The organism is Mesorhizobium humile (assembly GCF_033977215.1).
GTDB classification, from domain to species: domain Bacteria; phylum Pseudomonadota; class Alphaproteobacteria; order Rhizobiales; family Rhizobiaceae; genus Mesorhizobium; species Mesorhizobium humile.
The window spans coordinates 108,462-148,943 of record NZ_JAVIIV010000018.1; the positions used below are offsets into that span (position 1 = coordinate 108,462).

42 protein-coding genes (1 of these 42 cut by a window edge) are annotated in these 40,482 nt (G+C 63.3%); 29 read left to right on the forward strand and 13 right to left on the reverse strand.

What is annotated here, in order from left to right; genetic code table 11:
- The 9 genes from RFM52_RS24295 to RFM52_RS24335 all read left to right on the forward strand — a co-directional run.
- Positions 1-94, forward strand: the end of a protein-coding gene (locus tag RFM52_RS24295; protein WP_320297968.1) for a replication-associated recombination protein A. The gene continues 1,217 nt to the left of window position 1, outside the view; 94 of the gene's 1,311 nt are visible here — the last part of the coding sequence; the start codon falls outside the window, past its left edge; it ends in the stop codon at positions 92-94.
- Between the two features lie 148 nt (positions 95-242).
- Positions 243-1,070 carry an aspartyl/asparaginyl beta-hydroxylase domain-containing protein gene (locus tag RFM52_RS24300; protein ID WP_320297967.1) on the forward strand — a complete coding sequence of 276 codons (828 nt, stop codon included), beginning with the start codon at positions 243-245 and terminating at the stop codon, positions 1,068-1,070.
- 270 nt (positions 1,071-1,340) lie between these two features.
- Positions 1,341-2,309 (forward strand): helix-turn-helix domain-containing protein, encoded by a 969-nt coding sequence (locus RFM52_RS24305; protein ID WP_320297966.1) that lies wholly within the window; start codon positions 1,341-1,343, stop codon positions 2,307-2,309.
- A gap of 162 nt (positions 2,310-2,471) precedes the next feature.
- Positions 2,472-3,989 carry an aldehyde dehydrogenase gene (gene adh / locus RFM52_RS24310; RefSeq protein WP_320297965.1) on the forward strand — a complete coding sequence of 506 codons (1,518 nt, stop codon included), beginning with the start codon at positions 2,472-2,474 and terminating at the stop codon, positions 3,987-3,989.
- A gap of 64 nt (positions 3,990-4,053) precedes the next feature.
- Positions 4,054-4,419, forward strand: coding sequence for a DUF779 domain-containing protein (locus tag RFM52_RS24315; RefSeq protein ID WP_320297964.1), 366 nt, complete (start codon positions 4,054-4,056; stop codon positions 4,417-4,419).
- 107 nt (positions 4,420-4,526) lie between these two features.
- On the forward strand, positions 4,527-5,507 hold the full coding sequence (locus tag RFM52_RS24320; protein ID WP_320297963.1) for an RluA family pseudouridine synthase: 981 nt from the start codon (positions 4,527-4,529) through the stop codon (positions 5,505-5,507).
- Between the two features lie 43 nt (positions 5,508-5,550).
- A complete protein-coding gene (locus RFM52_RS24325) occupies positions 5,551-6,426 on the forward strand; it encodes a DMT family transporter (protein ID WP_320298079.1) in 876 nt (291 codons plus the stop codon).
- A gap of 100 nt (positions 6,427-6,526) precedes the next feature.
- Positions 6,527-7,318, forward strand: a complete 792-nt coding sequence (locus RFM52_RS24330; protein WP_320297962.1) for an ATP12 family chaperone protein — start codon at positions 6,527-6,529, stop codon at positions 7,316-7,318.
- Positions 7,319-7,614: 296 nt separating this feature from the next.
- The gene (locus RFM52_RS24335; RefSeq protein WP_320297961.1) at positions 7,615-9,504 is read left to right on the forward strand and encodes an MFS transporter; all 1,890 of its coding nucleotides are present in this window, start codon (positions 7,615-7,617) and stop codon (positions 9,502-9,504) included.
- Between the two features lie 82 nt (positions 9,505-9,586).
- On the opposite strand, the gene RFM52_RS24340 is transcribed toward RFM52_RS24335, so the two are convergent.
- Both RFM52_RS24340 and RFM52_RS24345 read right to left on the reverse strand, forming a co-directional pair.
- Positions 9,587-9,778, reverse strand: a complete 192-nt coding sequence (locus tag RFM52_RS24340; protein ID WP_292223387.1) for a DUF2735 domain-containing protein — start codon at positions 9,776-9,778, stop codon at positions 9,587-9,589.
- Positions 9,779-9,844: 66 nt separating this feature from the next.
- Positions 9,845-10,060, reverse strand: a complete 216-nt coding sequence (locus tag RFM52_RS24345) for a hypothetical protein (protein WP_320297960.1) — start codon at positions 10,058-10,060, stop codon at positions 9,845-9,847.
- Positions 10,061-10,091: 31 nt separating this feature from the next.
- Here RFM52_RS24345 and RFM52_RS24350 point away from each other — a divergent pair, with 31 nt between their 5' ends.
- Positions 10,092-11,129 (forward strand): glutamine synthetase beta-grasp domain-containing protein, encoded by a 1,038-nt coding sequence (locus tag RFM52_RS24350; protein WP_320297959.1) that lies wholly within the window; start codon positions 10,092-10,094, stop codon positions 11,127-11,129.
- 120 nt (positions 11,130-11,249) lie between these two features.
- On the opposite strand, the gene RFM52_RS24355 is transcribed toward RFM52_RS24350, so the two are convergent.
- Positions 11,250-12,404 (reverse strand): DmpA family aminopeptidase, encoded by a 1,155-nt coding sequence (locus RFM52_RS24355; protein ID WP_320297958.1) that lies wholly within the window; start codon positions 12,402-12,404, stop codon positions 11,250-11,252.
- A 44-nt stretch (positions 12,405-12,448) separates the two neighbouring features.
- A complete protein-coding gene (locus RFM52_RS24360) occupies positions 12,449-13,051 on the reverse strand; it encodes a TetR/AcrR family transcriptional regulator (protein ID WP_320297957.1) in 603 nt (200 codons plus the stop codon).
- Positions 13,052-13,197: 146 nt separating this feature from the next.
- Between RFM52_RS24360 and RFM52_RS24365 the strand changes: the two genes are divergently transcribed.
- A complete protein-coding gene (locus RFM52_RS24365) occupies positions 13,198-14,622 on the forward strand; it encodes an APC family permease (protein WP_320297956.1) in 1,425 nt (474 codons plus the stop codon).
- Positions 14,623-14,771: 149 nt separating this feature from the next.
- On the opposite strand, the gene glnA is transcribed toward RFM52_RS24365, so the two are convergent.
- Positions 14,772-16,181: a type I glutamate--ammonia ligase gene (gene glnA / locus RFM52_RS24370; RefSeq protein ID WP_320297955.1), complete on the reverse strand. Its 1,410-nt coding sequence runs from the start codon at positions 16,179-16,181 to the stop codon at positions 14,772-14,774.
- 42 nt (positions 16,182-16,223) lie between these two features.
- Positions 16,224-16,562: a P-II family nitrogen regulator gene (locus RFM52_RS24375; RefSeq protein WP_018428041.1), complete on the reverse strand. Its 339-nt coding sequence runs from the start codon at positions 16,560-16,562 to the stop codon at positions 16,224-16,226.
- A gap of 350 nt (positions 16,563-16,912) precedes the next feature.
- Between RFM52_RS24375 and RFM52_RS24380 the strand changes: the two genes are divergently transcribed.
- On the forward strand, positions 16,913-18,430 hold the full coding sequence (locus RFM52_RS24380; protein ID WP_320298078.1) for an NAD(P)H-hydrate dehydratase: 1,518 nt from the start codon (positions 16,913-16,915) through the stop codon (positions 18,428-18,430).
- A 73-nt stretch (positions 18,431-18,503) separates the two neighbouring features.
- Here RFM52_RS24380 and waaF read toward each other — a convergent pair whose 3' ends face one another.
- Genes waaF through RFM52_RS24395 form a run of 3 tightly spaced genes read right to left on the reverse strand, consistent with a single transcriptional unit; the run spans position 18,504 to position 22,080 of the window.
- The gene (waaF, locus tag RFM52_RS24385; RefSeq protein ID WP_320297954.1) at positions 18,504-19,529 is read right to left on the reverse strand and encodes a lipopolysaccharide heptosyltransferase II; all 1,026 of its coding nucleotides are present in this window, start codon (positions 19,527-19,529) and stop codon (positions 18,504-18,506) included.
- Between the two features lie 57 nt (positions 19,530-19,586).
- The gene (locus tag RFM52_RS24390; protein WP_320297953.1) at positions 19,587-20,528 is read right to left on the reverse strand and encodes a glycosyltransferase; all 942 of its coding nucleotides are present in this window, start codon (positions 20,526-20,528) and stop codon (positions 19,587-19,589) included.
- Between the two features lie 19 nt (positions 20,529-20,547).
- Positions 20,548-22,080, reverse strand: a complete 1,533-nt coding sequence (locus tag RFM52_RS24395; RefSeq protein WP_320297952.1) for an acyl-CoA carboxylase subunit beta — start codon at positions 22,078-22,080, stop codon at positions 20,548-20,550.
- A gap of 391 nt (positions 22,081-22,471) precedes the next feature.
- On the opposite strand from RFM52_RS24395, the gene RFM52_RS24400 reads away from it, so the two are divergent.
- Positions 22,472-23,911, forward strand: a complete 1,440-nt coding sequence (locus tag RFM52_RS24400; RefSeq protein ID WP_320297951.1) for a DEAD/DEAH box helicase — start codon at positions 22,472-22,474, stop codon at positions 23,909-23,911.
- Positions 23,912-23,996: 85 nt separating this feature from the next.
- Here the strand turns inward: RFM52_RS24400 and RFM52_RS24405 are convergent, their stop codons facing one another.
- Together RFM52_RS24405 and RFM52_RS24410 are read right to left on the reverse strand one after the other, a co-directional pair.
- Positions 23,997-24,986, reverse strand: a complete 990-nt coding sequence (locus RFM52_RS24405) for an alpha/beta hydrolase (RefSeq protein ID WP_320297950.1) — start codon at positions 24,984-24,986, stop codon at positions 23,997-23,999.
- Positions 24,987-25,054: 68 nt separating this feature from the next.
- Positions 25,055-25,903, reverse strand: a complete 849-nt coding sequence (locus tag RFM52_RS24410) for an SDR family oxidoreductase (protein WP_320297949.1) — start codon at positions 25,901-25,903, stop codon at positions 25,055-25,057.
- Positions 25,904-26,094: 191 nt separating this feature from the next.
- Between RFM52_RS24410 and RFM52_RS24415 the strand changes: the two genes are divergently transcribed.
- The 6 genes from RFM52_RS24415 to RFM52_RS24440 all read left to right on the forward strand — a co-directional run bounded on the left by RFM52_RS24415 (position 26,095) and on the right by RFM52_RS24440 (position 30,665).
- Positions 26,095-27,129, forward strand: coding sequence for a cysteine synthase A (locus RFM52_RS24415; protein WP_320297948.1), 1,035 nt, complete (start codon positions 26,095-26,097; stop codon positions 27,127-27,129).
- Positions 27,129-27,872, forward strand: coding sequence for an alanyl-tRNA editing protein (locus tag RFM52_RS24420; RefSeq protein ID WP_320297947.1), 744 nt, complete (start codon positions 27,129-27,131; stop codon positions 27,870-27,872). The genes RFM52_RS24415 and RFM52_RS24420 overlap by 1 nt, the downstream gene beginning before the upstream one ends.
- A gap of 92 nt (positions 27,873-27,964) precedes the next feature.
- Positions 27,965-28,816: a 3-mercaptopyruvate sulfurtransferase gene (sseA, locus tag RFM52_RS24425; RefSeq protein WP_320297946.1), complete on the forward strand. Its 852-nt coding sequence runs from the start codon at positions 27,965-27,967 to the stop codon at positions 28,814-28,816.
- Complete coding sequence (locus tag RFM52_RS24430; protein ID WP_320298077.1) at positions 28,816-29,379, forward strand: GNAT family N-acetyltransferase; 564 nt, start codon at positions 28,816-28,818, stop codon at positions 29,377-29,379. The genes sseA and RFM52_RS24430 overlap by 1 nt, the downstream gene beginning before the upstream one ends.
- A gap of 116 nt (positions 29,380-29,495) precedes the next feature.
- Positions 29,496-30,053 (forward strand): OmpA family protein, encoded by a 558-nt coding sequence (locus RFM52_RS24435; RefSeq protein ID WP_320297945.1) that lies wholly within the window; start codon positions 29,496-29,498, stop codon positions 30,051-30,053.
- Between the two features lie 144 nt (positions 30,054-30,197).
- Positions 30,198-30,665 carry a DUF1203 domain-containing protein gene (locus RFM52_RS24440; protein WP_320297944.1) on the forward strand — a complete coding sequence of 156 codons (468 nt, stop codon included), beginning with the start codon at positions 30,198-30,200 and terminating at the stop codon, positions 30,663-30,665.
- Positions 30,666-31,092: 427 nt separating this feature from the next.
- On the opposite strand, the gene ald is transcribed toward RFM52_RS24440, so the two are convergent.
- On the reverse strand, positions 31,093-32,208 hold the full coding sequence (gene ald / locus RFM52_RS24445) for an alanine dehydrogenase (protein WP_127879861.1): 1,116 nt from the start codon (positions 32,206-32,208) through the stop codon (positions 31,093-31,095).
- A gap of 205 nt (positions 32,209-32,413) precedes the next feature.
- Here ald and RFM52_RS24450 point away from each other — a divergent pair, with 205 nt between their 5' ends.
- Both RFM52_RS24450 and RFM52_RS24455 read left to right on the forward strand, forming a co-directional pair.
- Positions 32,414-32,887 (forward strand): Lrp/AsnC family transcriptional regulator, encoded by a 474-nt coding sequence (locus RFM52_RS24450; protein WP_040994689.1) that lies wholly within the window; start codon positions 32,414-32,416, stop codon positions 32,885-32,887.
- Between the two features lie 55 nt (positions 32,888-32,942).
- Entirely contained in the window at positions 32,943-33,275 is a 333-nt protein-coding gene (locus RFM52_RS24455) for a hypothetical protein (RefSeq protein WP_320297943.1), read from the forward strand.
- Between the two features lie 17 nt (positions 33,276-33,292).
- Here RFM52_RS24455 and RFM52_RS24460 read toward each other — a convergent pair whose 3' ends face one another.
- Positions 33,293-33,952 (reverse strand): 5-formyltetrahydrofolate cyclo-ligase, encoded by a 660-nt coding sequence (locus tag RFM52_RS24460; RefSeq protein ID WP_320297942.1) that lies wholly within the window; start codon positions 33,950-33,952, stop codon positions 33,293-33,295.
- Positions 33,953-34,124: 172 nt separating this feature from the next.
- Here RFM52_RS24460 and RFM52_RS24465 point away from each other — a divergent pair, with 172 nt between their 5' ends.
- From RFM52_RS24465 to RFM52_RS24500, 8 genes are all read left to right on the forward strand, one after another.
- Positions 34,125-35,390: an NAD(P)/FAD-dependent oxidoreductase gene (locus RFM52_RS24465; RefSeq protein ID WP_320297941.1), complete on the forward strand. Its 1,266-nt coding sequence runs from the start codon at positions 34,125-34,127 to the stop codon at positions 35,388-35,390.
- A 142-nt stretch (positions 35,391-35,532) separates the two neighbouring features.
- A complete protein-coding gene (locus RFM52_RS24470) occupies positions 35,533-37,521 on the forward strand; it encodes a bifunctional 2',3'-cyclic-nucleotide 2'-phosphodiesterase/3'-nucleotidase (RefSeq protein ID WP_320297940.1) in 1,989 nt (662 codons plus the stop codon).
- A gap of 164 nt (positions 37,522-37,685) precedes the next feature.
- Positions 37,686-37,814, forward strand: coding sequence for a hypothetical protein (locus tag RFM52_RS24475; RefSeq protein ID WP_320297939.1), 129 nt, complete (start codon positions 37,686-37,688; stop codon positions 37,812-37,814).
- A 100-nt stretch (positions 37,815-37,914) separates the two neighbouring features.
- On the forward strand, positions 37,915-38,205 hold the full coding sequence (locus RFM52_RS24480; protein WP_320297938.1) for a Dabb family protein: 291 nt from the start codon (positions 37,915-37,917) through the stop codon (positions 38,203-38,205).
- 70 nt (positions 38,206-38,275) lie between these two features.
- Positions 38,276-39,160, forward strand: coding sequence for a VOC family protein (locus RFM52_RS24485; RefSeq protein WP_320297937.1), 885 nt, complete (start codon positions 38,276-38,278; stop codon positions 39,158-39,160).
- Complete coding sequence (gene kdsA, locus RFM52_RS24490; protein WP_320297936.1) at positions 39,157-40,002, forward strand: 3-deoxy-8-phosphooctulonate synthase; 846 nt, start codon at positions 39,157-39,159, stop codon at positions 40,000-40,002. The genes RFM52_RS24485 and kdsA overlap by 4 nt, the downstream gene beginning before the upstream one ends.
- Before the next feature lie 96 nt (positions 40,003-40,098).
- The gene (locus tag RFM52_RS24495) at positions 40,099-40,305 is read left to right on the forward strand and encodes a dodecin family protein (protein ID WP_112099570.1); all 207 of its coding nucleotides are present in this window, start codon (positions 40,099-40,101) and stop codon (positions 40,303-40,305) included.
- A 70-nt stretch (positions 40,306-40,375) separates the two neighbouring features.
- A partial coding sequence (locus RFM52_RS24500) for a PRC-barrel domain-containing protein (RefSeq protein ID WP_320327875.1) occupies positions 40,376-40,482 on the forward strand: 107 nt, incomplete at its 3' end.

Sequence of the window (40,482 nt, forward strand, 5' to 3'; positions counted from 1 at the left end):
CACTTTCTACGATCCGCCGGAACGCGGTTTCGAGCGCGACATCCGCAAGCGGCTGGAATACTGGGCAAAGCTGCGCAGCGAACGGAACAGCTGAGTTGTGCAGCCCAATGGTCGGCCGCCGTGGCGGACCACGTGCGGCGGCATTGTGCCGGGAAACAAAAAATCTTATCAAGACGCACGGCTGGCGGGGGTCGCCGTGATTTTGTCTCATGGAACAGGATCGCGCTCCCGCGCGAATGACAATGAAAAAGAAAACCGTCAAGTCGCTCCGCAAGGCCGCCATCGCGGTCGTGGTTCTCGCGCTCGCCTTCTACTTCATCCCGATCCTGGCGACGATCTGGGTCGTCTGCGGCCTGATCGATGTCATGCGCAACGACCAGAAGAACCTGAATCTGTTCGAGCGCTACTTCCTCGGCAATGGCCTGTTCACCTGGCTGTTGTCGCCATTCAACCTGATCGTCGACCTTCTCTGCTACCGCAACCCCGGTGTCTGGAAGCCCGAGCAGTTCCCCGAGGACTATCAGCGCGAGATCAACGAGGTGCTGGGCGTCTTCAAGGCCCGCAAGGACGAGATCATCGCAGACATCGACGCCAATTTCGGCGCCGGCCGGCGCGGCATGTATGTCTACCAGTGGTACGGCAAGCACAAGATCGACAACGTTCCCGAATTCAACAAGGACTACAAATACATCAAGACGATCGCGGTATCCGTTTTCAGCAAGCGCGAATCCACGTCCTGGCATTTCGGTCCGCTGCGGCTCAGCCTGCGCATCCTCTACAATCTGATTCCGGTGCAGGCGGAAATCTTCGTTCAGTGCGGCAGCAAGAAGAACTACTGGTACGACAACCCGCTGTTCATCTTCGACGACACGCTGTTCCACCGCTCGGTCAACGAATATGACGGCCGCCGCTACTGCGTCTTCGTCGACATCATCCGCCCGTCTCCGTTCCCGAAGCTGATCGCGGGGCTTCTCGCCATCGTATCGGTCAGTGTGGAGCGCATCAATTCCGTCTTCTACAAGAACTGGAAGATGATCGGCTCGTCCAAGCCGAAGGCGGCCGCCAACTGACTTGGCGCCTCGCCCTGGTTCGGCCGGCACATCGGCCGAACCGCCAATCTGCTCTTGAACCAACGTCGTATGGCGCCAACGAGCGACGATCTTTAGAAAGTCCAGGCCAGTAATAGGAAATGCCGGGCGGTTTCGACCGGGATTGCGCCAAATCAAATACCTGTTGCGGCCAGCGGTTCTATAAAAGGGCCGGGCAGCTGTGGCGTCGGAAATGTTCTGGCGAATATGACGACGGAGCAGAGGGAGGTTCTGCTCGCCGGGAGGATAGCGTTGGGCGGACTGCAAGCAGCCGGTCATGCGGATTTTATCGAGGCATCGATCGCTAAGAGCGATGCGGCCCATTCGGCGCTGATCGCCTCCTGGCGACGATCACTCCAGCTACACGGTCTCGACCCGGCCGAACGGAAGGCACCCAGGCGATTGACTGAAGGCGAACTGCGGCTTGCGAGGCAGCGCACCGAACAACTCGTCCGCGCCGCCGAAGGGAGCCTCAATCGACTGTACCTCGCCGTCGGCGGTGTCGGCTGCTGCGTGATGATGGCAGACCGCGACGGCATCCCGCTCGAGCGCAGGGGGGCGGTTGCCGACGATGAAACATTCGATGAATGGGGTCTATGGACCGGCACGGTCTGGAGCGAGGAGAGCGAGGGCACCAATGGGATCGGCACCTGCATTGCCGACCAACGGGCACTGACCATCCACCGCGACCAGCACTTCTTTTCGCGCAACACGCTGCTCAGCTGCACCACGGCGCCGGTCTACGACCACGAAGGCAATCTGGCGGCCGCGCTCGACGTGTCGTCCTGCCGCTCGGACCTTACCGAAGGCTTCGTCCAGCTCATCGCCATTGCGGTCGGCGATGCCGCCCGCCGGATCGAGGCGGAGAATTTCCGGCTGGCGTTCGCGAATGCCCGCATCCTGCTTGCGCCGCTTGGCGAGCGCAGCACGGGCGCGCTGATCGCTGTCGACTCGGATGATCTGGTGATCGGTGCCACGCGCTCCGCGCGCCTGGCGCTCGGCATAACGCGCGAAACGCTGGCCAAGGGATTGCTGGCTGCCGATGTCCTTGGCGATCCTGCGAAGGGTGCCGAAGACCTCGACGACGCGGAGCGCAGCGTGCTGCAGCGGGCACTGGCGCGCGCCGGCGGCAATGTCTCGGCGGCGGCCCAAAACCTCGGCATTTCGCGCGCGACACTGCATCGCAAGCTCGCACGTTTCGCCATCCGGCGCCCGCATTGATTTCCCGGACCTGACCTTTCATTTAAGTGAAATGACCTGTCGCAGTTCTGCGACACTTGGCGGCCATGATCGCCCCACCATGGGCTGACAAACCGAAGACTATCCGCGACCCTTTCCTCCTGACGCGCCGCATCCCGCGGCGTGCTTCTTTGGGAGGAAGTGATGAACAAGGTGGAATTTTCGCGTACGGCCAAGGTTCCTTTCGCCAAGCGCTACGACAACTTTATCGGCGGCAAGTGGATGGCGCCGCACGCCGGCAGATATTTCGAAAACATCTCGCCGGTCACCGGTCGCCCGCTGGGCGAGATCGCCCGCTCGGATGCAACGGACGTCGAGGCGGCGCTCGATGCTGCGCACAAGGCCAAGGATGCCTGGGGCAAGACCAGTCCAGCGGCCCGCGCGCTGATCCTCAACCGCATCGCCGACCGGATGGAGGACAACCTCGACCTGCTGGCGCTCGCCGAGACCTGGGACAACGGCAAGCCGATCCGCGAGACGACCGCGGCGGACCTTCCCTTAGCCATCGACCATTTCCGCTATTTCGCCGGTGTGCTGCGCAGCCAGGAGGGCTCGATCTCCGAGATCGACCACGACACCGTCGCCTACCACTTCCACGAGCCGCTCGGCGTCGTCGGCCAGATCATCCCGTGGAACTTCCCGCTGCTGATGGCGGTGTGGAAGCTGGCGCCGGCGCTTGCCGCCGGCAACTGCGTGGTGCTGAAACCCGCCGAGCAGACACCGGCGACGATCATGCTGTGGGCCGACCTGATCGGCGACCTTCTGCCCGAAGGCGTGCTCAACATCGTCAACGGCTTCGGCCTGGAGGCCGGCAAGCCGCTCGCTTCGTCGAACCGCATCGCCAAGATCGCCTTCACCGGGGAGACCACGACGGGCCGGCTGATCTCGCAATATGCCAGCCAGAACCTCATTCCGGTGACGCTCGAACTTGGCGGCAAGTCGCCCAACATCTTCTTCCAGGACGTGACGGCGGAAGACGACGATTTCTTCGATAAGGCGATCGAGGGCTTCGTCATGTTCGCGCTCAACCAGGGCGAGGTCTGCACATGCCCGAGCCGCGCGCTGGTGCATGAGAAGATCTACGACAAGTTCATCGAGCGCGCGCTGAAGCGCGTCGAGGCGATCGTCCAGGGCGATCCGCTCGATCCCGCCACCATGATCGGCGCGCAGGCATCGAGCGAGCAGCTGGAAAAGATCCTGTCCTACTTCGACATCGGCCGCCAGGAAGGCGCCGAAGTGCTGACAGGCGGCGAGCAAGCCCATCTGCCTGGCGATCTTGCCGGTGGCTACTACGTCAAGCCGACCGTGTTCAAGGGCAACAACAAGATGCGCATCTTCCAGGAGGAGATCTTTGGCCCCGTCGTGTCCGTGACGACCTTCAAGGACGATGACGAGGCGCTGTCGATCGCCAACGACACGCTCTACGGACTGGGCGCCGGCATCTGGAGCCGCGACGCGAACCGCTGCTACCGCTTCGGCCGCGCCATCCAGGCCGGACGCGTGTGGACCAACTGCTATCATGCCTATCCGGCGCATGCCGCCTTCGGTGGCTACAAGCAGTCCGGCATCGGCCGCGAGACGCACAAGATGATGCTCGACCACTACCAGCAGACCAAGAACATGCTGGTCAGCTACAGCCCCAAGAAGCTCGGCTTCTTCTGATCCTCCCAGGGCGAAGGGAGGGCGCGGCTCACCCGCGCTCTCCCGTCATTCGGAGGAGGATTCTATGGACAACGCTTCGTTGGGCAAAGTGTCGGCCACGCCGGAGGCCGAGGCGCTGTTGGCCGAGATCATCGCCGATCACGGCCCGGTTCTGTTCCACCAGTCCGGCGGTTGCTGCGATGGCTCGTCGCCAATGTGCTATCCACGCGCAGAGTTCATGATCGGCGACAATGATGTGCGGCTCGGCGAGATCGGCGACACGCCGGTCTATATCAGCGCCTCGCAATTCGAGGCGTGGAAGCACACCGACCTGATCATCGATGTGGTGAAGGGCAGGGGCGGCATGTTCTCGCTCGACAACGGCCGCGAGAAACGGTTCCTGACGCGCTCGACGATCTGCGCCGTGCCGCCGCCATCTTCCGGCAACTGAGCGAGTAGCGCGACGATTGGGGTAATCGTCAGGCTTTCTTGGGTCTTTGGCTCGCAACACGCTCGCCTTAGTGCTATGGCGCCGCTTTCAAACGGAAAAGCGTATCCATGGCAGGTGTTGAACAGATCACGGTTGAGGCCGGCGAGGCGGGCATGCGGCTCGACCGCTGGTTCAAGGTCCATTATCCGGGCCTCGGCTTCGGCCACCTGCAGAAACTGCTTCGGTCCGGCCAGATCCGCGTCGATGGCGGCCGGGTGAAGGCCGACACGCGCGTCGAACCCGGCCAGTCCGTCCGCGTTCCGCCGCTCGACGTCGACAAGAAGGGCGATGCACCTCTCACCGGCCACTCGATCCGCAACCAGGGCGATGCCGACGTGCTCGCCAAGATGCTGTTGCACGAGGACCCGAAAGTCTTCGTCTTCAACAAGCCGGCCGGCCTGGCCGTGCAGGGCGGCTCCGGCGTCACCCGCAATGTCGACGACATGCTGGAGGCCTGGCGCAACCAGAAGGGCGAGAAACCGCGGCTTGTCCACCGTCTCGACCGCGACACGTCCGGGGTGCTGGTCGTTGCCCGCACCCGTCTTGCCGCGATGAAGCTTTCGGAAGCGTTCCGGGCGCGCGAGACCAAGAAGACCTATTGGGCGCTGGTCAAGGGCGTGCCGCCCAAGCGCGAGGACAAGATCTCGACCTGGCTGATCAAGGAGCCGACGGAGGATGGCGACCGCGTACGCGTGGCCGCGCATGGCGAGAAGGGCGCCGACCACGCCGTCTCCTACTATCGTGTCATCGAGCAGGCAGCGCAGACGATGACCTGGCTGGAGATGGAGCCCTATACCGGCCGCACCCACCAGTTGCGCGTTCACGCCGCCTACATAGGTTGCCCGATCATCGGCGACCCCAAATATTTCGAGGCCGATACCAACTGGGATTTTCCGGGTGGCATTCAAAACCGCCTGCACCTGCACGCGCGCCGCATTATCATCCCGCACCCGGACCAGGGCGTCATCGACGTCACGGCGCCGCTGTCGCCGCATATGCGGCAGAGCTGGAACCTGATCGGCTTCGACGACGCCAGCGCGGAGGACTGACTTGGCTATCGCCTCGGCACTGGACCGTCGCGATGCAGTCGACATGGCCGCGGCTGCCATCATGGTCGGGCTGACCTTTTCCTGGGGCCTGAACTACGTCGCCGCCAAGATCTCCTATGCAGGTTACGACCCTGTCTTCGTCTCGATCGCGCGTTCGCTCATCGGGGGAGCCTGTGTGCTTGGCTGGTGCCGGCTGCGCGGCATCAAGCTGTTCGAAAGGGACGAGACGCTGGTTGCCGGCATCGTCGTCGGCGCGCTCTTCGGTGTTGAGTTCCTGTGCCTTTATATCGGGCTCGAGCACACGACCGTTGCCCGCAACACGCTGTTGGTCAACACCATGCCGTTCTGGGTGCTGATCGGCGGCCATTTCCTGCTTGGTGAGCGCATCAACGCGCGCAAGCTCGGAGGGCTTGTTCTCGCTTTCTGCGGCCTGGCGGCGGTTTTCTCCGACGGTATCGGAGCCGGCCGCGACGCGACGCTGACGGGTGATCTGCCCAGTCTCGGCTCGGGCATTCTCTGGGCGGCGACCAGTATCTCCATAAAGCGGTCGAAACTGGTGGAAACCAACGCCGAAAAGCTTCTGCTCTATCAGCTTGCGGGTGCAACTGTCGTCGGCCTGCTGGTGATGCCCTTCGCCGGCCCGCCGATCCGCGCGGTTGCCGCCTTACCGACGCTGGCGCTGCTGTTCCAGTCTTTTTATATCGTCGCCTTCACCTATGTGTTGTGGTTCTGGCTGCTCACGCGCTATCCGGCCGCCGGTCTGTCGAGCTTCGCCTTCCTGTCGCCGGTGTTCGGCGTCCTGTGCGGCGCGGTGTTGTTGGGCGAGCCGCCGACGGTCAGGATAATCCTGGCGCTCGGCCTGATCGCCGCGGGATTGATCATCGTCAACCGCCCGGCGCGCAGGCAGCCCGCACCGTAGACAGCCCGCCGGACGGCTAGCTGTCTATCTCTTTGCTTTGACGCAATTCCGGATGGAAAACCGCTCACACTTTTCCTGGAATTGTTTTAAGGAGTTCGGCATGCGCGACATCCTCGAAGACCTCGAAGCCGGAAAGCTGCTGTCCGATCCCGATCCGGTGCGCCGCGCCCAGATCCAGATGAAGACGCCATTGCCGAAGCGTTTCTACAAGGCCGTTTCGGTGGCTCCCGCCGAGAATGGTTTTGCCGTTCATCTGGACGGCCGGTCGGTGCGCACGCCTGGCAAAGCCGTGATGGTGCTCCCGACCGAAAAGGCAGCCGCGCTCGTGGCCGATGAATTCAGCGCGCAGACCGAGGTCATCGATCCCGTGACGATGCCTGTCATGCGGCTCGTCAACACGGCCATCGACGGCGTCGCCTCCGATCCGCAGGCAGTGCTGGAGGATGTGCTGCGCTTCGCCTCGTCCGATCTTTTGTGCTACCGGGCGGACGGTCCACCAGGGCTGGTCGATCGCCAGAACAAGCTCTGGGACCCGGTGCTCGACTGGGCGCGGGGCAGCCTTGGCGCACGCTTCAACCTTGCCGAAGGCGTCATCCATGTCGAACAGCCGCGCGAGGCGATTGCCATCCTCGGCGCGCATCTTGGCCAGCGTGCCGAGCCGATGCGGCTGGCTGCCATCCACGTCATGACGTCCCTGACCGGTTCGGCGCTGCTGGCGCTGGCCGTCGATTTCGGCGAGCTCGACGGCGAGGAAGCTTGGCTTGCTGCCCATGTCGACGAGGACTGGCAGATCGAGCATTGGGGCCAGGATGCGGAGGCCCTGGCGCGCCGCTCGGCCCGCAAGCGCGACATGATGGCGGCGGTCAGCCTGCTCGAGGCGCTGCAAGGCTAGAGCAATGCCAGGAAAAGTGCGCAGCGGTTGGGCCCGGCGCCTTCGTGGCCTTCCGTCCGGAATTGCGTAAAACAAAAACCTGGAGTGGATCGGCGCTCCCCACAGCCGAGACACTCCACGCGCGGCATCGCTTTCGCAGCGCACCTAATACCAAAGTCATAATCCCATTGTCGCGGTGCCTTTGGCCCGCCCTTTCTGTCATTTTTTGCTTCGTTGGCTGCGTTTTGAGTCCGCGTTCGGAGGACGGTGGCGCGCAGCCACCGAGGACAGACGGGATCTCACGGGAGGATTTATCAATGGCAATGGCATCGACCGCCGGCAGAACCAGCCGCGGCATGACGCGGGAGGAGAAGAAGGTCATCTTCGCTTCCTCGCTCGGCACCGTTTTCGAGTGGTATGATTTCTATCTTTACGGCTCGCTCGCCGCCTTCATCGGCTCGACCTTCTTCAGTCCGGCGATCCCGGAAGCGACGCGCAACATCTTCGCGCTGCTGGCTTTTGCCGCAGGCTTCCTCGTGCGTCCGTTCGGCGCGCTGGTGTTCGGCCGCATCGGCGATCTCGTCGGCCGCAAATACACCTTCCTCGTCACCATGACGATCATGGGCCTGTCGACCTTCCTGGTCGGCCTGCTGCCCGGCTACGCCAGTTGGGGCATTGCGGCACCGGTGATCCTGATCGGGCTGCGCATGCTGCAGGGCCTGGCGCTCGGCGGCGAATATGGCGGCGCCGCGACCTATGTCGCCGAACATGCGCCGGACGACCGCCGCGGCTACTACACGTCCTGGATCCAGACCACGGCGACGCTCGGCCTGTTCCTGTCGCTGATCATCATCCTGATCGTACAGGGCTCGCTCAGCAAGGAAACTTATGCCGCCTGGGGCTGGCGCATTCCCTTCATCGTTTCTTTCGCGCTGCTCGCCGTCTCGATCTGGATCCGGCTGTCGCTCTCGGAGTCGCCGACCTTCCAGCGCATGAAGGATGAGGGAAAGGGATCCAAGGCGCCGCTGTCGGAAGCCTTCGGCCAGTGGAAGAACGCCAAGATCGCGCTGCTGGCGCTGCTTGGCCTCACCGCCGGCCAGGCCGTGATCTGGTACAATGGTCAGTTCTATGCGCTTTTCTTCCTCACCAACGTGCTGAAGGTCGAAGCGCAGTCGGTCAACATCATGATCGCGATTGCGCTGGCGATCGGTTCTATCTTCTTCGTCGTGTTCGGCTGGCTGTCCGACAAGATCGGCCGCAAGCCGATCATCATGGCCGGCCTTGCTTTGGGCATCGTGTGCACCTTCCCGCTGTTCAAGGCGCTGACCTGGGCTGCCAACCCGGCTCTGGCCACCGCGCAGCAGAACACCCGCGCGACGGTGACGGCTGCGCCCGGCGACTGCAAGTTCCAGTTCAACCCGGTCGGCACGGCGAAGTTCACGACATCCTGCGATATCGCGACTTCGTTCCTGACCAAGAACTCGGTGCCGTATGACGTGGTGACCACGGCAGCACCTGGCACGGCTGCCACGGTCAAGATCGGCAACGAGACGGTCGACTCCTACGACGCCGTCGCCGCCGGCGATCAGGCCAAGGCCAAGGAGGCGGCCTTCCAGAAGGCGGTGAACATGTCGCTGCGGGACGGCGGCTATCCGCTGAAGCGCGCCGCGGCCAAGGTGCCGGACCAGAAGCTCGACGCCTTTATCGCGGCCAATCCCGAACTGAAGCTCGACGCCGCGGCCATCCGTGGCGGCGAGAAGACCACGGTTCCGGTCGACAAGGCGATCGCCGACAAGCTCTTGACCAAGGACGAGGTAGCCGGCGCGCCGGAAGTCACCGTCTACAACATCCCGGCCGGCGGCGCCTTCGCCATGACCGCCGATCCGGCTGCCATCAACTGGCCGGTGACGATCGGCATCCTGTTCATCCTGGTGCTGTTCGTCACCATGGTCTACGGGCCGATCGCCGCGATCCTGGTCGAGATGTTCCCGACCCGCATCCGCTACACCGGCATGTCGCTGCCTTACCATATCGGCAACGGCTGGTTCGGCGGTCTGCTGCCGGCGACGGTGTTCGCACTGAGCGCCTATAAGGGTGATATCTATTACGGTCTCTGGTACCCGGTGATCATCGCGGCGATGTCGCTCATCATCGGCTTGATCTTCGTCAGGGATACGCTCGGCACCGACCTGAACGCCAAGGACTGATATCAGTCAATCCGCTCAAACAGAAAGCCCGGCGCGAGCGATCGCGCCGGGCTTTTCCGTTCATGGAACTCAAAGAGGCGGATCAACTCTTGCGCTGATTTTCTTCCTCGACGGCCGCTTCGTGGTACCAGCCGTCGAAATCGGCATGCTCGCCGCGAAGCGTTGCAAGCTCTGCCGCGAATTTGGCCTTGGCGCCTAAATTTGAGGCAGACTTCCGCCCTGCCAGCGGGAACATCAGGATTTTTGCTGACGGGCGCGATTGCATGACTTGCATTGGCGACCTCCTTGCTTGTCCAGGGACTTGCCGATTCAACTTACCAGGCAAGATAGGTCATGCGATTCATTTAGGCAATATGACTACAAAAAGATCATTATTTGCCAAATATTTGTGCAGAAATATCGATTGAGCGATCCGGGCGCAGTGTTGAGACGGCTGAGCAAAATCAACGCCTTGCAATGACCATTTTGCCGCACCCGCCGAAGGCGGAATGGCATACGAATTGCTTTTTAACCATCGGCAGGCCGGCAAGCCCGGCCATGCGTTGACGCCGCCCACTTGCGGCGCCCAAGCAACGAGAGGCACTGGAATGACCAAATACAAGCTCGAGTATATCTGGCTCGACGGATACGTCCCGACCCCCAGCCTGCGCGGCAAGACCCAGATCAAGGAGTTCGCCGAGTTCCCGACGCTGGAGCAGCTGCCGCTGTGGGGCTTCGATGGCTCGTCCACCAACCAGGCCGAGGGCCACAGCTCCGACTGCGTGCTGAAGCCTGTCGCGGTCTACCCGGATCCGGCCCGCACCAATGGCGTGCTGGTCATGTGCGAAGTCATGATGCCCGATGGCGTGACGCCGCATGTCTCCAACAAGCGCGCCACCATCCTCGACGACGAGGGCGCCTGGTTCGGCTTCGAGCAGGAGTATTTCTTCTACAAGGACGGCCGTCCGCTCGGCTTCCCTGAGAGCGGCTACCCGGCGCCGCAGGGCCCGTATTACACCGGCGTCGGCTACAAGAATGTCGGCGATGTCGCTCGCAAGATCGTCGAGGAGCATCTCGACCTCTGCCTCGCCGCCGGCATCAATCATGAAGGCATCAACGCCGAAGTGGCGAAGGGCCAGTGGGAATTCCAGATCTTCGGCAAGGGCTCCAAGAAGGCCGCCGACCAGATGTGGATGGCCCGCTACCTGCTGCTGCGCCTGACCGAGCAATACGGCATCGACATCGAGTTCCACTGCAAGCCGCTCGGCGACACGGACTGGAACGGTTCGGGCATGCACTGCAACTTCTCCACCACCTACATGCGCGAAGTCGGCGGCAAGGCCTATTTCGAGGCGCTGATGGCGCAGTTCGACAAGAACCTGATGGATCACATCGCCGTCTACGGCCCGGACAACGACAAGCGTCTGACCGGCAAGCACGAGACCGCGCCGTGGAACAAGTTCAGCTACGGCGTCGCCGACCGCGGCGCTTCGATCCGCGTGCCGCACTCCTTCGTCAAGAACGACTACAAGGGCTATCTGGAAGACCGTCGCCCGAACTCGCAGGGCGACCCCTACCAGATCGCCTCGCAGGTCCTGAAGACGATCTCCGAGGTTTCGACCGCAGCCGTTTCGGCTGCCGCCTGATTTCTCGTTGCGCGGGCCTCGTCTGCGCCAGATGGGATTCAATAGTGAAAGGCCCCCGGCGTTCTCCGCCGAGGGCCTTTTGCATGGTAATTGCCGGCGAGAGAGCTCCGCCCGCTGCCGTCAGCCGGCAATCACACCACGCGATTTGAGCGCCGCCACCACCTTGGCATGCGGCAGGGCAGGCGTGCGGTTGCCGTCGCGGCCGACCATATCGGAGTTGGCGACCAGCGCGTTGAGCACCGCCTCCTCTGTCGCCTGCACCACGGCCGTGTAGAAATCGTCCATGCGGCCCCAGGGGATGAAATCCATGTGACTGTAGCTCTCCTCGCCTGGAGCGCCCTTGGGAAAGCGGCCGTTGAGCGCATCCGGGTTCGCGGTCGACAAAGCGAGGAAGATGTCGCCGGAAAAATGCGAGCCGGCAGTGCCGGTGCGCGCCAGCCCGAGCGGTACCCGCCGCGCCAGCGCCTTGCACTGCCCAGGCAGCAGCGGCGCGTCGGTGGCGACGATGCCGATGCAGGAGCCGGCGCCCGTCGGTCTGCCGCTGAAATAGGCTTCCATCGGATTGTCGGCGGCAAGCTCGTGCCCAAGCGGAACGCCGGCGATGCTGATCTCCTGGCGCGAGCCGAAATTGGCCTGCAGGAAGACGCCGACCGTGTAGGCGCGGTGGCCATAATCGACGATCCGCGAAGCGCTGCCGGAGCCGCCCTTGAACGCGTAGCAGTTCATGCCAGTGCCGCCGCCGACCGATCCTTCCTCGATGGCGCCTGCGGCCGCGTTCTCGATCGCCTCGATCGCGTGGTCGACGGTGACATGCGAGCCGTTGATGTCGCTGAGATAGCCGTCCCAGGTTTCGGCCACCACCGGCAGCAGCCATTGGTTGGCCACCTCGGGCTTGTTGCGTGCCACCCAGTCGATGACGCCGCGATGGCAGGGGCCGACCGCATGCGTGTTGGTGATCAGGATCGGCATGGAGAGGCTGCCGGCCTCTTCCAGCCATGAAGCGCCGGTCATCTCGCCATTGCCGTTGAACGAATGATAGCCGGCAGCCAGAGCCGCACCGATGCCATCGCGGCCGAGCGGCAGGATAGCGGTGACACCGGTGCGGACCGGCCCATGCCCGAGGCTGAGCTTGCCTTCACCTTTGATCAGCGTCGAATAGCCTACGAGCACGCCATCGACATCGGTGATGGCATTGGCAGGTCCCGGCGTGCCCGACAGCGGAATCCCGAGGCCGCGGGCGCGCGTCTTGCCGGCCGGCGTGGTGGTCGGTTCCATTCGTTGATCCATGGCTGAGAAATGCTCCGTTGATGAAAGCCGGCTCAGCGAAGGCTGCAGCCGGTCGCGAGTTCGGCGTAACCGGTGAGGATCGCCATCGCCGAGGCGTGGTCGACAGCCGGCACGACATTGACGAGGTGGAGGCCGAGCCCGTCCTCCAGGACGACGAGACCGCGGGCGATGACTTCGCTCGCCGCTTTCAGCTTGAAGACGCCGGTGGCAGCACCCGCCTCGAGGATGCCGACATAGATCGCCACCTGGCGCTCGAACAGCGTGATATGTCGGGCGGCGTAGCTGGCGTCCGAGCGCGAATAGGCGCCGAGCTCCAGCAGAAGCCGGCAAAGCTGGTCGTCCGGATCGGTCGGCAGGCCGCTGTCGAGCATCGTTTTCAGGCGCAGCCGGGGATCGACGATTGCCGCGACCGCTGCGGCGCGCTGCGTGCAGAAGCGCTCGACCGCCTTCGTCTGCACGTCGTCCAGAAGCTCCTTGAGGCCGGGATAGTAATAGAGCAGGGCGCTCGAGCTCATGCCGGCCTCGTTGGCGACGTCGCGCAAGGTGACGCCGGCGAGGCCGCGTTTGGCTATCATCGATTCTGCTGCCGCGACCAGCGTCAGGCGGCGATCGGTCTGTGTCTTGGGTCTGCCCATTTCATTTCCCTGAATATGATTCAATAAAAACTGGCCTGTTGATTTTTGCAAGCCGGCATATCGCATATTTGTTGACGCTATGTGTGGACACAGATAGCTTCCGCTACGGATAGTAATTTTTATCCAATTAAAAAAAGGGGAGGACGATGTCCACAAACGAAGCCACTACCGCGGCCGCCGACAAGGCCGCGCCTGGCGCCAAGGGTCTCGACCGGGCGCTGAACGCACTGGGCACGCTGATGATCGTGCTATCGGCGGTGACGCCGGCATCATCCGTCTTCATCATCGTGCCGGGCGTCATCGCGCTGGCCGGCACCGGCTCGTTCCTGAGTTTCGTGATCGCGGCGGTCATCGGCCTGTTCATGGCCTTCGTCTATGCCGAGCTTTCCTCGGCCTACCCGATGGCCGGCGGCGAATACACCATGATCGGCCGCACGCTCGGGCGCTTCTGGGGCTTCGTCACGCTGGTGCTGGTCTTCGTGTCGATCGTGCTCATCGTCGCCGTCATCGCGCTCGGCGTCGGCACCTATCTCGGCGTCCTCATTCCCAATCTCAGCCCGCAATGGGTGGGCGTGGTCACGATCATCCTGGCCGGCGCGGTCGCCGCCATGCGCATCAAGCTCAACGCCTTCGTCACCGGCATCTTCCTCGGCATCGAGATGCTGGCGCTGCTGATCCTGACCGGCCTTGGTTTCACCCATGTCGAGAGACCGCTTTCCAGCCTGTTCAGCGCGCCGCAATTGCTCGACGCAACGACCAACACGCTGGTTCCGGCCTCAGCCGCCATCATCATGGCGTCCACCGCTGTCTCGCTGTTCGCCTATAATGGCTATGGCGCTGCCGCCTATTTCGGCGAGGAGACCCACGACGCCAAGCGCAACATCGGCAAGGTGGTGCTCTGGGCGCTGGTGATCACGGTCGCCGCCGAGCTCATCCCTCTGACCGCGGTGCTGCTCGGCGCGCCGGATCTCGTCGGCCTGCTCTCGGCACCCCAGAAGATCGAATATTTCCTCGAGGCGCGCGGCGGCCATTGGCTGACGGTGGCGATCAGCCTGGCGATTGCGGTGGCCATCTTCAACGCCGTCATCGCCATCATCCTGCAGGCGGCGCGGCTTTTGTTCAGCTCCGGCCGCGACAAGACATGGTTCGGGCCCATCAACAGCGCGGTCGCGTCCGTCCACGGCACTTACGCCTCGCCATGGATTGCCACCATCGTGGTGGTGGTGCTGGCCGCACTCGCCTGCTTCATCGATCTCAACCTGCTGCTCGTGGTCAGCGGCACGTCGCTGGTTGTGATCTACGCGCTGCTGTGCGTCGCCGTCTTCGCCGGCCGTCGCAGCGGCACCACCTCGGGCGGCCACTATCGCATGCCGTTCTTCCCGGTGCCGGCGATCCTCGCCTTCGTGGCGCTGGTCTACGTTGCCTATCAGAACTGGCTCGACGCCGCCTTCGGGCGCCCGAGCCTGATCGCGACGCTGGCGATCATGGCCGCCGCCGCGATCTATTTCCTGCTGTTCCTGGCGCGCCGCGCCGACTGGACGCTGCACGGACCCGACGAGCTTGCGGGATAGGCGTCAGCCCTCCGACACCTATCCATGCGAGAACCCCGGCGAATGCCGGGGTTCTTTTTTGCCCTGAGGCGCCTGAGCCTATTTCCAAAATGAAAAGTCCCTGGAGGCGGTTACCTCCAGGGACTTGATTTCAGCGTCCGATCAGAAACTTAGACCGAATAGTACATGTCGTACTCGACCGGATGCGGGGTCATTTCGAAGCGCATGACCTCGGCCATCTTGAGCTCGATATAGGAGTCGATCTGATCGTCGTCGAAGACGCCGCCGGCCTTCAGGAAGCCGCGGTCCTTGTCGAGGCTCTGCAGCGCTTCGCGCAGCGAGCCGCAGACGGTCGGGATCTTCTTCAGCTCCTTCGGCGGCAGATCATAGAGATCCTTGTCCATCGGCTGTCCCGGGTGGATCTTGTTCTTGATGCCGTCGAGGCCGGCCATCAGCATGGCGGCGAAGCCGAGATAGGGGTTCGCGCCCGGATCGGGGAAGCGGACCTCGACGCGCTTCGACTTCGGCGAGTTGCCGAACGGAATGCGGCAGGAAGCCGAACGGTTGCGCGCCGAATAGGCGAGCAGCACCGGCGCCTCATAGCCCGGCACCAGACGCTTGTAGGAATTGGTGAGCGGGTTGGTGAAGGCGTTGATCGCCTTGGCGTGCTTGATGATGCCGCCGATATAATAGAGGCAGCTCTCCGACAGGCCGGCGTATTCGTTGCCGGCGAAGGTCGGCTTGCCGCCCTTCCAGATCGACTGGTGGACATGCATGCCCGAGCCGTTGTCGCCGAACACCGGCTTCGGCATGAAGGTGGCCGTCTTGCCGTAGGCGTTGGCGACCTGGTGAACGACATACTTGTAGATCAGCATCTTGTCGGCGTTGCGCACCAGCGTGTCGAACTTGATGCCGAGCTCGTGCTGGGCGGCGGCGACCTCATGGTGATGCTTTTCGACCCGCACGCCCATTTCGGCGAGCACAGTCAGCATTTCCGAACGCATGTCCTGGCAGGAATCGATCGGCGGCACCGGGAAATAGCCGCCCTTGATGCGCGGACGGTGGCCAAGATTGCCGGTCTCGTAGTCGGTGTCGTCGTTGGAGGGCAGTTCGGTCGAGTCGAGGCGGAAACCGGTATTGTACGGGTCGGCCTTATACTTGACGTCGTCGAACACGAAGAACTCGGCTTCCGGGCCGACATAGATGGTGTCGCCAATGCCCTCCGACTTCATATAGGCCTCGGCCTTCTTGGCGGTGCCGCGCGGATCGCGGTTGTAGGCCTCGCCCGAGACCGGATCGAGGATGTCGCACAGGATGACCATGGTCGACTGGGCGAAGAACGGATCCATGTGGACGGTATCCGTGTCCGGCATCAGCACCATGTCGGACTCGTTGATCGCCTTCCAGCCGGCGATCGAGGAGCCGTCGAACATGACGCCGTCGGCGAACATGTCTTCCTCGACCTCGACGACATCCATCGTCACATGCTGCAGCTTGCCCCGCGGATCGGTGAAGCGCAGGTCGACGAATTTCACGTCGTTGTCCTTGATCTGCTTCATGATGTCTTTGGCTGTCGTCATGTCATTTCTTCCCTGTGTGATGACGTCTGGAATGGTTGAAGGTCAGATGGCGTCGATGCCGGTCTCGCCGGTACGGATGCGCACGACTTCCTCTATGTTGGAGACGAAGATTTTTCCATCGCCGATGCGGCCGGTCTGCGCCGCCTTGCGGATGGCCTCGATGGCGCCTTCCACGGCCTCGTCGCCGAGCACCACTTCGATCTTTACCTTGGGCAGGAAGTCGACGACATATTCGGCGCCGCGATAAAGCTCGGTATGCCCCTTCTGGCGGCCGAAACCCTTGGCTTCGGTGACGGTGATGCCTTGCAGTCCGGCCTCCTGAAGCGCTTCCTTCACTTCGTCCAGCTTGAATGGCTTGATGATCGCTTCGATCTTTTTCATGTAAAAAGTGGCCTCCACTGCCAAGAAGACGGGTTGTGTGCCCCGCTTGCGCCTCCATCAAGCACGAACCGTGCCAATCCTGAGGAGCGCAGGCGGCGAGGGGCGTTTTCGAGCCCATGCCGCATCCGGATGCAAAATAGCGTCATCCGCTGCATCGGATGCGTCATGGACGCCCAAACCCTATACATCGCTCCTCCTCACGTCTGCGCAAAAAATGGGCAGACAGCGCAATTTGCAGGCAGAAACCCCTCCCGGATGCGACCGCATGTGCAAGATAGTGCCGCGGTCGCGATAGTTTGCTTCGAACCGAAAACTGGACAATGCTTGATCGCATGAAGATCGGCAATCCCATGCGCAATGAACTTCTATCGCCGGCCGAAATGGCCGAGGCAGACCGGCTGGCAATCGCGGCCGGACCGCTCGACGGCTATGGATTGATGCAACGTGCCGGCGAGGCGGTCGCGGCGATCGTGCTGGCGCGCTATCCCGGCGCGATGAGGGTCCACGTGCTATGCGGCCCCGGCAACAATGGCGGCGACGGTTATGTCGTGGCGCGCTTGCTGGCCGAGGCAGGCGTCGACGTGGCGCTGTGGGCATCGGGCGAACCGCGGACAGGCAGCGACGCCGCGCTTGCGGCGGCCGACTGCACACTGGAGCGGCATCCGCTTTCGGCTTTCACCGCGGAAGCTGGCTCGCTGGTTGTCGACGCGATCTATGGCGCAGGTCTGTCGAAGCCGCTCTCCGGCGACGCCAAGGGTGCGGTCGACATCGTGACGGGGATGAACCTGCCGGTTGTCGCGATCGACCTGCCTTCGGGCGTTTCCGACGACAGCGGCGAAGTCCTCGGCTCGGCTTTTCGCGCGGTCGTCACGGTGACCTTCGCGCGAAAGAAGCCTGGGCATCTGCTTCTGCCTGGCCGCGAGCGATGCGGCGAGATCGTGTTGGCCGACATCGGCATTCGCGAAGAGATCATCGACCAGGTTGCGCCGCGGACCTTCGAGAACCGGCCTGGGCTTTGGATCGCAACCTTTCCCGCGCCGGCCGTCGACGCGCACAAATACAAGCGCGGCCACACGAGCGTCTTTTCGGGCGGACCATCCGCGACGGGCGCGGCGCGCCTTTCGGCGCTTGCGGCAGCTAGAAGCGGGGCAGGGGCCGTCACCGTGCTCTCGCCGGCGAACGCCATGCACGTCAACGCGGCGCATCTGACCTCGATCATGCTGCGCAAGGTCGACGCGGTCGAAGACGTGCACGACCTTATCGGCGATCGCCGGCCGTCGAGCTTCGTCCTCGGTCCCGGCTTCGGCATAGGTGACAAGGCACGCGATTTCACGCTCGCCATGCTCGCCAAAAACCGCCAGGACGGCGCTGTTGAGGGACTTGTGCTCGACGCCGACGGCATCACGTCTTTCCGCAACGCGACCGCGACACTGTTCGAGGCAGCCGGCAGGCCGGACGCGCCGGCGCTGATCATGACGCCGCATGAGGGCGAGTTCGGCAGGCTGTTTGCCGACATTGCCGCCGACACGGCGCTGTCGAAGCTGGCGAAGGCGCGCGAAGCCGCGCGGCGCGCCAGCGCCGTGATCGTCTATAAGGGCGCCGACAGCGTGATCGCTTCGCCGGACGGCCGCGCCGCGATCAACGGAAATGGCGCGCCATGGCTCGCCACCGCCGGCTCGGGCGACGTGTTGGCGGGCATCATTGCCGGGCTTCTCGCGCAAGGCATGCCGGCCTTCGAAGCGGCATGCGCCGGGGTCTGGATCCATGCCGAGGCCGGCAGCCGTTTTGGACCGGGTTTGATTGCAGAAGACTTGCCTCTGGCGATTGTACCGGTTCTTCGCGAGCTGACCGGGAGCGCTGCCCGATGAAACGGCTGGCCATGTCCCGGCGGTTTGGCCGAGAAAGATGAAGCTGGTTTCGGTGCGGCCGCCGAAGAATAGGTCAGGGCTCCTGCCTGAGGCGCGGCTGCGTCACGGCGTCGGCCAAAGCCGCAAGAACGCGTTCCTCGCTGACACCGCGTGTATCCTGGACCCAGCTCGGCGTCGAAATTGGCGGCTCGAGATAACGCACATGGTCGTTCACCGGGCCGGTCTCATAGGACCGGTTCGATCCGAAGATAAGCACGCATGGCCCGCCCAGGGCAGCGGCGGCATGGCAAAGCCCGCCATCAACGCCGAGGAAGACGGTCGAGGCGGCGATCTGGCACATGGCGTCGGTGATATCGGGCGTCGAGGTGAAATCGATCGCCTCCGGAAGCGCAGCCCGGATCTGGGCGGCGGCCTCGCGTTCCCGCGGGCCGCCGATGAGCCAGACCGACCAGCCGCGCCGGGCGTGATCCTTCGCTACCGCGATGAAACGCTCGGCTGGCCATGAGCGGAAATTGGTGAAAGCCGAGGTGTAAAGCGAAAGCGCTGGCCTAGCCGGATCGATGCCTTGCCGGGCACGCCAATCCGAAAGCTCCTCAGCCGAAACCGTCATTTTCGGTGCAGGAAGCCGCATGCCGTCGGCAGGCTTCTCGCCCAGCATCGCGATCGCGCAGACTTGCTCGAACAATCTCGTCTTGCGCGGACCGAACGCGACGAAGCTTTTCAGCCAACCGGCAGGCAAGCGGTTGATGATGCCGAACTGGAATTCCCGCGGATAGCCGATGCGTTCCGGAATGCCGGCCAGCCACGGTACAAGCGCTGCCTTGGTGCTGCTGGTGAGCATATAGGCTGCCTGATAATTCTCCTTGCGAAGCTCACGCGCCAGACCTGCCCGTTCTTTCAGCCCGGGCCTCCAGTGTTTCTCGACGAGCCAGGTCTTGCGGATATGCGGCATCAGCCGCGCCAGCGGCGCGGCGAGCGGCGAAGTGGCGACGTCGATCGGATGCCCGGGAAACCTTTCGGCAAGGACCTGGATTGCCGAGTGGCAGCGGATGAAGTCACCGATCGCCGGCAGGCAGAAGACGAGGATGGGACGCAACAAGCGCTACCTTTTCGATCCGGAACAATCGCCGCCAAAAGCGGACATGACGGTGATTTGTCACGGAAGCGCTTCGCCATCAAGGATGCGGGCATAGAGTTCCAGGTAGGCCTTCGCCGTCTTCTCGATCGGGAACCTGTCGGCAGCCGACTGGCGGCATCGTTGTGCCGACAGACTTCCAATCTCGGCAAGACCGCGCCCGAACTCCTCGTCGCTCTCGAAGAAGCGGCCGGTATCGGCATCGACGGTCTCCACGAGCGCGCCGCGCGGTGTGGTGAGCACGGGCGTGCCGCACAGCATGGCCTCGACCTGCGCCATGCCGAACGGCTCCTCCCAGGAGATCGGGTTGAGGAATGCCTTCGATTCACCCAGCAGGCGCAACTTATCCTGGCCATCGACCATGCCGTGAAAGCGATACCGAGCCGAAAGGCTCTTGAAGAAGACGCCTTCGCGGCGGGTTTTGCTGCGGCCAAGCAGCTTCCAGCGCGACCCGCCGGCGATATCGAGCGTGAAGTCGAATTTCTTCGCCAAGTGCACCGCCCGGTTCAGCCCCTTTCCGGCGCGCGCGATGGCCGCCATGAAGAAGAGGTGGTCGTTCTTCGAGGGCGCCAGCCGGTAGGCGTCGACCGGAAACCCGTTATAGACGAAGGTTTTGCGCCCATGCAGTTCGGCATGGCGGGCGCTGAGGAAGTTCCAGTTGGGCTGCGGCCGCGGGTAATCCGGAAGATGGCCGTGTTCGGTGTTGAGCGTCGGGAAGGGCACCTCGACCTTCCAGGCGTGGAGGTTGACGATCTGGGTATCCTGCGGGATCGCCGCCCGGCACTCTGCGTCGCTGACCGCATGCCGCACTTCGCACATCGGATGCGACGACCCCGGCGCGGCGATCAGGACGACATGGTGGCCGAGCCTGACCAGTTCGGTGACCAGCCATTCGACCTGGCGCTGCGTTCCGCCATAGCCCTTGGCCGGAATCAGGCTCTGGGCTGCAAGGGTTATCCGCATTTCTTGTCGGTGCAGCTTGTCACAGCGGGATGTTGTCGTGCTTCTTCCAGGGGTTCTGCATGTCCTTGTTGCGCAACATGCGCAACGCCCGCGCGATACGGCGCCGGGTCGAATGCGGCATGATCACCTCGTCGACATAGCCGCGTTCGGCGGCGACGAAAGGCGACAGGAAGCGATCCTCGTAAGTCTTTGTATGAGCAGCGATTTTCTCAGGATCGCCGATATCCTTGCGATAGATGATCTCGACCGCGCCCCGGGCACCCATCACCGCGATCTGCGCCGTCGGCCAGGCATAGTTCATGTCGCCGCGCAGGTGCTTCGACGCCATCACGTCATAGGCGCCGCCATAGGCCTTGCGGGTGATGACGGTGATCTTCGGCACGGTCGCCTCGGCATAGGCAAAGAGCAGCTTGGCGCCATGCTTGATCAGCCCGCCATATTCCTGCGCGGTGCCCGGCAGGAAACCCGGCACGTCGACGAAGGTGACGATCGGAATCGAAAAACAATCGCAGAAGCGCACGAAGCGCGCCGCCTTGCGGCTGGCGTCGGAATCGAGCACACCCGCCAGCACCATCGGCTGGTTGGCAACGAAGCCCACCGTGCGGCCCTCGACGCGGCCGAAGCCAGTGACGATGTTCTTGGCAAAACTCTGCTGGATCTCGAAGAAATCGCCTTCGTCGGCGACCTTCAGGATCAGTTCCTTGATGTCATAAGGTTTGTTGGCATTGTCTGGGATCAACCGGTCGAGTGACATGTCGTGATCCGTGACCGACTGGTAGCACTCGATCTCGGGAATCTCGGCCGTGTTGGATGCCGGCAACAAATCGACCAGCCGGCGCATCTGCAGAAGCGCCTCGACGTCGTTGTCATAGGCGCCATCGGCGATGGAGGATTTGGTGGTGTGGACGGACGCGCCGCCGAGGCTTTCGGCGGTCACCGTCTCGTTGGTCACCGTCTTCACCACGTCCGGCCCGGTGACGAACATGTAGGAGGTGTCGCGCACCATGAAGATGAAATCGGTCATGGCGGGCGAGTAGACGTCGCCGCCGGCGCAAGGCCCCATGATCAGCGAGATCTGCGGGATGACGCCTGACGCAAGCACATTGCGCTGGAAGATCTCGGCGTAGCCACCGAGCGCCGCCACGCCTTCCTGGATGCGCGCGCCGCCGGCATCGTAGAGGCCGATGATCGGCGCGCGATTGCGCAGCGCCATCTCCTGGACCTTGATGACCTTTTCGGCATGCGCCTCCGACAGCGAGCCGCCGAACACGGTGAAATCCTTGGCGAAGATATAGACCGGGCGCCCGTTGACGGTGCCCCAGCCGGTGACGACGCCGTCGCCGGCGATCTTGGTCTTCTCCATGCCGAAATCGGTCGACCGGTGCTCGACATACATGTCGAACTCCTCGAACGAGCCCTCGTCGAGGAATATCTCGATACGCTCGCGCGCGGTGAGCTTGCCCTTCTTGTGCTGCGCCTCGATGCGGTCCTTGCCGCCGCCCATGCGGGCAATCTCGCGGCGGCGCTCGAGTTCCTTCAGCACGTCTTTCATCGCCGGTCCCCAAAACGGATAAGTGATGTGTGGTAATGGCGGGGGCAGGGCAGCGCAAGCACCCTTGTTTTGCTGCATTGCAACATGACGCCCTTGCATTTCACAGCGAACTGGGCCATATGCGGCGGTATAGGCGCTTGGGCCGGGATATCCGGCCTTCTCGACGAATGAGACTGGTTGCGTCTGTTTTCCCTCTTTCCGGCAAATCGGCCCAGGTCGATCGGCAAGCTGGCGAAAAAGCCCCGTGGCATGATGCCTGCGGGCACGACAGCGCAGCCGCGCGGACAATCATGTCCGCCGCCTTGTCGTTCCATGACAATTTATTCGACGGCAGGTTGCGCCCTGCCGGCATCGATGTTTGCGGCCAGAAGCCGCGTGAAAGAAGATTATTTTGACCAACGAAAACAATGCGGAACTGAACGGTTTCGCGGCACTTGGAATATCGGGTGCGCTGCTCAAGGCGACCCACGCGGCCGGCTTCACTGATCCGAAGCCGATCCAGACGCAGGCGATCCCGCCTCAGATGGAGGGCGGTGACATTTTCGGCATCGCCCAGACCGGCTCGGGCAAGACAGCGGCCTTTGCACTGCCGATCCTGTCGAAGATCATCGGCCTCGGCACCAAGCGCCGGCCGAAGACGGCGCGTGCGTTGATTCTGGCGCCGACCCGCGAGCTCGCCGTGCAGATCGAGGACACCATCAAGATCTTGGCCAAGGGCGCGCATGTCTCGACCGCGCTGGTGCTTGGCGGCGTCTCGCGCTTCAGCCAGGTCAAGAAGGTTGCCCCCGGCGTCGACATTCTGATCGCCACGCCCGGCCGCCTGACCGACCTGGTGCGCGAGGGCGACCTCATCCTCGCCGACACCAAATGGCTGGTGCTGGACGAAGGCGACCGTATGCTCGACATGGGCTTCATCAACGACGTCAAGCGCATCGCCAAGGCGACCGCGCCGGACCGCCAGACGGTGCTGTTCTCGGCGACCATGCCGAACGAAATCGCTGAACTGGCAAAGGGCCTGCTGAAGAATCCGATCCGCGTCGAAGTCGCGCCGCAGAGCACGGCGGCGGCCGAGATCGTGCAGAGCCTGATCCTTGCCCGCACCAAGCAGAAGCGCCAGGTACTGTCCAAGATGCTCGCGGACGAGGCGATGAAGTCCGTCATCATCTTTTCGCGCACCAAGCACGGCGCCGACCGGGTGACCAAGGACCTCGATCGCGACGGCTTCAAGGCTGCCGTGATCCATGGCAACAAATCGCAGAATGCCCGTCAGAAGGCGCTCAATGATTTCCGCGACGGCTCGGTTCGCATCCTGGTCGCGACCGATATCGCGGCGCGCGGCATCGACGTGCCCGGCATCAGCCATGTCGTGAATTTCGACCTGCCGGACGAAGCGGAAAGCTATGTCCATCGCATCGGCCGCACCGGCCGCAACGGCAGGGACGGTATTGCGATCACGCTGTGCGATCCCTCGGAAAACGCCAAGTTGCGGCAGGTCGAGCGCATCATCCGCATGAAGCTGCCGGTCGTCGCAGACCATCTCGGCAGCCCGGATCCGCAGCGCGACCCCAGGGAAAAGACCGATCGTCATTTCGAACCGGCCAACGACCGCGAGCATCACGGCGCCCGTCGCGATGGCCGCCGCCCCGGCAACGGTGGCGACAACAAGCGCTTCGGCGGCAAGCCGCAGGGCGAGCGCGCTCCGAAGCCGCATGGCGAACGCCCGGCTGCCGCCAAGCCGAATGGCTCGAGCAAGCCTGACGGCTTCAAGCGCTTCAAGGGCAACAACAAGCGCCGCTTCGGTGGCAAGCGTCCGGCGACCCGGGCTGCTTGAGCCCAGCAGGACCACAGGAACAGAAACGGCCGGAGCATCGCTCCGGCCGTTTTCATTTCACCGTGTCGATTTCACTGGCCCGACTTCACTGACTTGACTGTTGCTGCATCAGCGCCTTCACCCACACCACGATACGCTGGGTAAGAAAGGCCGTAGTCTGCGGCGACAGCACATCGCCAGCAATGACGTGATTGTCCGGATCGCCGGTGTCGTCGACCGGCACCAGCTCGTGCGGACCGCCCCAGCGCCCGGCGATCTCGCGGGTACGGTCGGGCCGCACCACCTTGTCGGAATCCGAGAAGATGAACAGGGCAGGGATCTTGGCCCTCTCGACCGGCGCGGCATAGGCGAGCTCGGTGAGCGCGGCCATCGGCAGCACTGCTTTCATGGGGTATCTGGTGGTCCAGAATTTTTCGTGAAGCGGGTTGCGCGCCGGGAAACTGCGCTCCTTGCCGCCAACAAGCTCGGCGAGCTGCCGGCCCCAGGGCATGGTCAGCAACTCGGCACCGGAGGCCTTGACGCCGAAATTGGGTGAGATGAACGCGATCGCGGCGACGCCGTCCGAAGCGCCCGGTTGGGTTGCGGCCCATGCCGCCAGCGAGCCGCCAGTCGAGGTCCCGATGACGATCACCTTGTCGCCGATGGCGCGGCCGATGGCCAAGGCCTCCTCATAGTCGTTGATCCATGCATTGACGCTGCCTTGCGCCATTGCCGCGCCGTCCTGGCCGTGGCCGGTCAGACGCGTGTAGAAGAGATTGGCGTCCAATTCATCCGCGATGTCGTCCGGCAAGGGGCGCACCTCGCCCTTCGAGGCGGAGAAGCCATGGATGTAGACGATCGCCAAAGGCGTCTTGGCGTGGACCATCGGGTTCGCCCAGATGATCTCCTTGTCGAGACCTTCGCGGATGTTGGGGACGGCAGCCTCTTCGTGCGCCAGATAGGCCTGCGGATCGTCGCCGATCGCCGACGGATTGAACCGGATTGCTGTGTCGACCGGCACGCGCGGACCAAGGAAGAAACCGGCTACCAGGACGACTGCAAGGCCAAGCACCGCAAGCACGATCCGCCGCCCCATTACAGTCTCCAAGCAATGATTCTCAACCTATGGCCGTACCTGCCGACAGGCAATCGCCGTTCGCCGGCTTATACCGCCTTGTCGCGGGATGGACCTTTTTCGCCGGGCTGCCTGCGATCGAAATGCAACGGCCGCGCCCACCAGTGGGTCGTGAGCCCGATGACGAAGCGGCCGATCGGCCGCGGCAGCAGGCCAAGCAGCTTCAACGGCCAGCTTATGTGGTACGGGAAGGTGACTTCGAAACTGCCCTTCCTGATGCCGCGCGCCATGCGGCGTGACGCGCGATGCACGGGCATGAGGCCCGGCATCGGCAGCTTGTTCTTTTCGGTCAGCGGCGTGTCGATGAAACCCGGATTGATGACCTGGACGCGGATATTCATCTTGTCGAAGTCGTATTTCAGCGACTCCGCCAGGATGTTGATCGCGGCCTTGGTGCCGCCATAGGCCGCCGTGGTCGGCCAACCGGAATAGGCGGTGACCGATCCGACCAGGACGACATGGCCGCGTCCGCGCACGCGCATATGCTCGACGACGGGCACCACGCCGTTGACGATGCCGAAATAGTTCACGGCGAAGGAGCGATGGAAATCGCGCACCACCAGGTTCTCGCCGGGGGTGGCGATGTAGTTGCCGGCGTTGAAGACGGCGAGCACGATCGGCCCCATCTGCTGTTCGATGGCGGCGGCCGTGCGCGCCATGCCGTGTTCGTCGGTCACGTCGCAGGGAAAGGACTTCACATGTCCCGACATCTGCGCCGTTTCGACGATCAGCGTGTCGGCCGGATCTTCCGGCAGCGATGTCACCGCGACGGCATAGCCTTGATTGGCGAGATCCTTGGCCAACGCCCGGCCAAGGCCACTGCTGCCGCCCGTGATCCAGGCGACACCGTCTTTCGGATTGGCCCGGTAAAGTGCCATGGAATGTCCTGCGAATGTTCTGGTTTGCTCTAGCGGTGGAGAAATCGGTTGAAAAGAGCGGTTTTGCACCTGACGTTGAAATGATCGCGAGCATTGCACCATCCGGAATGCGACTGGACCAGGCAAAATCTTGCCTTGAAACCGCGGCGTCCGGTTTTTAGGGTCTCGCCGCACACATGAAGGAATCTCGCATGCCCCGTTCTGTGATCGAAGCGATCGGCAACACGCCCCTGATCCGGCTCAACAAGGCCTCGGAAGCGACCGGTTGCGAGATCCTCGGCAAGGCCGAGTTCATGAATCCAGGGCAATCGGTGAAGGATCGGGCGGGCCTGTTCATCATCCGCGATGCCGAACAGCGTGGGCTCCTGAAGCCCGGCGGGCTTATCGTCGAAGGCACTGCCGGCAACACCGGCATCGGCCTGACGCTGGTCGCGAAGGCGCTCGGCTACCGCACCGTGATCGTCATTCCTGACACGCAGAGCCAGGAAAAGAAGGACGTGATCAAGATCCTTGGCGCGGAGCTGATCGAGGTGCCGGCCGTGCCCTACAAGAACGCCAACAATTACATAAAACTGTCGGGCCGCCTTGCCGAGCAACTGGCGCGCTCCGAACCCAACGGCGCGATCTGGGCCAACCAGTTCGACAATGTCGCCAACCGCGATGGCCATGTCCGCACGACCGCGCAGGAAATCTGGGCCCAGACCGGTGGCAAGATCGACGGCTTTGTCTCGGCCGTAGGCTCCGGCGGCACGCTCGCCGGTGTCGCGCTCGGGCTCAAGGGTAAGAGCAAGGATGTCAAGATCGCGCTCGCCGATCCGCTGGGCGCCGCGCTCTACAGTTTCTACACCAGCGGCGAACTGAAATCCGATGGCAGCTCGATCACCGAAGGTATCGGCCAGGGCCGCATCACCGCCAATCTGGAAGACTTCACGCCGGACTTCTCCTACCAGATTCCGGACGAGGAAGCGTTGCCGATCATCTTCGACCTGATCCAGGAGGAAGGGCTCTGTGTCGGCGGCTCGACCGGCATCAACATCGCCGGCGCCATCCGGCTGGCGCGCGAGCTCGGACCCGGCCATACCATCGTGACAATCCTTGCCGACTACGGCACGCGCTACCAGTCCAAGCTCTTCAATCCGGAATTCCTGCGTAGCAAGAACCTTCCGGTGCCAGGCTGGATGGAAGAAAAGGCCGACATTTCCGTGCCGTTCGAAAAGGTGGCGTGATGGCCCACAGGACCGAGGCGCTGTTTCGCGACGACGCCTATCAGAAGACGGCCGAGGCCGAGGTCGTCGCGATCAACGACCGTGGCGGCATCCTCCTCGACCGGACGATCTTCTATGCAACGTCCGGCGGGCAGCCGGGCGATATCGGCATGTTCGAGCGGACCGACGGCGGCCGCATTGCGATTGCCGCCACCATCACCGGCGAGACCAAGGATGAGATCATCCATGTGCCGGCACCGGAGCAGGCGCTGCCCGCTGTCGGCGAAAGGCTGAAGCTCTTGATCGACTGGGAGCGGCGGCACCTTTTGATGCGCATGCATTCCGCCTGTCACCTGCTGACCGTGGTCTGTCCGTTTCCGATCACCGGAGCAGCGGTCGCCGAGGATGACAGCCGCGTCGACTTCGACATCCCCGACGCCGGCTTCAGCAAGGAGGATGTGACCGCAAGGCTGATGGAACTGGTGCGCGCCGACCATCCGATCTTCACCCGGCTGATCACTGACGAGGAGCTCGCCGCCAATCCCGGCCTGGTCAAATCGAAGAACGTGCGGCCGCCTGTCGGCACTGGCAAGATCCGCCTGGTCTGCATTGGCGACAATGGCGCGATCGACAGCCAGCCATGCGGCGGCACGCATGTGAAGTCGACTGGCGAGGTCGGTGAGATCCACATCGGCAAGATCGAGAAGAAAGGCCGCGAGAACCGGCGCTTCCGCATCCGCTTCGGACCGATGCCGGCGAATTGACGCTCAAAGAGATCGAGCATGATGTCGCCCGAAAACCGCTTCACACTTTTCGGCATCATGCGATAAGGCGAGGCGGGCAGGGAGAACAAAAAATGGCGCAGGACAGCCCTTTCATCGTCGACGCCGATTGGCTGGAAAAGAGGCTTGGCGAGCCCGGCCTCACCATCATCGACGCTTCCTGGTATCTGCCGGCGCAAAAGCGCGACGCCCGCGCCGAATACGATGCCGCCCATATTCCCGGCGCGCGCTTCCTCGACCAGGATGCGGTTTCCGATCCGGATTCGAAACTGCCGCACACATTGGCCTCGCCGCAGCACTTCGCCCAATATGTCGGCGCCATGGGCGTTTCGGCCGACGACACCATCGTCGTCTATGACGGCCCAGGCCTGTTTTCGGCGCCGCGCGCCTGGTGGATGTTCCGCGTCATGGGCGTCTTCCAGGTCTACATCCTGAACGGCGGCATCGACCGCTGGAAGGCCGAAGGGCGCCCCGTGACGGCTGAGCCGACAAAGATCGCGCCAAGCGTCTTCCACGCCGATTTCGACGCGGGCCGGGTTGTCGGGCTCGACGAGATGCGCAGGATCGTCAGCGGGCGGCAGAGCCAGATCGCCGACGCGCGTTCGGCCGGCCGCTTTGCCGGGACCGATCCGGAGCCGCGCCAAGGCGTCCGTTCGGGCCATATGCCTGGCGCGCATAATGTTCCGATCACGGCGCTTGCGGAGAATGGCGAGTTGCTGCCCAAGGACCGCTTGCGCAAGGTGATCGAGGATGCCGGCATCGACCTCTCCAAGCCCGTTGTCACGTCCTGCGGCTCAGGCATCACGGCGGCGGCGATCACGCTGGCGCTGGAGACGCTCGGCCATACCAACAACCGGCTTTATGATGGTTCCTGGACAGAATGGGGCGGTCTCAGCGACACGCCGGTGGTGACGGGGAAAGAATGATGAAAAATGGCGCGCTGCAAGATATCGATGTCACGGTCACGTTCCTGGAGATGCATGCGGCGCCGGCGGTTTCGCCGCCAATCCCCTACAACCGCCAGATCGCGCTGCTGAAGACGAAAGACATCCCGCTCCATTTCTACCGCTATCTGATGGATCGCGTCGGACGCAAATGGCACTGGGTCAATGTGCTGAGGCTGAGCGACGAGGAGCTTGCCGCCGGCCTGCACCGCGAGGATCGCGACATCAGGGTGCTCTATCTCGATGGTGCCCCCGCCGGCTTCTTCGACCTCAAGCCGCATCTGCCGGACGAAGTGGAGCTCGCCTATTTCGGCATGATGGAGCATGCGCACGGCCAGGGCATCGGCCGCTGGTTCCTTGGCGCGGCGATCTCGGCGGCCTGGGCGCATGGACCAAGGCGCGTCACCGTGCAGACCTGCACGCTCGATCATCCGGCGGCTCTTCCACTCTACCAGAAGCTCGGCTTCACGCCCGTGGCGCAGAAGAAGGAAGTGGTGCATCCGCTGACCTTCGCCGAGCGGTCGGCCAGCGTCATGCGTGGCTAAGCTGTTCAAGTAAAAGCCGTAACGGCCACCGGCTGAACACCTCGTTCATCGCCGCTTCAGACTGTCTTTGCCATTGTCCCGGCCGCATTGCGAGGCCGAGCTTATAGGAGAAAGACATGTTGAGCCGACGTACATTCGCCGTAGCCATGATCGCGGCAATTGCCATGCCGAGCCTGGCGTCCGCGCAGGCGACCACGCCTTCGGCCGCAACGATCGAGCGCCAGCTCGACGCCGCGCCCAGGCAAAAGCTGCGCCCGAACGAGCGCGTCACAATTCGCGAGTTCAAGCGCCGGCCCGATCTGCGGCGCATGGCGCGCTCGATCGACATCCAGTCGATCAATTTCGAGTTCGGCTCGGCCGCCATTGCCCCTTCGCAATACGGCAAGGTCGAAATCATTGCCGACGCGCTCCACCGCATCCTGCGGCGCGACCGCGGCGCCCGCATCCTGATCGAGGGTCACACCGACGCCGTGGGTTCTTTCGGTTCGAACCAGCTCCTGTCCGAACGCCGCGCCGCATCGCTCAAGCGCACGTTGGTGGGTGAATTCGGCGTGCCGGCCTACGCGCTGGACACCGTCGGCTATGGCGAGGAATTCCTTCTGGTGCAAACCCAGCAGGAGAACTGGCGCAACCGCCGCGTGACGCTGCGCCGCTTCGACGACTTCGTGCGGTGAAGCTGAGCCGATAACGCCGATAACGGGGCTCGGCCATTTAAAAGCGGCCGGGCTCTTTCACATGCGCATGCCGTCAGTCAGGAATCGGGTGGGAGACACTGTCGCGCAGGCATAATTTCCGGACATCGACACCGGAGATTTGCCATGAGCATCCAGTTCAAAGCCTTGCCGACCGAAGCCGTGCGCGCCCTGCAGCGGGGAGGGCCCGATGCCTACGGCCGCACTCCGGAGCACCAAGTCTCCGACGGCGACGGCGTGCCCTGCAGGCACTGCATGAAGAACGTCGCCGCGGGCGAAGGCTACCTGATCGTGGCTTACCGGCCGTTCCCTGAACTGCAGCCTTATGCCGAAACCGGCCCGATCTTTCTGCATGCCGAGGAATGCGAGCGCGCCGCCGAGGGTGATGCGCTGCCGGAGATGCTTGCAAGCAGCGACTATATCGTCAGGGGCTACGGCGAGGACGATCGCATCGTCTATGGCAGCGGCGCTGTCACGCCGACCGGCGAGATTGCCACCCGCGCGCAGACGCTGTTTGGGCGCGACGACATCGCCTACATCCATGTCCGCTCGGCCCGGAACAATTGCTATCAATGCCGCATCGAGCGGGCATGACCCGAAAAAAAGAAGCCCGCCGATGGTCTAGCGGGCCGTTGGAGGGTCTGACAGAAGCTGTCGGCCAAGTGCTGTCCGGGCCGGACTTGTCCGACCCGGCAGGCTCAGGCCGCCAGTAACGGTCCGTCTCTAGGCGTCTTTCTTGCCGAGTGAATGTGAAGCATTTCACACAACGGCGCATATTGGCGGGAGGCGAGAAAAGGCGCATTTCAAGACTGTCGTATTCCCGTCGCACTCCTTTGCTAGAAAGCAGTTGTTGATGATTTGCCGACCGCGGATGGACCGGCGGCAGTCGCGACATTCGAGGAAGCGGGGCTTTTGCTCCGCTTTTTTGTTGCCCGGATTTCTTGGCGCGACCAGTTTGCGCGCAAGAAAAAGCCCGCCGGAATGACCCGGCGGGCGACTGAAGGAAATCTCTGCGAATTTATCAGGCGGCAAGAACCGCCTTCGGCTCGACCATTTCGTAGCCGAGGGCCTCGGCGACGGCGCGGTTGGTGATCTTGCCCTTATGGACATTGAGACCGTTGCGCAGGTGATGGTCGTCGACCAGCGCCTTGAGGCCCTTGTCGGCAAGCTGCAGACCGTAATGCAGCGTCGCGTTGTTGAGCGCGTGCGCCGAAGTGACCGGCACGGCGCCGGGCATGTTGGCGACGCAATAATGGATCACGCCGTCGACCTCATAGGTCGGATCGGCATGCGTCGTGGCATGCGAGGTCTCGAAGCAACCGCCCTGGTCGATCGCAACGTCGACAAGGACCGAGCCCTTCTTCATGCCGGAAAGCATTTCGCGGGTGACGAGCTTGGGCGCGGCGGCGCCCGGGATCAGCACGGCGCCGATGACGACGTCGGCCGAGAAGCATTCTTCCTCCAGCGCTTCGACGGTCGAGTAGCGCGTATGCACGCGGCCACCAAAAATGTCGTCGAGCTGACGCAGGCGCGGGATCGAGCGGTCGATGATGGTGACGTCGGCGCCGAGGCCGGCCGCCATCTTGGCCGCATGCAGGCCGACGACGCCGCCGCCGAGCACGGTGACCTTGCCGGGCAGCACGCCGGGCACGCCGCCAAGCAGCACGCCGCGGCCGCCATTGGCCTTCTGCAGCGCCGTCGCGCCGGCCTGGATCGACAGGCGGCCGGCGACTTCCGACATCGGGGCGAGCAGCGGCAGGCCGCCGCGATCGTCGGTCACGGTCTCATAAGCGACCGCGGTGACGCCCGAGGCGAGAAGACCCTTGGTCTGCTCCGGATCGGGAGCGAGGTGGAGATAGGTATAGAGGATCTGGCCGTCGCGCAGCTGGACCCATTCGTTGGGCTGCGGCTCCTTGACCTTGACGATCATGTCCGACTTGGCGAACACGTCGGCGGCCGTCTTGGCGATAGTCGCGCCGGCGGCGCGATAGGCGTTGTCGTCGGCGCCGATACCGGCGCCAGCACCGGTCTCGACCAGCACTTCATGGCCATGCGCGACATATTCGCGGACCGAGCCGGGCGTCAGGCCGACGCGATATTCATGGTTCTTGATTTCCTTGGGGCAGCCGACACGCATCTTTTTCTTCTCCTGTCCGCGCCCTTCAAGGGGCGCTCTCCCTGTCATTGGTGCATGCCAATGGCTCCGAACTCGGAGGTGGACACGCAGTAACCGCAGTCAACCACGAATCGTTGCGTATGTGTTTGCGAATGCACTTGCGGCAACGGTCGCTCTTCGATAATCGTTGCGCGAAATCACTGGAAATTCGCAGGAACCACGAAAAATGCCGCTCGACAGGATTGATATCGCCATTCTGGAGACTTTGCAGAAGGATGGCCGGATTCCCAACGCGGCGCTTGCCGAGAAGGTCGGCCTTTCCCAATCGGCCTGTTCGCGCAGGCTCGACAATCTGGAGAAGTCCGGAACCATCCGCGGCTATCATGCGCGGCTGTCCAATTCCGCGCTTGGTCACCAGATGACGGCGATCGTGCACATATCGCTGTCGGGGCAATTCGAGAAGACGTTGTCGGATTTCGAGGCGGCGATCAAGCGCTGCCCGAACGTGCTTTCCTGCCATTTGATGTCGGGCGAATATGATTACATCCTGCGCATCGCGGCGAAGGATCTCGTCGACTATGAGCGCATCCACAAGGAATGGCTGTCGGCCATGCCGCATGTGACGAAGATCAACTCGTCCTTCGCGCTGCGCGAGATCGTCGATCGCACGGCGGTCGGGCTACGGCCCGAGATGGCCTAGTATCCGGACATAACCAGCAGGAGGCAGCGGCCGCGATATGACAGAAAGAATCACCATGGCCGAGTCATTGCCGGCAACAGCCGTCGTCCGCGTCTCGCGCGCCAGCTTCGACCCGAGCCGGTACGTTGAGGTCGACGCCGCGAGCAAGAAGACTTCGGAGTACATAATCCCGGCCATCAGGCGGCTGCCGGGGCTTCTTCATTTTTACGCAGGCGTGTCGCCGAAGGGCTCGATCGTGCAAGTCAGTGTCTGGGACACCGACGAGCATGCGGCGCAGCTGGATCGATTGAAGGAAATGGTGGTCGACGGCCGCAGGGATATGGAGGCGGTGGGCGTGACGTTCACCCCGATTTTCAACTATCCGATCGACTGGACCTGGACCGTTTGACCGGGGCCTGGCCGGCGCTAGGCGGTCATCGCCTCCGTCACCACCTCGCTCATCGGAATGTCGTGCGGCTGCGGGTAGATGGTCGCAATGCGCTGCAGTTCGTAGCCGACGCCGATGACCAGCGGCCTGAACGGCATGGCCGCCAGCGTGCGGTCGAAGAAGCCACCGCCATAGCCCAGCCGATAGTTGCCGGGATCGATGCCGACGATGGGCGAAATGACGATGTCGGGCAGCACCGGATCGCCCTCGGCCGGGATCGGAATGTTCCAGACGCCCTTTTCCAGCCGGTCGCCCGGTTTGTAGGCGCGAAACACCAGCGGCTGTCCCTTCTCGATGACGACGGGCAGCGCGGTGCGGCCACCGCGATCGTTGATCGAGGCCATCCAGCCCCGCAGATCCGGCTCGCCGCGAAACGGCCAGTAGAGGCTGACCATCCGGCCTTCTATGTCTCCGATCAGCGTGTCGAGGCCGTCCGCGATGCGCGCCGACATGGCTACGCGCGCATCGGCTGAGACGGCAAGGCGGGCATTGATGAGCCGCTCGCGCTCGGCCTTGCGCCAGCGTCTGACATCCGTCCAGTCTAAGAGCGGCTCCCGGTATTGCGGGTCGAGTTCATGCATGAAGCAGGGCGGCGAGGCGTATTGCGCCAGCCCTTCGTCGTCGTGGTTGTCGGCCATGCTTGGCTCCTGTCGTTTGTTCGACGCTATACCTGCGCCGGGGCAGTCGCATGTGGATTCACGACGCCGCGCGACGACTCCCGGGCATGGTTATTGCCCGATTCAACGTTGTTGCAGCGCACAAAAACACTTACATCATGGACGGCAATTGCACCTGGCGAGGTGGAATGAAATGAGCGAAACCGAGCATAAAGTCGTTGTCGTCGGCGCCGGCTTCGGCGGCCTCGAACTCACCCGCGCGCTGGCTGGATCTCCGGTGCGCATCACCATGATCGACAAGCGCAACCACCATCTTTTCCAGCCGCTGCTGTACCAGGTGGCGACGACATCACTGGCGACCTCGGAGGTTGCCTGGCCGATCCGGCATCTGCTGCGCAACCGCAAGGACGTCACGACCCTCCTGGGCAACGTCACCGGCGTCGACCGCGCCGGCAAACGCGTGCTGTTCGAGGACGGCGGCTCGGTTCCCTACGACACGCTGGTGCTCGCCACCGGCGCGCGCCATGCCTATTTCGGCCATGACGAATGGGAGCCGTTCGCGCCGGGGCTGAAGACGCTCGAGGACGCCACGACGATCCGGCGCCGCATCCTGCTCGCCTTCGAGCAGGCCGAGCGCGAAACCGACCCCGCCAAGCGTCAGGCGCTGCTGACGCTGGTCATCGTCGGCGGCGGACCGACTGGCGTCGAACTCGCCGGCACCATCGTCGAACTCGCGCATGACACGCTACGCGGCGAGTTCCGCCACATCGACACACGCCAGGCGCGCGTCGTGCTGATCGAGGCCGGCGACCGGATCCTGGCCAATTTCGCGCCGCAGCTTTCCGACTACGCCCGCAAGGCGCTCGAGCGGCTCGGCGTCACCGTCGAGCTCGGGCGTCCGGTCACCAGGCTCGACGCCCAAGGCGTCGTCTTCGGCGACAGGCATCTGCCGGCAAGGACGATCATCTGGGCGGCCGGCGTTGCCGCTTCGCCGGCGGCCGAGTGGCTGGGGGTGCCGGCCGACCGGGCGGGACGGGTGATCGTCGAACCCGACCTCACTGTGCCGGGCAATCCCGACATCTTCGTCATCGGCGACACCGCGCATGTGCTGCGTCCAGATGGAAAGCCGGTGCCGGGCGTGGCGCCCTCGGCCAAGCAGGAAGGCAAGCATGTCGCCGCGACGATCAAGGCGCGGCTCGCCGGCGACACGGCAACGCGTCCTTTCCAGTACCGGCATGCCGGCGACCTTGCGACGATCGGCAAGCGCGCCGCCGCCATCGATTTTGGCTGGATCAAGCTCACCGGCTGGCTCGCCTGGTGGCTCTGGGGCATAGCCCACATCTATTTCCTGATCGACTTCCGCAATCGCCTGGCGGTCTCGCTTAGCTGGCTATGGATATATTTGACTGGCCAGCGCAGCGCGCGCCTGATCACCCAGGGCGACGACGACAAAAGCTGATTTCCTCGCCGTCGCCTGCTTCATCGACGCGTCACCTTCTCGTGATCGAAAGGCTTTTCCGCGCGCGTGGACTCAACGTGTCTTCAGCGCCATGCTCCATGGCTGGGGCAGGGGTCGTCGCGTTGTCGAAGAGGAGAAGAAAATGTCACGGCTGCCCGTCTCCCGTCGCGGATTTTCCCGCCGCGAATTCCTGGCCAGCGCCGCTGCCGGCGCGACGCTGATCATGCTGCATCCGTTCTCAGCCCGCGCCGCAGCCAACCAGGCGCATCTCAGGATCATGGAGACGACCGACATCCATGTGAACCTGCTGCCTTACGATTACTACGCCGACAAAGCGAACGATACGATGGGCCTGTCGCGCACTGCCTCGCTGATCGACGCGGTGCGCAAGGAAGCCGCGAATTCGATGCTAATCGACAATGGCGACCTGCTGCAGGGCAGCCCGATGGGCGATTACATCGCCTACGAGAAAGGCATGAAGGACGGCGACCTGCACCCCGTCATGAAGGGCATGAACCTGCTCGGCTATGAATGCTCGACGCTCGGCAACCATGAGTTCAATTACGGCCTGTCCTTTCTCGATAAGGTGTTGGCCGGCGCCAATTTCCCGTTCGTCTGCGCGAACCTGATCCGCGGCACCACGCTTGCCACGAACCCGCGCGACGACAAGCTCTATCTCAAGCCCTATGTCATCCTCGACAGGAAGATCAAGGACGGGTCAGGGGCCGAGCAACCGATCAGGATCGGCGTCATCGGCTTCGTGCCGCCGCAGATCATGGTCTGGGACCTGAAGAACCTCGAAGGCAATGTCCAGACGCGCGACATCGTCGAGGCGGCCAAGGCCTGGGTGCCTCAGATCAGGGAAGAAGGCGCCGATATCGTCATCGCGCTCTCGCATTCCGGCATCGATATCAAGCAGGGCGACAAGATGGAGAACGCCTCGTTCTTCGTCGCCGGCGTCGAGGGCATCGACGCGGTCTTCACCGGCCACCAGCATCTGGTCTTCCCCGGCAAGAAGGATTTCCAGGCGCTCACGGGCGTCGACACCGAGAAGGGCACGCTGCAGGGCAAGCCGGCCGTCATGGGCGGCTTCTGGGGGTCGCATATGGGTCTGATCGACCTGCTTCTGGAGCGCGACGGCTCGAAATGGCGGGTGGTCTCGGCCACCTCCGAGGCGCGGCCGATCTATGAGCGCGTCGACAACAAGAACAAGGCGACGGTCGGCGACGACAAGCGCATCATCGCCGCGCTCGAGCAGGACCACGAGGCGACGCTTGCCTATGTCCGCCGCCCCGTCGGCAAGACATCGGCGCCGCTCTATTCCTATTTCGCTCTCGTTGCCGACGATCCGTCCGTGCAGATCGTCAACCAGGCGCAGACCTGGTATCTCAAGGACATATTGAAGAGCACGGAGTGGAAGGACGTGCCGCTGCTCTCGGCGGCCGCACCCTTCAAGGCGGGGGGCCGCAACGGCGCCGACTATTATACCGACGTTCCCGCGGGCGATATCGCCATCAAGAACGTCGCCGACCTCTATCTCTACCCGAACACGGTGCGTGCCGTCGAAATCACCGGCGCCGATGTGAAGGAATGGCTGGAGATGTCCGCCGGCATCTTCAACCATATCGAGCCGGGCAAAGCGGATCAGCCGCTCATCAACACCGACTTCCCATCCTACAATTTCGATGTCATCGACGGCGTCAGCTACAGGATCGACCTGTCGCAGCCGCCGAAATACGATGCCAAGGGCGGCGTCGCGAACGCCGGCTCCAATCGCATCATCGACTTGAAATTCGACGGGAAACCGATTGATCCGGCAGCGAAATTCGTCGTTGCCACCAACAATTACCGCGCTGGCGGCGGTGGCAATTTCCCCGACATCAATGCCTCGAAGATCATCTATGAGGCGCCGGACACCAACCGCGACGTGATCGTGCGCTTTGTCATCAGCGAGGGCACGATCAACCCGTCGGCGGACGACAACTGGTCCTTCGCGCCGCTGCCCGGCACCAGCGTCGTCTTCGAGACCGGACCGGGCGCCAAGGATTTCATCACCGACGTGAAGTCCTTGAAGATAGAGCCTGACGGCGAGGGCGAGGCAGGCTTCGCCAAATACCGCATCACGCTGTGATCCGGCGCTACCGGCTGTGCGGTCTGGCTAGAGCTGGCCGCGCACCGGGCGCGGCCCTATCGTCTTCCGCTGGCGCCAAAGCGGCCCCGGCAAAAAGCAGTGAACTGGCAAAATCGCGCCTTTGCCACTCTGGTTCCGGCCGTCCACATGCGATAGTTTTAGCCATGCGTTATGTGATCGTCATCGCCGCCATCACCTTCTTCCTGCTCTGGGACGGCCTCTACAATCGCGGTCACTACCTCGACGTGACCGTGCGGGAAGTTTCGCGCATCGTGCGCTACGTTACCGGGTAAGGTCTCGCCGCTTCGCATCGCGGCGCGACATCGTTGCCGGTTGACGCCCTGGCATTGCTCCCACAGAAACACCGCTGAACCGAAGACCAGGGAGGCTGGCTTGATCCGGCACATCGTTTTCTTCAGCGTGCGACGCAGGGAAGATGTCGAGGCTGTACGCTCGGGCCTGCTGGCGCTCGGCAAGATACCTCACTCGAAGCATTTCGAGGTGGCGCTCAACACCAAGGTCGATCTGTTTTCCAACGCGATCGATGTCGTCGTCTATGCCGAGTTCGAGGACGAGGCGGCCCTTGCCGCTTACAAGGCGCATCCGATTTACGCGGACACGACCAGCAAGGTGAAGCCGCTGCGCGAACTGCGCTATTCGGCGGATGTCGTGGCCGCGGCCTGAGCCGACAGAGCACGCTCCATTGGTCCGCCGCTCTTGAACCTCAGGCCGGAATGGGGCACACCGCGCCGGCATGATCAAAAGCTCCGCCCATCCGCTCGACCATCTCGTGCTGCCAACCGGAAGCCTTGATGCCGCTCGAACGCGTCTGGCCTCGCTCGGCTTTGTCGTCGCGCCGACAGGCATCCACCCCTTCGGCACGGAGAATGCCTGCGTCTTCTTCGCCGACGGCACCTATCTCGAGCCGCTGGCGTTGGGAAATGAACAGGCGACGGGACAAGCGGTTGCGGCCGGCAATGTCTTCGTAGCGCGCGACCGCCTTTATCGCGAGCGGCTGGGCGAGGAGGGTTTTTCCGCCGTCGTGCTTGGAACCGGCAATGCCGATGCCGACCATACGCGCTTTGTCGAAGCCGGCCTGTCGGCCGGCGACATGCTGGGTTTTTCACGCGCCTTCACCGATGCGAACGGCAAGAGCGATACGGCGTCGTTCAAGCTGGCCTTCGCGGTCGGCAAGGAGGCGTCGGACGCATTCCTCTTCGCCTGCGAGCGCGTCAACGCGCCGAAGATCGATCGCACGGCGCTCCAGGCGCACGCCAATGGCGTGACCGGCATCGTCGAAGTGGTTGCGGTTAGCGGCACGCCTTCTGCGCAGATCGGGCTGATCTCGATCGCCGCCGGCGCGAGTGCCGACGACCTCGGGACGGGTGACACGGTGCGGCTGCCGAACGCAATCCTGAGCGTCGTCACGCCCGAAACCTACCTGCAGCGCTTCGGCCTTGCGGCCAAGCCGTCGCCGCATTTGCGGTTTGAGGCGATTATCTTCTCGATCCGCGACAAAGCTTCTGCCGCACGCACGCTTGCGGCCGGCGCTGTCGATCACAACATGAGCGACGATGATATCGTCGTTGCGCCGGCGCCCGGGCAGGGTGCCGCCTTCATCTTCCGGGAGATCCCATGAACAAGCCCCTGGCGCCCAATGCATCGGTAACCGTCGGCAACGTCGTCTTCGCCAACAATGCGCCGCTGTCGCTGATCGCCGGCCCGTGCCAGCTTGAATCGCGCCAGCACGCTTTCGACATGGCCGGCGCGCTGAAGGAGCTGACGGAACGTCTGGGCATCGGCCTCGTCTACAAGACCAGCTACGACAAGGCCAACCGCACCTCGCTGTCGGCGACGCGCGGCGCCGGCCTCGATGCGGCGATGCCGATCTTCGACGATCTGCGCAAGGAGTTCGGGCTCCCGGTGCTGACCGACGTCCACACCGAGGAGCAATGCGCTGTTGTAGCCCCGCATGTCGATGTCCTGCAGATCCCGGCCTTCCTGTCGCGCCAGACCGACATGCTGGTCGCCGCCGCCCGGACCGGCAAGGTCGTCAATGTGAAGAAGGGCCAGTTCCTGGCGCCCTGGGACATGAAGAACGTGGTCGCCAAGATCACCGGCTCCGGCAACCCGAACGTGCTGACCACCGAACGCGGCGCCTCTTTCGGCTACAACACGCTGGTCTCGGACATGCGCGCGCTGCCGATCATGGCCGAGATCGGCGCTCCGGTGATCTTCGACGCGACCCATTCCGTGCAGCAGCCGGGCGGGCAGGGCGGCTCCTCGGGCGGTGAACGTCGTTTTGTGGCGACGCTCGCGCGCGCGGCGGTTGCCGTCGGCGTCGCTGGCGTCTTCATCGAAACCCATCAGGATCCCGACAACTCGACATCTTCGGATGGCCCCAACATGGTGCCTCTCAAGGACATGCCGGCGCTGCTGGAAAAGCTGATGGCTTTCGACCGCATCGCCAAGGGCCACTGACCCCGACGCACCAGATGGATTCTGCGTCGGCTTGTGGTTGCATTAAGCCGGCGCTACGCTCGTTTTCGTAACTGAGCGTCTTGGCAGGAGGAAGCCATGTCCGTTGCCCGCGTCACCGAAATCACGTCGTCGTCCAAGAAGAGCTTTCAGGATGCCATCGAGAAGGGCATCGCACGCGCCGCAAAGACCCTGAAGAACGTCGAGGGCGCCTGGATCCAGGACCAGAAAATCGTCGTCGAGGACGGCAAGATCGCTGCCTACCGCGTCAACATGAAAGTCACCTTCATCCTCACCGACAACTAAGCAGCAAGCCGGAACTTTCGTCCGAGCCCCTCATTGTCAATGTATCGCAACGACAAAGAGGAGCACCACCATGACCACCCCGTCCGGGCATACCGAAGCCATTGCCGCCTCGCGCGTCATCGGCACGTCTGTCTACAACACCGAAGGCAAGAGCATCGGCAGCATCGAGGACGTCAT

Excerpts from the sequence above, each read along its gene's own strand:
- RFM52_RS24300 (WP_320297967.1), top strand. The coding sequence starts at position 243 with ATGAAAAAGAAAACCGTCAAGTCGCTCCGCAAGGCCGCCATCGCGGTC.
- adh (WP_320297965.1), top strand. The coding sequence starts at position 2,472 with ATGAACAAGGTGGAATTTTCGCGTACGGCCAAGGTTCCTTTCGCCAAG.
- RFM52_RS24315 (WP_320297964.1), top strand. The coding sequence starts at position 4,054 with ATGGACAACGCTTCGTTGGGCAAAGTGTCGGCCACGCCGGAGGCCGAG.
- RFM52_RS24320 (WP_320297963.1), top strand. The coding sequence starts at position 4,527 with ATGGCAGGTGTTGAACAGATCACGGTTGAGGCCGGCGAGGCGGGCATG.
- RFM52_RS24325 (WP_320298079.1), top strand. The coding sequence starts at position 5,551 with ATGGCCGCGGCTGCCATCATGGTCGGGCTGACCTTTTCCTGGGGCCTG.
- RFM52_RS24330 (WP_320297962.1), top strand. The coding sequence starts at position 6,527 with ATGCGCGACATCCTCGAAGACCTCGAAGCCGGAAAGCTGCTGTCCGAT.
- RFM52_RS24335 (WP_320297961.1), top strand. The coding sequence starts at position 7,615 with ATGGCAATGGCATCGACCGCCGGCAGAACCAGCCGCGGCATGACGCGG.
- RFM52_RS24340 (WP_292223387.1), bottom strand. The coding sequence starts at position 9,778 with ATGCAAGTCATGCAATCGCGCCCGTCAGCAAAAATCCTGATGTTCCCG.
- RFM52_RS24350 (WP_320297959.1), top strand. The coding sequence starts at position 10,092 with ATGACCAAATACAAGCTCGAGTATATCTGGCTCGACGGATACGTCCCG.
- RFM52_RS24355 (WP_320297958.1), bottom strand. The coding sequence starts at position 12,404 with ATGGAACCGACCACCACGCCGGCCGGCAAGACGCGCGCCCGCGGCCTC.
- RFM52_RS24360 (WP_320297957.1), bottom strand. The coding sequence starts at position 13,051 with ATGGGCAGACCCAAGACACAGACCGATCGCCGCCTGACGCTGGTCGCG.
- RFM52_RS24365 (WP_320297956.1), top strand. The coding sequence starts at position 13,198 with ATGTCCACAAACGAAGCCACTACCGCGGCCGCCGACAAGGCCGCGCCT.
- glnA (WP_320297955.1), bottom strand. The coding sequence starts at position 16,181 with ATGACGACAGCCAAAGACATCATGAAGCAGATCAAGGACAACGACGTG.
- RFM52_RS24375 (WP_018428041.1), bottom strand. The coding sequence starts at position 16,562 with ATGAAAAAGATCGAAGCGATCATCAAGCCATTCAAGCTGGACGAAGTG.
- RFM52_RS24380 (WP_320298078.1), top strand. The coding sequence starts at position 16,913 with ATGCGCAATGAACTTCTATCGCCGGCCGAAATGGCCGAGGCAGACCGG.
- RFM52_RS24390 (WP_320297953.1), bottom strand. The coding sequence starts at position 20,528 with ATGCGGATAACCCTTGCAGCCCAGAGCCTGATTCCGGCCAAGGGCTAT.
- RFM52_RS24395 (WP_320297952.1), bottom strand. The coding sequence starts at position 22,080 with ATGAAAGACGTGCTGAAGGAACTCGAGCGCCGCCGCGAGATTGCCCGC.
- RFM52_RS24405 (WP_320297950.1), bottom strand. The coding sequence starts at position 24,986 with ATGGGGCGGCGGATCGTGCTTGCGGTGCTTGGCCTTGCAGTCGTCCTG.
- RFM52_RS24410 (WP_320297949.1), bottom strand. The coding sequence starts at position 25,903 with ATGGCACTTTACCGGGCCAATCCGAAAGACGGTGTCGCCTGGATCACG.
- RFM52_RS24415 (WP_320297948.1), top strand. The coding sequence starts at position 26,095 with ATGCCCCGTTCTGTGATCGAAGCGATCGGCAACACGCCCCTGATCCGG.
- RFM52_RS24420 (WP_320297947.1), top strand. The coding sequence starts at position 27,129 with ATGGCCCACAGGACCGAGGCGCTGTTTCGCGACGACGCCTATCAGAAG.
- sseA (WP_320297946.1), top strand. The coding sequence starts at position 27,965 with ATGGCGCAGGACAGCCCTTTCATCGTCGACGCCGATTGGCTGGAAAAG.
- RFM52_RS24430 (WP_320298077.1), top strand. The coding sequence starts at position 28,816 with ATGAAAAATGGCGCGCTGCAAGATATCGATGTCACGGTCACGTTCCTG.
- RFM52_RS24435 (WP_320297945.1), top strand. The coding sequence starts at position 29,496 with ATGTTGAGCCGACGTACATTCGCCGTAGCCATGATCGCGGCAATTGCC.
- RFM52_RS24440 (WP_320297944.1), top strand. The coding sequence starts at position 30,198 with ATGAGCATCCAGTTCAAAGCCTTGCCGACCGAAGCCGTGCGCGCCCTG.
- ald (WP_127879861.1), bottom strand. The coding sequence starts at position 32,208 with ATGCGTGTCGGCTGCCCCAAGGAAATCAAGAACCATGAATATCGCGTC.
- RFM52_RS24450 (WP_040994689.1), top strand. The coding sequence starts at position 32,414 with ATGCCGCTCGACAGGATTGATATCGCCATTCTGGAGACTTTGCAGAAG.
- RFM52_RS24455 (WP_320297943.1), top strand. The coding sequence starts at position 32,943 with ATGGCCGAGTCATTGCCGGCAACAGCCGTCGTCCGCGTCTCGCGCGCC.
- RFM52_RS24460 (WP_320297942.1), bottom strand. The coding sequence starts at position 33,952 with ATGGCCGACAACCACGACGACGAAGGGCTGGCGCAATACGCCTCGCCG.
- RFM52_RS24465 (WP_320297941.1), top strand. The coding sequence starts at position 34,125 with ATGAGCGAAACCGAGCATAAAGTCGTTGTCGTCGGCGCCGGCTTCGGC.
- RFM52_RS24470 (WP_320297940.1), top strand. The coding sequence starts at position 35,533 with ATGTCACGGCTGCCCGTCTCCCGTCGCGGATTTTCCCGCCGCGAATTC.
- RFM52_RS24475 (WP_320297939.1), top strand. The coding sequence starts at position 37,686 with ATGCGTTATGTGATCGTCATCGCCGCCATCACCTTCTTCCTGCTCTGG.
- RFM52_RS24485 (WP_320297937.1), top strand. The coding sequence starts at position 38,276 with ATGATCAAAAGCTCCGCCCATCCGCTCGACCATCTCGTGCTGCCAACC.
- kdsA (WP_320297936.1), top strand. The coding sequence starts at position 39,157 with ATGAACAAGCCCCTGGCGCCCAATGCATCGGTAACCGTCGGCAACGTC.
- RFM52_RS24495 (WP_112099570.1), top strand. The coding sequence starts at position 40,099 with ATGTCCGTTGCCCGCGTCACCGAAATCACGTCGTCGTCCAAGAAGAGC.